Genomic DNA, 54,266 nt, shown 5'->3' on the forward strand with positions numbered 1-54,266 from the left:
GCTACAAGGAGTCCGGCTACGGCCGCGAGGGCGGCCGCCACGGACTCGCCGCCTATCTCGAGTCCGCCGGCTGGGGCAGCCAGACCACGATCGCCAAGGGAGCCACCAAATGAGCCGGATCGCCGTCGCCAAGACCTACAAGCTCTACATCGGGGGCAAGTTCCCCCGCAGCGAGTCCGGGCGGGTCTACGAGGTCTCGACTGCCAAGGGCGCGTTCCTCGCGAACGCGGCTAAGGCATCCCGCAAGGACGCCCGGGATGCGGTGGTCGCCGCCCGCGCGGCGGCCCCCGGCTGGTCTGGAGCCTCCGGGTACAACCGCGGCCAGGTGCTTTACCGCATCGCCGAACTGCTGGAGGGCCGTCGCGCCCAGTTCGTGCAGGAGATCAGCCAGGGTGAGGGAGTGTCGTCCGCCGTCGCCGAGCGGCAGGTGGATGCCGCGATCGACGTCTGGGTCTGGTACGCCGGCTGGGCCGACAAGTACGTTCAGGTCGCCGGTAACGGCAACCCGGTGAGCGGTCCGTATTTCAACATCTCCACCCCGGAGCCGACCGGGGTGGTGGCGATCGTCGCCCCGCAGGAGTCCAGCCTGCTCGGACTGGTGAGCGTCGTGGCACCGGCCCTGGTGAGCGGGAACACCGTCGTGGTGGTCGCGAGCGAGGCGGCGCCGCTGAGCGCCATCAGCCTCTCCGAGGTCCTCGCCACGAGCGACGTGCCCGGCGGCGTCGTCAACGTGCTGACGGGATCGGCGGCCGAGATCGCGCCGTGGCTCGCCAGCCACGCCGACGTCAACGCGATCGACCTGGCCGGGGCCGGAGATCTCGCCGGCGACCAGACCTGGGTCGACCTGCAGATCGCCGCCGCCGAGACGCTCAAGCGTGTGCTTCCGCCCGAGGTCGGCATCCCGGCCCCCTCGGTGGAGCGAGTGACCTTCTTCACCGAGACCAAGACCGTCTGGCACACCAAGGGGCTTCTCTAGCTGCACTGCCCGCCTGTCCCCGCCACTGTGGGGCGCTCCCGTGCCCCTGGGAGGCGTTGTGCAGGACGCGTTGTGCAGGACGGCTCGGGCGTGCAGGGCGCCCACCCCGCAGACTCCAGTTCTGCAGGACGCGTTGTAGAGGACGTTGTGCAGGACGGTGCCGCCGTCCTCGGGTGTCCGCCCCGCAGGCTCCAGGCTGTCCTCCGCAAACTGTCCTGCACACACCGTCCTGCATACACCGTCCTGCATAACCAGAGTCTGCGGGGTGGGCAACCACGCCTCCGGGCCCCGTCCTGTAGACCACGGCCCAACCGATGCGGGCGGCTCCGCCAGAGGGCCGAGAATGTCCGGCCTCCGGCGTCACGCCGCCCGGCATGCGGCGGAGGGCGCCCGGGGCGGCCGCGAGGGGCCCGGTGGCGACGTCCTAGGCTTGTCGGATGCGGAAGCCGAGAATCAGCACCGGGGCGCGCGGCCTCGCGGCCGTGCTGCTCACCGCGACGCTCGCCCTCGTGGGGGTCGGCGCGGTCGGTGTGCAGTCGGCATCGGCGAGCGACGCCGACACCATCGGGTCCCTCGTGAACCAGGCCCGCGCGGCCAACGGGCAGCCCGGGCTGCTGCGCAACGCCGCGATGGATGCGGTGGCCCTGAAGTGGGCGCAGCAGATGGCGGCGTCCAACAGCATGGTGCACAACCCGGACTACAGCGCGCAGATCCCGGCCGGATGGACGCGGGCCGGCGAGAACATCGCGATGGGCCAGCCGACACCGGGCGCGATGCACACGGCGTGGATGAACTCCCCGGGCCACCGGGCGAACATCCTCGGCGACTTCACAGACATCGGCATCGCCTTCATCACCGTGAACGGCGTGACCTGGGGCGTCGAGGATTTCGGCAAGTATCCGGGGCACGTCGGCCCTCCCGCTCCGGTCGCCGCGGCGCCGGCCGCCGCGCCCGCGGCTCCGGCCCCGAAGGCCGCGGCGCCCGCGCCGGCCGCGCTCCCCGCCCCGTCGGTGCCGGCCACACCGAGCGTCGAGCCGACCGCCTCACCGAGTGCCGAGCCGATTGCCGAACCGACCGCCCGGTCTCAGCCGGCTCTCGCGGCGAAGTTGGCCGCCTCGTCCACCCCCTTCCCGTTCGGCTATCTGCTGGGCGGCGTGCTCGTGGTGCTCGGGGTCGCCGGCGGCATCTATGGCCAGGTGCTGCGCCGCCGAGGTCGGCGGCCTCCGGGGAGCTGAGCCCGCACTCTTCCGGCCGCCTGTCAAGGGGTCGGGATTCCTATCCGGTTTTCAGGGGCTGTCCCTAGGCTGGGACGATGGCCAATGGAAAAACAGCTCTCGTGACCGGTGCCACTGGATACATCGGCGGGCGCCTCGTGCCCCGCCTCCTCGCCGCCGGCTACACCGTGCGGGTGCTCGTGCGTGACCCGGGCAAGCTCATCGACGTGCCATGGGCCGACGACGTGCAGGTCATCGCGGGCGACCTCGGCGAGGCGTCGACCCTCGTCCCCGCCCTGGACGGCATCTCCGTGCTCTACTACCTGGTGCACTCGATGGGCGGCAAGGGCGACTTCGAGAAGACCGAGCGCACCGCGGCGACGAACGTGGCTCGCGCCGCCAAGGCGGCCGGCGTCGAGCGGATCGTGTACCTTGGCGGACTCCACCCGGACGGCGAACTGTCCCCGCACCTCCGGTCGCGGGCCGAGGTGGGCAGGATCCTGATGGAGTCCGGCGTGCCGACCGCTGCCCTGCAGGCCGGAGTGGTGATCGGGTCCGGATCGACCTCGTTTGAGATGATCCGCCACCTCACCGACGTGCTCCCGTACATGCCCGCGCCGAAGTGGGTGCGCAACTTCATCCAGCCGATCGCGATCCGCGACGTGCTCTATTACCTCGTCGAGGCCGCCGGGCTCCCGGCCGAAGTCAACCGCACGTTCGACATCGGCGGTCCGGACGTGCTGCGCTACGGCCAGATGATGAACGGCTACGCCCTCGAGGCCGGCCTCAAACAGCGCCCGATCGCCTCCCTGCCCGTGCTCACGCCGTGGCTCGCGTCGCAATGGGTCAATCTCGTGACGCCGATCCCGCGGTCCCTGGCGGTGCCGATCATCGCCTCGCTGCAGTACGACTGCGTCGTTCACGAACACGACATCGAGAAGTACATCCCCGATCCGGAGGGCGGCCTCACACGCTACCGCACGGCGGTCAAGCTGGCGCTCGAACGGATGCGGGACGGCGAGGTCGTCACCAGCTGGCAGAACTCGGCCGTGCGCGGGGCCCCGAGCGACCTGCTGCCGAGCGACCCGGACTGGACGGGCCACACCGTCTACACAGATCTCAAGGAACGGGACACCGACGCCCCGGCCGGCGAGGTGTGGCGCGTGATCGAGGGCATCGGGGGCGACAACGGCTGGTACTCGTTCCCGCTCGCCTGGGCCGTGCGCGGCTGGGCGGACAAGGTCGTGGGGGGAGTGGGACTGCGCCGCGGCCGCCGCAATCCCGACCACCTGAACGCGGGCGACGCCCTCGACTTCTGGCGGGTCGAGGAACTGCGGCGCGGAAGCTTCCTGAGGCTCCGGGCCGAGATGAAGGTGCCAGGCCAGGCCTGGCTCGAACTGAGCGTCACGCCGAACAGCCGGGGCGGGTCCCACTATCGGCAGCGGGCGGTGTTCTTTCCGCAGGGGCTTGCCGGGCGCCTGTATTGGTTCAGCATCCTGCCGTTCCACGGCATCATCTTCAGCGGGATGGCGGACAAGATCACCCAGACCGCCGAGGTGCAGGCAAAGTCTCGGGAGGCCGACGAAACGGTCGCGGCGTGACCTCCCGGCCGAAGGTCCCTAGCGATTCCCAGCCGGGCAGGCGATCATGGAGTAAGTGGTCCTCACTATGACGCGACCTCGGGAGGTCACACAATGACTGAAGAAACCGTACTCTTTCTCGGCGACAGCATGACCCAGGGCGGGGACTGGGCCACCTGGTTTCCCGGCGCCACCACCCTCAATTTCGGTGTTGCCGGCAACAGCACCGAGGACGTGCTGGCGCGTCTGGACACCGTGGTCGCTGCAAAGCCGGACGAGATCGTGCTCCTGATCGGCACCAACGACCTGGGGATGCGACGCAACGTCGAACAGCTCGTGCGCAACATCCAGTCGATTCTGGTCGACCTGCGCCGCGACCTGCCGGGATCTCGCATGCTCGTGCAGTCCGTGCTTCCCCGCGGACGGGAGTTCGCCGACCGCATCCGTGAGGCGAACATCCACCTGCGCCAGTTCGCGCCGACGGTGCACGCTCAGTATCTCGACCTCTGGCCGACGATGGCTCTCGAGGACGGCGAGCTCAACCCGGCGTACTCCGACGATCGCCTGCACCTCAACGCGGCGGGCTACGAGGCGTGGCTGACCGAGCTGCGTCCGGCACTCGAGCGGCTGCGCGATGAGCCGCCGATGAGCCGCCCGATCCAGGCCATCATGTTCGACGAGTACGCGAGGCCGGGTTCCTAGAGGCCGGGATCCTAGTCGACCCGGCTCACAGCCCGGCGATCAGACGGGTGTAGAAGTCGACCCCGCGCAGCAGCGTGGACACCCGCAGCCGCTCGTTTCTGGCGTGCAGGGTGCCACGCTCGGCCGCCGACATCTCGAACGGGCTGAACCGGTAGACACAGTCGCTGATGCGAGTGAAATGACGACTGTCGCTGGCCGCCATCATCACATACGGCGTGACGATCGTGCCGGGGAAGGTCTCGCCGATGGTGCGCCGCACCAACTCCCAGCCCGGTCCGCTGGTCGGGGACACCGGGGACGGCTCGTGGGGATGCTGCACGGCGATTACCACCCGCGGGTCGTGAATGGCGCGGCGAACGTGAGCCACGGCATCCGCGACGCGGGAATCGATCGAGACGCGGATGTTGACGGTGGCGACCGCGCGCTCCGCGAGGGCATTGGCCGCCTGGCTGCCCCGCAGCATGGTCACCGCCTGGGTGGTGCGGATGAGGGCGTTCGTCTCGTCGCTCAACCTCGCGAACAGCGCGAGCAGGATCGGCCTGGTGAGCCACAGGTTGGTGAAGGCGAGGCGCAGCGGCCCCCTCGCGTGCGCCCCGAGGGTGCCGATCATCTCGAGCGTCGGCGCGCTGAAGCCCGCACGGAACGGCCGCCGGTTGAGCCGCACTATCGCCCTCGCGAGCCGGGCGGTCGCAGACAGCCTCGGGGGAGTCGAGGCGTGGCCGCCGTGCTGATCCACGGTGAGGGTGACGGTCAGGATTCCCTTCTCGCTCACTCCAACGACCGCGATCGGCCCGCTGACCCCCGGGAAGACGTCTTCGACGATGGCGCCGCCCTCGTCGATCACGAGGCCGGCCCGGATGCCGCGCGACTGGAGCAGGTCGACGATGGCGCGCGCGCCGGAGCCCTCCGTCTCCTCGTCGTGGCCGAAGCTCAGGTACACGTCGCACCGGGGAGTGCGGCCGGCCAGCACGCTCGCCTCGACCCCCTCGAGCACGGCGACGAGGGCCCCCTTGTCGTCGAGGGTGCCGCGCCCCCAGACGACGCGCTCGTCGCCCTCGCCGGTGACCTCCGCGGAGAACGGCGGATGCTCCCAGCCCTCGTCGGTCGCCGGCACCACGTCGTAGTGGGCCATGAGCACCGTCGGCGGGCCGTCTGTGCTGCCCTTCCAGTGGTAGAGCAGGGAGTGCTCCGCCACGATCTCGAGGCCGAGTTCGCGGTGGGTGGCGGGGTACAGCGAGGGCAGCAGCGTGACGAGGTCGCGGAACGGCGCCCAGTCGGTGTCGGCCGGATCCTGGCGGGAGACCGTGGGAATCCGCACGAGGGCGCGCAGGGCGGCGAGGGCATCCGGCATCCCCCCATCCTCCTGCACGAGGTGCGCCGTCGGCCGCAGGCCGGGGCCCCAGAATAGAGGCATGACTTCCTACCCGACCCCCGAGTTCCGTCGACCGGCGCTCGCGCCCGGCATTCTCGGTGCGATCGTGCTGCTTGCGGGGCTCGCGCTGCTCGACAACGCCGGCGGCTACCTGTTCGTCAGGTTCGGGGTGAGCATCCTCGCCCTGATCCTCTGCGTGTTCGCCTACCAGGCGGCGCAGTGGTGGTGGATCGCGGGGCTCGCGGCCATCGCCGTGGTCTGGAACCCCGTCGTGCCGTTCGAGTTCCACGGCCAGCTCTGGGTCGCCTCCCAGTTCGTGGGGGCGCTCATCTTCGTGGCGGTCGGGCTGCTCGTGAAGGTGAAGAACCCGGAAGACCGCAATCGGCGGCGCTGAGCGGGCCGCCGGCCGACCCGGCGAATTCATAGGCTTTTCCCGGCTGGTGGACGGGCTGCGCTTGCGGCGCCCATAGCGCCGGGGAGCATCGTTGTGCCTGCGAGGCCGCCCAGGCTTCCCGAACAGGCTTCCCGAAGGAGCACCGATGCCCAGCGAACCCACCCAGGACAACACCCCCGACAACGAGACAACCGCCTCGTCCGGCACCGAGGATGCCGCTGTCACGGCCGAGACAAGCGCCGCGCCTGCCGCGCCTGCCGCGCCTGCGCCGACCGCGACTCACCCCGGCTATGCCGCCAGCTCGCCGGCCCCGGCGTCGCGACCGCGTCGAGGACTCGTGATCGCCGGTGCGATCGTGGGCGCCGTGGTCATTCTCGGTGCGACCTTCGGCGGCGGCGTGCTCGTCGGATCGGTCACCCACCACGATGGCCCGTCGATGCGGCAGGCCGACCGCGCCCCCGGCGACGGACAGCGCGGCGACCGGCCCGACCACGGCTTCATGGGACCCCGAGACGGCCAGCAGGGCTCCAACGGTCGGGGCTACCCCGGCAACTGACCGCGGGCGTGTCCGGGGGACGGATTTGCGCTCGTCGGGTGTCCCCGGCGGGAGGAGCTAAAATGGTCCTAGCTAATGTCTCGCGCCGATTCGATCGTCGAGCGATTCGGGCTCGAACGATTGGGCCATACCGTGAACGACATCCAGCCACCAGGCGCTCTTCTCCCCACCGCAAGCCTGTCCCCGGTTCCGAACCGTGCGGACCTCGTGCTCTCGAAGGGTCGACTCGCGATCCGCAACTCGCACCTCACTCCGCGTGAGGCGATGGTCGAGGACCTGCTCTTCATCCGCTCCGTGCTCGGGGCGGCATCGATCGACTTCCTCCTCGTGCGCGGCAACGACGACCGTCCCCTGATCGCCGTGGAATGGCGCGACCGCAAGCGGCTGAGGGCGGCACTCGCCGAGGCCTGCGCGGACGAACCGTTCTACTCGAAGCCCGCCGACGGGGCCAAGGGGGTTCCGGTGCTGCTGGCCGACGGCCGGCTGTCCATGGACTCCACGCAGCGCGCGTTCACCCTCTTCCGCCCGCGAGTCACCGAGAGCGGCGGTCTTCGCTACGGCGCACGCACCGGCGTGCGACTCGAGCTCTGGCGCACGGGGAGCGACACGATCACCGCGCCGGCCGAGAACGCGCTCATGCGCACCGTGCTCCCGCGCACCGAGGCGGTCCCCGCCACAGTCGAGCTCTACGGCCGGAGCTGGCCGACCCTGGCCGGCATGTTCGAGCCGCAGGCGAGCGACATCACCTTCGACATCGACATCGTCTTCTCCTGGGTGGATGGAGCGGCGATCGAGTGGCAGCGCGCCCGCGCCAGGCGCATGAAGAGCTACGTGGTGGGCGAGGGCGACGACTCGCACGCCCGCTTCCGCCAGCTCGACGAGCTGAAGTACGCCCTGCGTTCGGTGAACCTGTTCGCCCCGTGGATCCGAAACGTCTACATCGTCACCGACTCGCCGCGCCCCGAGTGGCTCGCCGAACATCCGAGGGTCACCATCGTGCCGAGCGAGGAGTTCTTCGCGGACACGTCGGTGCTGCCGACCCACAATTCCCATGCCGTCGAGAGCCAGCTCCACAACATCCCGGGTCTCAGCGAGCACTTCCTCTACTCCAACGACGACATGTTCTTCGGTCGCGCCGTCACGCCGGACATGTTCTTCTCGCCCGGCGGGGTCACCAAGTTCATCGAGGCGACGACGCGGATCGGGCTCGGGTCGAGCAACCTCGAGCGGAGCGGGTTCGAGAACGCGGCTCGCGTGAATCGCGCGGCGCTCAAGGACCGCTTCGGCAAGACCATCACCCGGCACCTCGAGCACACGGCGGCACCGCTGCGCAAGTCGGTGATGCGGGAGCTGGAGCTGGAGTTCCCGGCGGAGTTCGCGCGCACCGCCGCGAGCACCTTCCGATCGGCCACCGACGTGTCGGTCACCAATTCCCTGTACCACTACTACGCCCTCATGACGGGCCGCGCAGTGCTCCAGACGCAGGCGAGGGTGCGCTACGTCGACACGACCATGCGCTCGGGACTCTCCGACATGAAGCGGCTGCTCAGGCGGCGTGACATCGACCTGTTCTGCCTCAACGACGGCAGCTTCCCGGAGCTCACGGTGGAGGAGCGGGCGGATGCCATCCGCGAGTTCCTGGATGCGTACTACCCGATCGTCGCCCCGTGGGAGCGCCCGGTTGCCTCGGAAGAGACCTCCAGCCCCGACCTCTCCGCGGACGCCGCAAACGTCTAGGGCTTCTGGCCGGGGTTAGCCCCGCCCTCTGGGTCTACGTCTACCGGGCACGTTCATTCCCCTCGCGGCGGGAGTCGTGGCAGTCCGTGGCGGGGAAATGTGCTCGCGGAGGGAGTAGTGCCTCCCGCCGCGACGTAGTTTCCCCGCCGCGAGGTGGGGCGGGCGTGGAGTTCTCCCGCCGCGATGCGATAGCTACCGCCGCGAGGCGGCAGGCCGCGCGGCGGTAGGCAGCGCCAGGCGCCGGACGGCAGCGGGAGGCGCCAGGCAGCCCCGGCCGCAGACGGCGGAAGGCTAGACGGTCGCGAGCTCGCGCGTCGGCGGATGCAATTCCTCGTCCGGGGGCACCGGGCCGTTGACCCGGGGCGGGATGGTGACGTTCTCGTCGGCGAGGATCTGCGCCGTCTCCGCCGCGCTCACGAACGACACCGGAGCGTACTGCCCGATCGGCACGACGGAGTGCAGAACCGTGTTCTCGTACACGTGCACGAGGTTGAAGGACTGGGCGCCGTCCTGGCTGCGCGTTCCGCCCACCGGCACGTTGAGGTCCTGGGTGTAGCAGGTCGCCGAGGCGACCGAGACGGGGACGCCGGCGAAGGTGGACGTCGTGGAATAGTGCAGGTGGCCGGCGATGATGCTCCGCACATCCGAACCGCGCACCACCTCGGCGAGGCCGTCCTGCTCGCGGAGCTCCACGAGCACGGCGAGGTCGAGCACGCTGGGCACCGGAGGGTGGTGCATCGCCAGGATGGTGCCGTGCGGGGAGGGCGAGGCGAGTTCCTCGGCGAGCCAGTCGAGCTGCGAGTCGGACACGAGCCCGTGGTGATGGCCGGGAACCGTGGTGTCCAGGGCGATGATGCGAAGTCCGTTGATGTCGTGCACCCGGTCGACCGGGGTCGTGGTGGGAAACTGCCCGAGCAGCCCGCTGCGGAAGTGGCCGCGGTCGTCGTGGTTTCCCATCACCCAGACGACCCGCGAGCCGAGCCGTGCCGCCGCCGGCTCCACGATCGCCCGCAGCTTGGCGTAGGCCTCCGGGTCGCCCTTGTCGGCCAGGTCGCCGGTGAAGACGATCGCCTCCGGGCGGGAACCGGATGCCTCGAGATCTGCGAAGAGGGAGCGAAGGTGGGATTCGCTGTCGACCGCGCCGTACAGTGGGCCGTCCCCGGCGACGAAATGCGTGTCGCTCATGTGGACTATGAAGTGATCGGGCCTAGGAAACTGGGCCGTATAACCGGTCATGTAGCAATCACACCACTCCAAACTGGCCAGTGGGTGAACGGTGTACGGCGATCCGCACCCCAATACGCGGGGTGCCGCGCGTGCGCGAATCGCGATTTCGGGCCTAAACTGGCCTGAGCACTCGACGAAACCCATCATCGTCTCGACCTCGGCACCCGAGTCACTCTCGGTACCGATCTGCTCGAGCCCGGTGTAGTCGAGTCAGGATTCGGCGCCTGGCAACTCGGCAGCAGGTCCCTCATCGGGAGGGACCAGGCCTTCGTCAGCCATGGTGCCCATAGATGCGGGAGAAGCATGGCTCGGTCCGGCCAGGGTCAGTCGGGGCAAGGCAAGTCGACGGGGAGAAAGCAAGCCTCCACGCGAAAGCCGGCCCAACGCCAGACGACACAGCGCGCATCGTCGCGCCGTTCGAGGGGGGCGGATGACGCCGGGGTGATCCCGGTGCTCGCCCGCGCCGTGCGCGAGGTCGAGGGCGCCACCGAACGTGGCAAGGTCGGGCCGACCAACCGCACCAAGTTCCAGGTGATCGCGCTGCTCATGCGCGAGGAGCGTGCGAGGGCGAAGACCGACAAGGAACTCACCGACGCCGAACGCACCGAGACCCTCAAGCGCCTCGACGGCGTGGCCACAATCCTCGCCAAGACCGCCGCCCGCGACACCTCTCTCATCCAGCTTCTCGCCGAAGAGACGGCCGTGACGGATGCCGCGCGCACCCTCAGGCGGGACATGCTGATCGCCGCGGGCGTCGAGCTGTCCCCGGACGAGCTGCTCATCGTGCGCGAGCCGGAGCCCGTGGCGGCGGCCGCCGAACGCGCCGTCGTGCCCCAGTCCGTGATCGCCCGGCAGCTCTCCAACCCGTTCCTCGCCCCGGACTTCAGCCAGCCGGTCAAGTCGGCACCGGTCGCCCGCCGACTCGCCAACTGGGAACTCCTCGAGCCGCTCTTCCGTGCCTTCGAGTACGGATCCGGCGGCAACGTCGCGAGCATGGAACTTCCGGAGCCGACGGCCGCCGACCGCAGGGTGCCGGACGGCCTCGAACTCTTCCACCACCAGGCCGAATTCGTCGCCAGCGCGAGGGTGGGCCACCGCGCCTACCTCCTCGCCGACGAGCCGGGACTGGGCAAGACCGCGCAGGCGCTGCTCGCCGCGCAGGTCACCAACTCGTACCCGCTCCTCGTCGTGGTGCCGAACGTGGTCAAGATGAACTGGGCGCGGGAGGTCGAGCTCTGGACGCCGAAGCGTTCGGCCACGGTCATCCACGGCTCGGGGGAGAACCTCGACGCGTTCGCGGATGTCGTGATCGTCAACTACGACGTGCTCGACCGTCACATCGGCTGGCTCGGCACCCTCGGGTTCAAGGGGATGGTCGTCGACGAGGCGCACTTCATCAAGAACCGCGACTCGCAGCGCTCCAAGCACGTGCTGGCGCTGGCCAAGAGCATCCGGAGCCGTTCGCCTCGCGCCCTGATGATCGCCCTCACCGGAACGCCGCTCATCAACACGATCGAGGACTTCCGCGCGATCTGGCAGTTCCTCGGCTGGATCGACGGCGAGAAGCCGACGGCCGAGCTCATGGAACACCTCGAAGACAACGGGCTCACCCCGGCCGACTTCGGGTTCTTCGCCGAGGCCCGCCAGACGGTGATCGACATGGGGATCGTGCGCCGCAAGAAGATCGACGTGGCTGCCGACCTGCCGGCCAAGCGCATCGCCGACCTCCCGGTGGAGCTCGACGACGACCTCGGCCGCTCGATCCGGCAGGCGGAGCACGAGCTCGGCATCCGGCTGCTCGCGCGCTACACCGCGCTGCTCAAGGCCCGTTCCGAGACCTCGGACACCGCTCACCCCGAGCTCGTGCGCATGGTCGCGAAGGCCGAGCTCGAGGAGTCGAAGGCGGCGAAGACGGGAGAGAACGTCTTCACCATGGTCCGCAAGATCGGCCAGGCCAAGGCGGTGCTCGCCGCGGACTACACGGCGCAGCTCGCCCGCTCGGTGGGCAAGGTCGTCTTCTTCGCCAAGCACATCGACGTGATGGATGCCGCGGAGGAGACGCTCGCCAAGCGCGGTCTCAAGACGGTCTCGATCCGGGGCGACCAGACGGCCGCCTTCCGGCAGGCGCAGGTCGACGCGTTCAACAACGACCCGGCGGTCTCCGTCGTGGTGGCCTCGCTCACCGCGGCCGGCGTCGGGCTCAACCTGCAGGCGGCGTCGAACGTCGTGCTCGCCGAGCTGAGCTGGACCAGCGCCGAGCAGACCCAGGCGATCGACCGGGTGCACCGCATCGGCCAGGAGGAGCCCGTGACCGCGTGGCGCATCATCGCGTCGCAGACCATCGACGCGAAGATCGCCGAACTCATCGACAGCAAGGCCGGCCTCGCGGCCCGGGCCCTCGACGGGGACGACTCGGAGATCGCCGCGGAGTCCAGCGTTCAGCTCGACGCACTCGTGCACCTGCTCGAGCGGGCCATCGGGGAGTCGGCCGCCTGACCCCCGGGCGCGGCGGTCAGGACTGCGTGGCGCGTTCGACGAGCCTCGTGATCGCGTCGCGGGGGATCGACAGCCAGGCCGGCCGGTTGCGCGCCTCGTAGACCGCCTCGTAGAGCGCCTTGTCGATCTCGAACGCGTCGAGCACGGCGCGGTGGGCGCGCAGGTCGCGGCCCGAGCGCTCGATGTAGCCGTCGAGGAAGGCGCGACGGCAGGCGAGCGCCCAGTCCGTCACCGACCGCCCAGGCTGGCTGAGGGCGATCGAGCCGGCGACGTAGTCGAAGGAGCGCAGCATGCCGGCGACATCGCGAAGCGGGATGTCCGGCAGCGATCGCTCGGTCATCGGTCGCAGCGGTTCGCCCTCGAAGTCGAGCACGACCCAGCCGCGTCCGGGAACCGCGAGCACCTGGCCGAGGTGGAAGTCGCCGTGGATGCGCTGCAGCGGCGGCCACGGGCTCGACGCCGCGCGCACGTAGACCTCTCGCAGCGCCTCACGGTAGACGGCGAGGCTCGGAACCTGGGCCGCCGCCATCTCGAACCGCTCGCGCATGTTCGAGACGACCTGCACGATGTCGGCCGGGGTGGTGGCTCGCGACGGCAGGGCCGTGGCGAGGGTGCGGTGCATCTCCGCGGTCGTCTCGCCGAGCGCCCTCGAGGGGCCGGTGAAGTCCTCGCCGACGTCGGCGGCCCTCAGGGTCACCCGCCAGGCATCCTCCACTCCGGGCAGGAACTCCTCGGCGAAGGCGAGGTGGCCGGTCGCGAGGCCGTGGGGTTTCCCGCTGTCCCGCCACTGGCCGGTGAGGTGGCCGATCACGCGCGGCGCGACCGTCGAACCGGCGGTGCCGAGGGCCTCGGTGAGCACGACATCCGGATTGTCGCCGTCGTGCAGCGCCCGGAAGAGCTTGCAGATGACGGGGGAGCCCGGGCCGTCGCCGCGCAGGGCGGTCTCGTAGACGATCGAGGTGTTCGACTGTTCGCCGCCGAGCACTCGGGACGACACGACCTCGAGGCCGTCCCCGTACGGATAGCGATGGCCGCGGGCGGCGAGGCGGCCCGAGGTGCGGGGATCCTGCACCTCGCGTTCGTCGAGCACCAGCCTGAGCAGGGCGGTGGCGTAGGCCGGGTCGAATGGTCCGTCGTAGACGTGGGTGGACCCCGACTCGTCGACACGGGTGGCGACGAGGCCACGCTCGCCGCCGGGGAGGGGCGTTCGGCGCTCCGTGAGCGGAACCTGGTAGAGCACCGGATTGGCGGCGTGGTCGAGGATCAGGTGGACGCGAACCGAGACCTCCCCGGGCGAACCCCCCGACACGTCATCGAGCTCGAATCCGCCGATGTCCTCGAATTGCGGTGCTCGCCCCTTGCCGGCGTACCAGCGCTGGGTAACGATCCACGCCTCAAGGTAGTCGGGGATCCCGTTCACGTGCACCTCCATGGGCAAGCGGTCGATCCGCCTTTTGTCACCATACGCAGCAAGCACCGTGGGGGACACCCCTTGCGCCCGGGTGTCCGGGAAATCATCACCGCACACTCAGGTTCGGCCGGCGGCCCTCGAGTCTCAACTCTCTAGTGAAAGTTGACGGGTTGCGCCGACGACGAGGCGGGTCCACCTTAACTCCCACGGAGCAGATCTAAACAGTCTCACTAACGAAAGGCTTCGGTAAGCCACACTGCGGCAGTGCTGCTTCAGCACAGTGCTGCTTCAGCAGCGGTGCTGCATTGGCCCCGAGGCCTTTCGCTTTGTCGCCGCAGTGCTGTTGTCACCGCAGTGCTGTTGCCGTCGCAGTGCAAGCCGTCGCAGAGCCCTCGTGCCGTTGCAGGGATTTGCCGGCCCGGCACTCCGAGCCCGGCGGCACCAGTACACGGCGTGTCCCCCTTTCTGCCAACCCCCTTTCGAGGGCGCCCCTCACTGGGGGCATACACGGGCGGCCCGGCGCGCATATTCTCTAACTACGCAACACCGGGGGACACCTGGGTGGCGGTGATTTCGCGAATGTCGCATGCTGAATATGGGGGTATTCCAGCGGGAGACAGTCGCAGAAAAGAAATCACCGCCCCCAAGTTTTTGGCTCCGACCCGTGTGCGTTCCGGTCCAGCTGACAACCAGTCGCAGACACGATAGTGGTGTGATGGTTTCTCGAACTCTCGCCAATGATCTTCGACTGGCCGGCGTGCGCTGGCGCCCGGCATCCGGAGACACCTTCGTCATCACCCGCGAGGGCTTCGAGAGCGACGTCTTCGTGGTGAGCGACATGACCATCGAGTCCCACGAGTTCGAGACCGGCACGATCCTTGGATTCAATGGCACCACCGAGTGGGCGCTCGACTCGGTCGCCCTCGAGGACGCGCTCTGGCTGCCGCAGGAACACCAGTTGCGGGCGCTGCTCGGCGGCACCTTCCGGTCGCTCGTGCGCACAGACTCCGGCTACCGCGTCGAGCTGAGCGTGGGGGGCGAGGCGACGATTGTCGAGGCGGAGGAGGCGGATGACGCGTACGCCGAGGCGCTCCTGACCTTGGTCTACGCCGCGATCTGACTCACTCCCGCAGCCCGAGAAGGTGGGCGTTCATGCTCGCGCTGAGTTCGTGGTCGACGGGGAACGGCGTGCCGTCGAGTTGCCGTACCGGCGCCGCGAGCCGCACGCTCGAGACGAGCCACGCGGCGTCCGCCCGCCGCAGAGTCTCGGGGGTGGCGCGCTCGAAGCCGGTGCCGAGCCCGAGCGATTCCGCCCACCGGAAGATGCTCGACTGGGTCGTGCCCTCGAGGATTCCGAGTCCGGTGCCCGGGCTGAGCAGGCGATCGCCCGACCGGTAGACGACGGTCGAGGTTGGCCCCTCGAGCAGCAAACCGTCGCTCGAGACGAAGATCACGTCATCCGCCGAGCGCCTCGCGGCCTCGCGCAGCACCGAGCGGTTGATCGCGTAGCTGAGCGTCTTGGCGCCGGCGAGGAGCCAGGGCGAGGTCTGTTCGATGTCGTGTCGGTAGCCGCGATCGAGCAGGACCACGCGGAGGCCGTCGACGCGCGCCGAGTTGTAGTCCGCGCCGGGGCTCGCGTGCACCCAGCCGGTGGGCCTGCCGTCGCCCTCCACGCCGCGGGTCATCACGGTCTTCACCGAACTCTCGGGCAGGGGGCCCAGCTCGGCGATGGCGGCGAGGATCGCCGTGCGCCAGGCATCGGAGTCCGGCGCCGGGAGGTCGAGAAGGGCCGCCGACCTGGCGAAACGCCGCAGGTGGTGCTCGAGCGCCTGCGGGTGGCCGTGGCCGACGCCGATCGTCTCGAACACGCCGTCGCCGCGCGTCACGCCCAGGTCGAGCACGCTCACCTGGGGCAGCGCCGGGTCGACGAGCGCGAAGGTCGGGGCGCCGGCGAGATGAGGCGGCTCGTGCGCGGACGGCTGGTTGAGCATCAGGAGAACGGAGTTGGGCATCACACCATTCTGTCGGTTCCCGACCACCGACCGCCGCGGCCGTCCCCGGGCATCGCGGTCACTGCTGGCGCTGTACGGGGATGCTCGCGGTGCCGGGAAAGCCGGTGCCGCGGGTGGGGATGAAGGCTCCGATGATCACGCCGACGAGGGCGACACCGGCGCCCATCGCGAACACGAGCTGGAACGCCTGGGTCGTGGGGATTCCGATGCCGCCGGAGAGCACGAGGTTGGACGACAGGATCACCCCCACGAGGGTGGCCGCCACCGTCGAGCCGAGGGTGCGCATCACCGAGTTGAGCCCGTTCGCCGCGGCGGTCTCGTTCGGCGGAACCGCCCGCATGATGAGGGTCGGCATCGCCGCGTAGGCGAATCCGACCCCGACGCCGACGATCGCCGAGATGAGGATCACGTGCCAGATCGCCCCGTGCAGCCAGACCGCCAGGGCGAAGGCCGCCGTGATGATGGCGCCGCCGAGGATCAGGCTCGTGCGGGGACCCCGGGCGTTAGACAGCCGGGCGGCCACCGGCGAGAGGAAGAACATGATGAGGCCGAGGGGCATGAGGCAGAGGCTCGACACGAGCAGCGACTGGCCGAGTCCGACACCCGTGGTGGTTGGCGCCTCGAGCAGCACCGGGAGTGCCGCAGTGGTGATGAAGAAGGCGAAGCCGACCGAAATGGAGGCGAGGTTGGTGAGCAGCACCGGCCGCCGGGCCGCGACGCGCAAGTCGATGAGGGGGTCGGTCGTCCGCAGCTCCACCACACCCCAGATCAGGAGCACGGCGACGCCTCCGATGAGCAGGGACAGCGTGACCGGGTTCGTCCAGCCCCACTCGTTGCCCTTCGAGACGGCGAGCAGGATGCCCACGAGGCCCACCGCGAAGCCGACGGCCCCCACAAAGTCGAACCGGCCACCCGTGCGGAGCGTGCTGACCGGCACGATCGTGGCGACGAGCACGATGGCGACGACGGCGAGCAGGAGCGCCAGCCAGAACAGGTAGTGGTAGTCGAAGTTCTGGGCGATCACCGCGGCGACGGGCAGGCCCACCGCGCCGCCGACGCCCAGGGTGGCGCTGACGAGTGCGACGGCCCCGCCGAGGTTCTTGGGGTGGATCACGTCGCGCAGGATGCTGATCCCGAGCGAGATCACGCCCAGCCCCACGCCCTGGAGCACTCGGCCGACGATCATCGGAATGAGGGTGTTGGACAGGGCGCTGATGATCGAGCCGCCGGCCATCACGATGAGCAGCACGAGCACGATTCGCCGCTTGCCGTACATGTCGCCGAGCCGACCGCTGATCGGCGTGGAGATCGCCGCCGCGAGCAGCGTGGAGGTGAGCACCCACGTCGAGTCGGCCGCTGTGGTGTCGAGCAGGGTGGGCAGCTGCGGGATGATCGGTGTGACGAGCGTCTGCATGAAGGCCGCGATCAGGCCGGTGAGCGCGAGGGTCGTGGTGATGGCACGGTCACTCGGTCGCCGGCTCAGCCGCTTGCGCTCTGCCGCGCTGAGGACGCCGCCGCTCTGGTCGTTGGCTCTTTCGACGTCGGTCACTGGTCAACCCTACGTCGCGTATCCGACCGGGTCGTCGCCGTGCGCGGTCCGAACTACTAGCGCGAGAGGGTGTAGATGCCCCAGTCGTCGACCTTCCAGTCGATCCAGCCGTTGACCCGCTGGAGGCTCACGGTGACATCGTACGGGTCCCCCTTCGTGCTCGTCGCCGAGCAGCTGAAGGTCTGTCCGACCAGCACCGGGGGAGTCGGTGGGCAGGTCACGGTGAGATCGGCGCCGATGATCGACGCGTCTGCCGCGATCTGCTGCTGCGCCTCCATGCTGAAGGCCGCGGGAAGGGCGGAGATGAGCAGCCCTGGCACGACCAGCACCGACCCGACCTGGAGAAGACCGAGGCCGGCCCAGACGAGCAGCGGGGCGAGGCCGAAGCCGGCAACCCTGCTCACGCTCATCGAACGTGCGATGAGGTAGACGGGAGCGGTGAGGAGCGCCCACGCCCAGCTGGCCGGTCGCTCGTAGCCCGCGCGCTTGAGCAGCAGGTAGTCGATGATCGCGAGGATCAGGATGAGCAGGTAGGGACCGCCCCAGATCGTGGCGGTTACCCCGATCCCGATCGACGACCCGAAGCCGAGCAGCAGGAGCAGGCTGACCACGAGTTGCAGCACAGGAACGAGCGCGATGATCCAGACCGGAGCGGTGTAGATCGGCAGCTTGTCGACCGCGGCGACGGCAGCGACGGCAGCGACCGGCTCCGCCTCGCGGGGGCGCCGGGGTGCCTCGTCGACCGGGTCGGGGTCGAAGACCTGGCGCGCCGATTGGGTGCTGCTCTGCGTGGACTGGGTGCTCGGTGACGAGACGGCGCTCGCGGCGGCACGCGGGGCGAATCGGGTGTCGATGTCGTCGAGGCGCTCATTGACGGTATCGGTCTCGAGTGTGGGAGGGGACGCCGCGGGGGCATCCGCGGCCACCGGGCCGGGTTCGGGCGCGGCCGCCTCGGTCTGGTCCGATTCGACGGCCAGCGGTGCCGGCGGCTCGAGTTCCTTCAGGGTGACGGTGAGCGGGGCCTGGGCGGCGACGGCGTCGCGCGCGTCGTCCGCGTCGGTGGCGAGATGGGCGTACTGCTCGTCGCGCTCGCGCTGTTCGCGCTGCTGGCGACGCGTGGGAAGCTCATCGTCCGCATAGGCGAGCCGTGTCGGCTGCTGCATGACGAGCGGCGGGCGCGCCTCGGTGGTGAGTTCGGTCCAGGCGTGATTGTTCCACCAGCGCAGCTGGGGCAGACCCATGGGGTCTGGATACCAGCCTGCCGGTACCGTCACGTCATCCTCGAACATACTGCCCTCCGCAGTCGGCCATAGACGGCCAGATTACTGGGAATGGCCTAAAAAAGGCATTCCCTTGGGGTGCTACATATTCGGGTATGGCTAATCTACCGGGCCGCGAGCGCCCGTGGGAGGGACTACGGTCGGGGAGGTGCCCCCAATTCGGGGCCGCAGTTCCGGGGATTTCGGGCCAAATCGGCCCCGCTGGGCCAGTGCCCAGCATGCTCCCAGCGCTATCTCGGGAGCGGCCGGTACCGTCGGAAGCATGGGAGATCAGAAAGAGTCGAGTGTCGCGTCCGGCGGAGCCGCTCGATCGATTCTGAGGCGGGTACCCGTCTGGGTCTGGCGCAGCCTGATGGCTCGACTCGGCCCGAGCGAGCGGGTGCGGCTGAACCTCGACCCCATCACGACGGTCGACTACGTGTCGGACGTCGACTTCGTCGGCGACGGCATCCGCGAACACCGCCTCGACGTGATCTCGCCGAAGGAGTCTCACGGCCCGTTGCCGGTGTACGTCTACTTCCACGGCGGCGGGTGGACATCCGGCGACAAGTCGGCGCTCACCAAGTACTGCGCGAGCCAGGCGATGGCCGGCATGGTCGTGGTCAACGTGAACTACCGCATGGCGACGTCGTTCCGCATGTCGCACATGCTCGAAGACGCCGATGCGGCGCTCGCCTGGGTCACGGCCAACATCGGCCAGTACGGCGGCGACCCCACGCGGGTCGTTCTCGGTGGCGACTCGGCGGGCGGCCAGATCGCCGCACTGTATTCGTCGCTTGTGGTGGACCACCGCCTCTCCGGCCACTACTCCCTCGAGCCCTCCCTCGACCGCTCCAGCCTGCGCGGCCTCGTGCAGCACTGCAGCGCCGTCGACTTCTCCGTGATCTTCGAGCGCGGCTTCATCCTCAGCCTCGGCTTCATCCGCATGCTCCTCCCGCACGGCGGCCGCGGCTCGGCCCTCAAGTCCGCCGCGCGCTACCTGTCGCCGATCGAGTGGGTTGGGGCCGATCATCCGCCCGTCTTCGTCACGACGTCCGAGCGCGACTACTTCTACCGGGCGAATCTCAACTACGTCGCCCGGCTTCGCAAGCACGCCGTGCCGGTCGACACGGTGATCTTCGAGCGGGCCAGTCGCAACACCGAGCACACCTGGCAGCAGGACGCGCGCTTCCCGGAGTCCCAGGAGGTCTACCGCAGGCTCCAGGACTTTGTGGCCCGCGTCGCGAGCCCGGCGACGGTCGCCGCGCGCTAGCCGTCGTGAAGCGACCGCGGAGCTCGGCCCCGATGCGCCGCCGTGGGGTTACATTGGGCGAGTGACTAGCGGAGAAGGCTCGAACTCCGGAGCGGACCCCGAGGGCTTCGGTTCGTCGGCGATCGACGACGCCGCGCGGCTCGACGCCGCCCTGCCCGACATCGACTGGACGGTTCCGCCTCCCGGCGCGGCCGCCACGGTCTTCCGTGCGCCGAGCGGCGAGCTGAGCATGCTGACGATGGGCGACCCGGGCAACACCAGGGTGCTACTGGTCCCTGGCGTGACGGGGTCGAAGGAGGACTTCACGCTCATGCTGCCCGGGCTCGCCGCCGCGGGGTACCACGTGCAGACCTTCGACCTGGCCGGCCAGTACGAGTCGGCGGCAGCCGGGCCGCACAACCTGCGCCCGCCCCGACCGCGCTACGACTACGACCTGTTCGTGGGCGACCTCATCGCCGTTCTCGAGGCCGGCCAGGCGCCGGCTCACGTTCTCGGCTACTCCTTTGCGGCCAGCGTCGCGCAGCTGGCCTACGTCAGGCGGCCAGAGCTCTTCGCGAGCCTCACCTTCCTGAGTGCTCCTCCGCAGCCGGGGCAGGCCTTCCGCGGCGTCAGCCGGATCGGCCGGTTCAGCTGGCTCGCTCCCGGGCGGGTGGGGGCCTCGCTGATGATCTGGGGCATCAAACGCAACTTCGTGAAGGTGAGCCCCGGCCGCCTGCGGTTCGTCAACATCCGGTTCGCGTCCACCCGGTTCGACTCGGTGCGCGACATCATCACCCTCATGAAGCGCACGCCGGATCTCCGCGGCGCGCTCGCGGCCTCGGCCATCCCCAAGCTCGTGGCCGTGGGCGAGCACGACCTCTGGCCGCTGAGGCTGCACAGCGGATTCGCGCGCGAGATCGGCGCCCAGCTCGCCGTCTACCGCGCCGGCCACAGCCCGTGCGAGACCTCGCCCCATCAGCTCAACCGCGACCTGCTCGCGCTCTTCTCCCGGGCGGGCTAGCGGGGCTCAGCCGGAGCGCCGACGACCTTGGGCTGCGTGCTGCCGTGCCCACGCCCGCCTCGCCCGGAGCCTCGGGAGGGGACGCTGCTGGCCGAAGTCCTTCGACAGGGTCGGGGTGACCCAGGAGAGTCGTCGAGCAAGGGAGCTCCACGAGTCGAAGGGCCGCGCGGACACGGCGACCCTGAGGGTGGGATCGTAGATCACGCTCATGTCCGGCTCGAGGTGGTAGCTGAGATCGAGATCGTCGTGGATGCGGGGGAGTGACCGGTTCACCCGGTCGCGAACCCGCTGCCAGACCCGGGAGGGCATCGCGAAGTTCGAGCCGAAGAGGGGAGGGTGGCCGAGCATGGCCCCCACGAACACGAACATGCCCCCGATGTAGATCGTGCGGGCCACCCAGTGCACGAACCGGTTGGACCCGTAGAAGTCGCCGGGCCCCGTGATGCAGGCGAGTCCGTCGCTGTCGGCGAGGGCGGCCTCGATCCGCTCCAGCCAGTCCGCGGGGGGAACCGAATCCGCGTCGAGCCTGGCGATGATCTCGCCGCGCGCGGCGTCGTAGCCGGCCGCCGCCGCCGGAAAGATGCCGCTGACCCTCTCGGTGATGACCCGCGCGCCCCCGGCGACACCGACCTCCGCCGTATCGTCGGTGCTGTCGTTGTCCACGACGATGATCTCGTCCGCCGGCCTCGACTGCGCGGCGAGGGCCTCGAGGCAGACCCGGAGCATGGGCGCGTCGTTGAAGACCGGGATGACCACGGAGATGGTTGCCATGATGGCTTGACTCTACGCGGAAGGGGTTTGCGGCCACGCCCGGCCCACCGCGGGCGGGCGTTAACCTCCGGGTTGCCTCCCGTTCCGGTTCCTGTAAGACTCTGGCCAGTGGACATCTCCGTCATGGTCGCGCTGGTCATCGCACTGGCTCTCTTCTTCGACTTCACGAACGGGTTCCACGACACCGCCAACGCGATGGCGACGCCGATCGCGACGGGCGCGCTCAAGCCGAGGATGGCCGTGGCCCTCGCCGCGATGCTCAACCTCGTCGGGGCCTTCCTCTCCACCGCCGTCGCCCAGACGATCTCGGGCGGCCTCATCCGCGAGGGGTCGAACGGCGTGCAGATCACGCCCGTGATGATCTTCGCGGGCCTCATCGGCGCGATCCTCTGGAATCTCGTCACCTGGCTCCTCGGACTCCCGTCGAGCTCGAGCCACGCCCTGTTCGGCGGGCTGATCGGCGCCGCCATCGTCGGAGCCGGCTTCGGCTCGATCGACGTGTCCGTGCTGCTGTCGAAGGTCGTGTTCCCGGCGATTCTCGCCCCGGTCACCGCCGGACTCGTGGCGTACCTGGCGACCAAGATCGCCTACGCCGTGACGAAGAAGAAGCAGCGGGGCCGGTTCCGCTACGGCCAGGTGTTCACGTCGTCGCTCGTCTCGCTCGCCCACGGCACGAACGACGCGCAGAAGACCATGGGAGTGATCACCCTCACCCTCATCGCCGCCGGCTCGCAGAAGGCGGGTACCGGCCCGGAGCTCTGGGTGATCGTGGTCTGCGCTCTCGCGATCGCGATCGGCACGTACACGGGCGGCTGGCGCATCATCCGCACCCTGGGCAAGGGGCTCACCGAGATCGAGCCCGGCCAGGGATTCGCGGCCGAGGCGGCGACGACGGCGACCATCCTCGCGTCCACCCACCTCGGGTTCGCCCTCTCCACCACGCAGGTGGCCTCCGGCTCGGTGATCGGAACCGGCATCGGCCGCAAGGGCGCGTCCGTGCGCTGGCGCACCGCCGGGCGCATCGCGGTCGGCTGGGTGATCACCATCCCCGCGGCCGGCCTCGTCGGGGCGCTCGCCTCCTGGATCGCGCTCGCCGGGATCGTCGGCATCCTCGTCGACGCCGCGGTGGCGGCGGGGGTCATCGTCTGGATCTTCGTCTACTCGCGACGCAATCGGGTGCACGCCCACAACGTGCACCTGGAGCCGGCCGCCTTCGTGCGGCCGAAGAAACGCAAGAGGGACCGCACGGGAAGGGCGGCGCAGTGACCATCGAATGGGGCAACTTTCTCATCGTGCTCGTGGTGTCCGTCGTCGCCGCGTGCGGGGTGGTCGCGCTCTTCTCGGTCGGCATCCGGTTCGTCTCGGCGCCCGCGCTGTGGCTGCGCGCCACCGGGATCGGCGCCTTCGTGGCCTGCGGAGCGCTGGTGCTCTACGGCGTGTACCTGATCATTCCCGCGCTGCACCGATAGCCGGGAATCTGCCGGCCGGGGCCGCCAGTAGACTCGATCTCGTCACCCAGCCACAAGCGATCTGACCGGCAATGGAGCCTACAAAAAGTGAGCAACAACTCAGTGAACGACGACACCGTCAACGACGACCTGAAGGAGAACGAGAGCCGGGTGCGGCACGCCGCCCGGGTCGACGCTCCCCACGTCAACTACGCCTCGACCCACACCGCGCCACTGCCGGTGAGTTCGGGCACCCGCACCGAGACCGACTCGCTGGGATCGATGGAGATTCCGGCCGACGCCTACTGGGGCATCCACACCGCGCGCGCCCTCGAGAACTTTCCGATCACTCGTCGGCCGATCGCCGTCTACAAGGACCTGGTCGAGGCCCTCGTGCGGGTTAAGCAGGCCGCCGCCCGCGCCAACAAGGAGCTCGGGGTGCTGGATGCCGCGAAGGCCGACCTCATCGAGCGGGTCTGCGAGGAGATCGTGGCCGGCAACCTGCACGACGAATTCGCGGTCGGGGTGATCCAGGGCGGCGCAGGCACCTCCACCAACATGAACACGAACGAGGTGATCGCCAACCGGGGCCTCGAGATCATGGGCTTCGAGTTCGGGGACTACCAGCACCTGCACCCGATCGACGTCGTCAACCGCAGCCAGAGCACCAACGACGTGTACCCCACCGCGATCAAGCTCGCGATGGTGTTCGGGGTGAAGAGGCTGCTGGACGAGCATCGCAAGCTCACCGAGGCCTTCGCGCGCAAGGGGGTCGAGTTCGCCGACGTGCTCAAGGTGGGGCGCACCCAGATGCAGGATGCCGTGCCGATGACCCTGGGCCAGGAGTTCAGCGGGTTCGCCCACACCCTCGCCGAGGACTTCGACCGGCTGAGCGAGACCATCCCGTGGCTCAACGAGATCAACATGGGCGCCACGGCGATCGGCACCGGCATCACCGCAGACCCCCGCTACGCCGAGGCGGTCTGCCGCCACCTGAGCGAGATCACCGGCGTGCAGATGGAGACGGCGGCCGACCTCATCGAGGCGACCTCGGATGCCGGAATCTTCATGACGCTGAGCGGCACCCTCAAGCGCGCCGCCGTCAAGCTGTCCAAGATCTGCAACGACCTGCGCCTGCTGTCGAGCGGGCCGCAGGCCGGACTCGGCGAGATCAACCTGCCGCCGCGCCAGGCCGGGTCCTCGATCATGCCGGGCAAGGTCAACCCGGTGATCCCCGAGGTCGTCAACCAGGTCGCGTTCAGCGTGATCGGGGCGGACGCCACGGTGACCGCGGCGGCGGAGGGCGGCCAGCTGCAGCTCAACGCCTTCGAGCCGGTGATCGCCCACAGCATCCTGCAGTCGATCGCCTGGATGACCAACGCGGACTACACGCTGCGGGTGAACTGCATCGACGGGATCACGGCGAACACCTCGAGGCTCGCCGCGCAGGTGGAGTCGTCGGTGGGGGTGGTGACCGCGCTCACGCCGTACATCGGCTACGCGGCCTCCGCGGCCCTGGCCCACACGGCGCTGACGACAAACGCGTCCATCGCGGAACTCGTGGTCTCCGCCGGACTGATGACCAAGGAGGAGGTGGCGCACGTGCTGTCGCCCGGACGGTTGAGCGGGCTCGTGCCCGTCACCGGTGTGATCAACGTGGTGCGGCCGGTCGAGACCGACCACGACTGACGCCGGTCGCCTGTCGCCCGGCGCCGGAGGCTAGCGCGCCGCCCACAGGTGCAGTCCGGCGTAGCTGCGCCACGGCGCCCAGCGCGTGCCGTGGGCGGCGAGGGCGCGGGAGGTCGAGGGGAGTCCGAGCCGGCCGGCGCTGGAGAGCATGACGAGGTCGGTGGTGAGGAGCACGTCCGGGCTGCCGAGCACCCGCATGGCCAGGTAGCCGGCCGTCCACGGTCCGACTCCGGGCAGTGCGGTGAGCCGCGCGGTGAACTCCTCGGTGGTCATCCCCACGTCGAGCGCGAGCGACCCGTCCGCGATCGCCCGGGCGACGCCGAGTACGCTCGCCACCCGGGAGGACGGCCCACGGAGCACGGCGCTGCCGTGCTCGGCGATCGTCGCCGCGGTGGGGAAGAGCCCCGGCCGATCCGACAGCTCCCCGGCGAGCCTGGCGAGCACGGTACGGGCGGCGGCGACCGAGATCTGCTGCCCGATCATCGTGCGGAAGAGGGCCTCCTCGGCATCGAGGCTGCCCGGCAGCCGCAGGCCGGGCCGAGCGAGCACGAGGGGCGCCAGGGCCGGATCGCGCGCGAGCGAGGCGTCGATCGCCTCGGAGTCGGCGTCGAGGTCGAGCAGCCGACGCACCCGCGAGACGAGCGTGGACAGGTCGGCGATGTTCTCGAGTCGCGCGGTGCAGAGCACGGTCGTCGGACCGTCGAGGCTCAGCTCGACCTCGGCGATGCCGTGCGGCAGCCGCACCGACCGGGAGAACCGATCGGCGTCCGCGGTCTCGACGCCGGCGACCGCGTGATCGGCGAGGAAGCGCATCAGGCCGGCGCCGTCGAACGGGGCCCTGGCCGGCAGCCTCAGCGTGATGCTCGTGGGCTCCGTCGTGGCGGCGGCCCGGCGGTGACGCTCCGCCCCGCCGCGACCTCGAGCCCGCAGCGCCGTGGGCGTCGACTCGTACACCGCGAGCATCGTGTCGTTGAACTGGCGGATGCTGGCGAAGCCGGCCGCGAACGCGACGTCCGCCACCGCGAGATCGGTGCTCACGAGGAGAGTGCGGGCAGTCTGGGCCCGGTGGGCTCGGGCGAGGGCGAGCGGGCCGGCCCCCAGTTCGCTCACGAGCACGCGGCCGAGGTGCCGCGGCGTGTAGCCGAGGCGGGCGGCGAGGCCGGGCACGCCGTGCCGCTCGACGGTGCCGGCGGCGATGAGCCGCATCGCGCGGGAGGCCACGTCGTCGCGGATGTTCCACTCCGGCGACCCGGGCACGGCATCCGGAAGGCAGCGCTTGCAGGCGCGAAGACCGGCCTCGTGGGCGGCCGCGGCGGTGCGGTAGAAGGTGACGTTCGAGGGCTTCGGCGTCATCGCCGGGCAGCTCGGCCGGCAATAGATGCCGGTGGTGTGCACCCCGGTGATGAACTGCCCGTCGAAGCGCGAATCACGGGACGACATAGCCCGGTAGCGCTCGGCGAACAGCGGGTCCCTGGCCCGGACGGCGGCCGGAGGAGTGGAGGTCATTCCTCTACTCTCACACTTGCGCCCGACATTGACTAGCGGAAATCGGACACCGCGGCGAGGCTACTCTGGGACCATGTCACGCGACTCAACGACGAATTCCCGCTCCGGAGTGACCGTGGTGGGCAGCGCGAACCGGGACATCGTGTTCACGGTCGAACGCATCCCGCGGCCCGGCGAGACGATGCTCGCGACGTCGGCGGCCAAATACGCGGGGGGCAAGGGGCTCAACCAGGCCGTGGCCGCCGCCCGGGCCGGAGCCGCCGCGACGTTCATCGGCGCGCTCGGCCGAGACGAGGACGGCGACGCGCTCGCCGACACGATTCGCGAGGAGTCGATCGCCGATCGCCTCGTGCGGCGCACAGACGATCCGACCGGCCAGGCCTTCATCGTGGTGGACGGCTTCGGCGAGAACACGATCATCGTCGCCTCCGGGGCCAACGGCTCCTTCTCGGCGGTGGGCGCGGCCGACCGGGAGGCGATCGGGGCGGCGAGCGTCGTGCTGCTGCAACTGGAGCTTCCGCTCGAGCGGGTCGCCGAGGTCGTCGAGGCGGCCGCCGCCCTCGGCACGACCGTGATGCTCAATGCGGCTCCCGCCCGCGAGCTGCCGCGAGAGCTGATCGGCAGGCTCGATTACCTGATCGTGAACGAACACGAGGCGTGCGCGATCGGCGGATCCGACCGGCTGGGTGTCGCCTCGGCGACCCTCGCGTCCCTCGTCGACCGCGTGGTGGTCACCCTCGGCTCGGCCGGCGCGGTGCTCTACGACCGCGGCGCGGAACTCGCGCGGGTGCCGGCGCCGCGCGTGACCGCCGTGGACACGACCGGCGCTGGCGACACCTTCTGCGGGGCGTTCGCCGCCGCGATCGCGGACGGCCGGGACTACGAGGACGCCGCACGGTTCGCCACCGCGGCCGCCGCGCTGTCCGTGCAGACGATCGGCGCCGTGCCCTCCATCCCGTTCCGTGCCGCGATCGACGAGGCCGGCCGATGAGCGCGGAGGAGGCCCTCGCGGCGCTGCGCTCCGCCGTCGGCACGGCCCTCACCACCGACCGGGGGCAGCTGGCGGCGCTCACCACCGACAAGTCCGGCCACGACTCACGGTCCCTCCCGCTGGCGCTCGTGACCGCGCGCGGCGTGGAGGACGTGCGGGCGACCCTGCGGATCGCGAACGACCACGGCATCCCGGTGGTCCCGCGGGGCGCCGGCACCGGCCTCGCCGGCGGGGCGATCGCGAGCGCCGGCGAGATCGTGCTCTCCACGCTCGCGATGGACCGCATCCTCGAGATCTCGGTGGCCGACGAACTCGCGGTGATCGAGCCGGGCATCATCAACTCCGACCTCAACGACGTGCTCGCGACCCACGGACTGTGGTTCGCCCCGGATCCGGCGAGCAAGGCGATCTCCACCGTCGGCGGCAACATCGCCACCAACGCCGGCGGCCTGCTCTGCGCGAAGTACGGCGTGACGCGGGAGGCGGTGCTCGGGCTCAAGGTGGTGCTCGCCGACGGCACGCTGCTCAGCCTCGGCCATCGCAGCGTGAAGGGGGTCACCGGGCTCGACCTCACGGCGCTGATGATCGGATCGGAGGGCACCCTCGGGGTGATCGTCGAGGCGACCGTGAATCTGCGGGCGCTGCCGAGCGGGCCGGTCGCCACCATCGGCGCCTTCTTCCCCAGCATCACCGCCGCGGCGGCGGCCTCCGCCGCGATCACCGCGGCCGGCCTGCGCCCGGCGGCCCTCGAGCTGCTCGATGCCGCGGCGCTGCGGGCGATCGACGCTCATCTCTCGCTCGACCTCGCCTCGCGGGGCGACTCCTGGCTGCTCGTGCAGACGGATGGGGCGGCGAGCGCCGCCGAGGCGCGGGCGGCGATCGAGATCATCCGTTCGCACGGCGGGGACGCCGAGATCACGACCGATCGCGAGGAGGGCGAACGGCTCTTCGCCATCCGGCGCGCCTTCCATCCGGCGCTCGAGGCCCTGGGGACCGTGCTGATCGAGGATGTCGCCGTGCCGCGCTCGGCCCTGCCACAGATCTTCGCCGCGATCGAGGACATCGGTGGCCGCTACGGCATCGAGATTCCGACCGTCGCGCACGCCGGGGACGGCAACCTGCATCCGAACTTCGTCTACCAAGCGCAGGAGGGCGGCGGCGTGCCGGATCGGATCTGGGCCGCGGCCGACGAGCTCTTCGTCACCGCGCTGCGCCTCGGCGGCACCCTCACCGGAGAGCACGGGGTGGGCATCCTCAAGCGGCGCTGGCTGGGAGACGAGCTCGGCGAGGCCCAACTCGACCTCCAGCGGCAGATCAAGCGCGTGTTCGACCCGCGCGGCATCCTCAACCCGGGCAAGGTCTTCGCGCCGGAATCGTAACGTTGCGCGCCGGGCGCGGTGACTCCCTAGGCTGGTCGCATGACCTTCCTGCCGATGACCACGGGCGACGAACTGTCGCCTGGGGCGCGCTCCGCCGTCGAACGACGACTCGAGTTCGACGCCTCGCCCATCACGGCGCTCGAGTCGACGCTTCTCGCGAACCCGGCGAGCTTCGCGGCGTACCTCGAGTGGTACGCCCTCCGGGAGGAGATCGCCCCCTGGATCGGTGAACGGGCAGTGTCTCTCTTCTCCTACGCGATCTCGGACGAGAACGACTGCGAGGTGTGTTCGCTCGCGTTCCGCAAGGTGCTGGTGGACTCGGGGGACGACCCGGACCACCCGGAGGTCACGGAGACCGAGCAGTTGCTCATCGACTGGGGGCGGCTCATCGTGCGCAGCCCGCACGGCATCCCCGACGAGTTCTACGCCCGGCTCGAGGCCGCCTTCAGCCCCGAGCGCCGCCTCACGGTGCTCGCCTTCGCGGGCCAGATGATCGCCGTCAACCTCATCGCCACCGTGGGCCGCGTGCCGCTCGACCCCGCTCTCGCCGCCTACCGCCGGCCGGGTCGGGATGTCTGAGCCGACCTACGGTCGCCGGGGGGTGACGCCGAGCGACGACCCCGTCGCCGTCGTGCCCGGGCCCGCTCCGCTGCCGGTGCGCCGGGGCGCCGGAACGATCGTGCTGGCCATCCTGGGATTCCTGGTGCTCTCCGTGCTGGTCGTGGCGGTCGCGGCCTACCTCGTGCGCGTGCTGGGACCCGGCACGCTCGCCATCTCCCTCGTGCTGGCGAGCATCCCGCTCGTGATCGTGCTGCTCGGCATCCGCTGGATCGATCGCTGGGAACCGGAGCCGCGCGGCGCGCTGCTGTTCGCCTTTCTCTGGGGGGCCGCCGCATCCATCGCGATCGCGCTGGTGTTCTCGGGAATCACCCAGTACTACGAGGCGGCGGCCGGCATCCAGAAGTCGGCGGGCTCCGAGTTCTTCGCCGCGGTGTTCCAGGCGCCGGTGGTGGAGGAGTTCGCGAAGGGGCTGGGCATCCTGCTCGTCTTCTGGGCGATGCGGCGCACCTTCGACGGACCGGTCGACGGCGTGGTCTACGGGGCGACGATCGCCATCGGCTTCGCGTTCACCGAGAACCTTCAGTACTTCGGCCTCGCGATCATCGAGGACCGCGGCTTCGGCAGCGACATCGTGCAGACCTTCCTGCTGCGCGCCATCCTCTCGCCGTTCGCGCACGTGATGTTCACGGCCTGCACCGGCCTGGCCCTCGGCCTCGCCGCCCGCCGTACCAGCGGTCTCGGCGCCATCGGCTACTTCATCGCCGGTCTCATCCCGGCGATCCTGCTGCACGCGTTCTGGAACAGCGCCGGCTACTGGGCCACTGACTGGTTCCGCTACTACTTCCTCGTTCAGGTTCCGCTCTTCACGCTCGCGATCGTCGGGGTCGTGCGGCTGAGGAGGCACGAGCAGCATCTCACCCGGGAGCGGCTGGCGGAGTACGCGGCCGTCGGCTGGTTCACGCCCACCGAGGTCAGCCTGCTCTCCACCGCCGCCGGCAGACGGCAGGCGATCGCGTGGGCGTCGCGCTTCGGGCTGAAGCCGCAGTACGCCCAGTTCGTGCGCACCGCCACCCGGCTCGCCTTCACCCGGCAGAGGGTGATCTCCGGTCGGGGATCGATCGGCGCGCAGCTCGACGAGTCAGACCTTCTCGCCGAGCTCAGCGCCGCTCGCCGGGCGCTCGCCGCCCTCCCGTCACCCGCCTGACCGTCCCGCCCCCTTCCGAAATCCATGCATTCCTCGACCGCGGCGGCGTGTCATGCGCCGACACGCCGCACCTGGCAAAGGAATGCATGGATTTCGGAAGGGGGCGGAGCGCGCACCGCCCGGGTCGAGACAGAACGGTCGGGTTGCCTCCCGGGAAGCGACTAAACTTGAACGCTGGATTTGAGGGGTGTTTGAGTGGTCGATCACGAGCTGCAACGCGAACAGGAATACGTCGGAACTCTCTACGCGAGGCTTGACGCGCTCAAACGCGAGGCCGAGCTGCAACTCGACGCGGTGAGGCTGCTGGATGTGGGCGGCAACCACCAGGGACGCTCCGAACGGGACACCTTCGCGCGCATCTACGAGGACCGGATCGTGCAGCTGCGCGAGGTGGACGAACGCCTCGCGTTCGGCAGGCTCGAACTCGAACCGAACGACGAAGACGGCGACGACGTGCTGCGCTACATCGGCCGGATCGGCCTGCGCGACAAGGACCTGCAGCCGATCCTTCTCGACTGGCGGGTGCCCCAGGCCAGCGCCTTCTACCAGGCGACCGCGGCGACGCCACTCGGGGCCCGGGCCAGGCGGCACCTGCTCTCCAAGGGCCGCAGCGTCATCCGCATCGAGGACGAGATCTTCGACGCGACCCTGCTCGAAAGCGACACGACCGAGCTGCAGGGCGAGGGCGCGCTGCTGGCAGCGCTCACCGCGCAGCGCACCGGGCGGATGTCCGACATCGTCGCGACGATCCAGGCCGAGCAGGACCGCATCATCCGTTCCGATCTCGGTGGAGTGCTGGTGGTGCAGGGCGGGCCGGGCACCGGAAAGACCGCCGTCGCGCTGCACCGGGCCGCCTACCTGCTCTACTCGCACCGCGACCGGCTCAAGAACTCCGGAGTGCTCATCGTGGGGCCGTCTCGCTCGTTCCTGCAGTACATCGAGGCCGTGCTTCCCTCGCTCGGCGAGACCGGCGTCGTGCTCGCGAGCGTGGGTCAGCTGTACCCGGGAGTCGAGGCGACGAGGGAGGATTCCCCGGCCGTGGCCGCGCTCAAGGGCAAGGCGTTCATGGCCGGGCTGATCGCCCGCGCGGTGAAGTCGCGGCAGCGCGTGCCCTCCGAGCCGCAGGATCTCGACGTGAACGGCGACCGCCTCACCCTCGACCCGCAGCTCATCCAGAACGCGATGAACCGGGCGCGCGAGGGCGGCAAGCCGTACAACGAGGCCCGCGTGACCTTCGTGAAGAATGCCCTGGGCGCGCTCTCGCGGGAGTGGCTCGCGCAGCTCAAGTCCAACGGCAACTCGATGGACGAGTCCGACCTGCCCATGCTCCGGGAGGACCTGCGCTCCGCCGAAGACGTGCGGGTGGCGCTCAACACCGCGTGGCTGCCGCTCACGCCGCAGAAGCTCCTGCAGGACCTCTACGCCCGGCCGCAGTGGCTCGCCGAGCTGACCCCGCGCTGGACCGCCGAGCAGCGGGCCCTGCTGAGACGAAGCCGGGATGCGGAGTTCACGATCGCCGACATCCCGCTTCTCGACGAGGCCGCCGAGCATCTCGGCGAATACAACCTGGTCGACGCCGCGCAGAAGCGTGAACAGAAGCAGCAGCGCAAGCGCGACATCGAGAACGCGGAGGCGGCCATCCAGAACATGGATGTGAAGGGCCAGGTGAACGCCAAGGACCTCGCCGACAACTTCGCCGAGCTCGGCGATCGCGCCACGACGGCCGAGCGCGCGGCGGTCGACCGCACCTGGACCTACGGCCACGTCGTGGTCGACGAGGCGCAGGAGCTCTCGCCGATGCAGTGGAAGCTGCTGCTGCGGCGGGGACCGCTGCGCTCGTTCACCATCGTCGGCGACATCGCCCAGGCCGCGTCGGCCGCCGCATCGTCGAGCTGGCTGACGGCGCTCGACCCGCTGCTCACCGGTTCGGCGGAGAGCGAGCGGTGGCGGCTCGAGCAACTCACCGTCAACTACCGCACGCCGAGCCAGATCGCGTCCTCCGCCGAGTCGATGGCGGTGGCCCACGGGCTGCCGGTGACGCCGTCGCGGGCGGTGCGGGCGAGCGAGTGGCCCATCCAGGTTCTCGACGACGCCGTCGAGGCCGTGCGCCGGGAACGGGGCCTGGATGCCGGGGGCACCCTCGCCGTGATCGTGCCGGAGACCGGCATCGACGAGCTGGGCGCCCGGCTCGCCGAGGAATTCGGCTCAGCGGTGGGGCTCGGGGCCCAGGGGCTCACCCGCGACATCGCGCTGCTCTCCCCGCAGGAGGCGAAGGGCCTCGAGTTCGACGCGGTGATCGTGGTGGACCCGGCGGGAATCGTCGCGGCCTCGGAGCGCGGGGCCGGCGCCCTCTATGTGGCGATGACCCGCGCGACCCAGCGGCTCTACCTCGTGGCGGACGGCGACCTGCCAGCGGGCATCACCCTCGGCTGACCCGCCTCCCGCCCTTTCCGAAATCCATGCGATTCTCGGCGACACGCTGCCAGATGCGCAGTTGAGCGGCGTGTTGCCCAGGAATGCATGGATTTCGGAAGCTGACGGGCAGGGGACGGGCAGGGGACTGGCAGGGAAAGGGAGGGCTCAGGGGGCGGGGGCGAGCGCGTCGTAGCGAAGGAAGCCCCGTTGGAGCCGGGTGACGACGAGCAGCAGGCTCACGATGATCAGGCCGCCGAGAAGCGGGGGCAGCCAGAGCGCCCCGATCGCCGCGACGACCCCGACGAAGATGTCGCCGACCCGAGGACCGCCGGTGACGACCACGGTGAAGACCCCCTGCAGCCTGCCGCGCATGTTGTCCGGCACCGCGGTCTGCAGCATCGTCTGGCGGAAGATGCTGCTCACGTTGTCCGCCGCCCCCGCGCCGGCGAGCATGATCGATGCCACGACGATCGCGACCACGTTCGGGCGCGCGACCGACCCAGCGACCTGGCCGAACAGCCCGAGGCCCAGGATCGCGAGCACGACGCCGAAGCCGACGATGAACGCGCCGTAGGCAAGGATCGCCCTCGTGATCTCGCGGCCGTGCCAGCGCCGGTGGCCGACCCGGCCGGACAGCAGGCTGCTGAGCAGAGCGCCGAGCGCCCCGGCCGCGGTGAGCACGCCGACGGTGACGGGCCCGCCGCCGAGAACGAGCGCGCCGGCCGCCGGGAACAGAACGCGCGGCTGGCCGAAGGTCATCGCGATGATGTCGACGACGAAGGACATGCGGATGTTGGGAGCCGTTCGCAGGAACGCGAGCCCATACCGCAGCGACTCCAGTCCCGGGCGATGGATGTCGCCCTCCGGGGCAAGACGGGGGAGGGCGGCGATGCCGAGGAACGCGCTGAGGAACAGCACGACATCCACGGTGTATGTCCAGCCGAAGCCGACCGTGGCCACGAGCACCCCGGCGATGGCCGGACCGACGGTGACCATGACCCCGAAGCTCGCCCCGGAGAGCGCGGCGGCCGCCGGCAGCAGCCGGGGCGGGAGCAGGCGCGGGAGCACGGCAGAGCGCACCGTGCCGATCACCGTCGCGGCGACCGCGTTCACGGTGGTGAGCAGGTAGAAGGGCCACACGACCTCCACCCCCGTCCAGGCGAGCGCGGCGAGGGTGATCGTGGACGCCCACGCGACGATCGCGGCGACCAGGAGCACGAGTCGGCGGTCGAAGGCGTCGGCGAGCATTCCGCCGTAGAGGCCGAAGACGATCATCGGCAGGAGAGCGAAGGCGCCGACGAGAGAGACCGCGAACGTGGACCCGGTGATCTGGTAGATGTGCAGCCCCACGGCGACGATCGTCATCTGGGCGCCGATTCCCGAGATCGAGTTGCCGATCCAGAGCTTGGCGAACGCGGGGCTCTCCCGCAGCGGGGCGAGGTCGATCAGGTGCGACCGCGTGGGCGGCGCGGTGTCGAGGGGTGCGCTCACTCGATCCATTCTTGCGCGCTCCCGGCCCCCTTTCCGAAATCCATGCAATTCTCGGCGACACGCCGTCGAGCGCGCAGTTGAGCGGCGTGTTGGCCAAGAATGCATGGATTTCGGAAAGGGAGAGAAGAGAAGAGAAGAGAAGAGAAGAGAAGAGAAGAGAAGAGAAGAGGAGGGGAGAGACGGGGTGGCTCGGAGACGAGCGGTGCAATGCTTGAGCGGTGACGATTCTCGACGATGCCCTGCTCGCCCGCATCCACGACCGGGCGGCGGGCTACGACCGCGACAACCGGTTCTTCTCCGAAGACCTCGATGAGCTACGGGCCGCCGGCTACCTCGCCGCCCTGGTCCCGGTGGAACTCGGCGGCGCGGGACTCACTCTCGTCGAGCTCGCCCACGAGCAGGCGAGGCTCGCGCAGGCCGCGCCCGCCACGGCGCTCGCCGTGAACATGCACCTGGTCTGGACCGGCATCGCGAAGACGCTGCGCGATCGGGGGGACGACTCGCTCGAGTTTGTGCTCACCGAGGCGGCGGCGGGCGAGCTGTTCGCCTTCGCGATCAGCGAGGCGGGAAACGACCTCGTGCTCTTCGGGAGCACGACGGATGCCCGGCCGCTACCGGACGGCGGCTACGCCTTCACCGGCACCAAGATCTTCACGAGCCTCTCGCCGGCCTGGACGAGGCTGGGGCTCTTCGGTCTGGACACCGTCTCGCACGACGCGCCGAAGCTCGTCCACGCCTTCGTGACCCGGGACGCCCCGGGCATCACGATCCACGACGACTGGGACACCATCGGCATGCGGGCGAGCCAGAGCAACAGCACCAGGCTCGACGGGGTGGTCGCCGCCGCCGATCGCATCGTGCGCCGGCTTCCCCCCGGCCCGAACGCGGATCCGCTCATCTTCGCCATCTTCGCCAACTTCGAGATCCTCGTCTCCGCGGTGTATCTCGGCATCGGAGAGCGTGCCCTAGAACTCGCCGTCTCCGCCGCCAGGTCCCGCGTTTCCGCGCGCACCGGAACGACGAAGGACCGAGACCCGGCCACCCGGTGGAAGATCGCGGATGCCGCCCTCGCGCAGGACGCGCTCTGGCCGCAACTGGAGTCGCTGGCCGGGGACATCGACGCGCTCGCCGACCGGGGCGACCAGTGGTTCCGTGGGCTGGTCGGGCTCAAGTGGCGGGCCACCCGCAATGCCCGCTACGTGGTGGACCAGGCCATCTCCGTGGCCGGCGGCGCGGCGTTCTCGTCGTCGAGCGAGCTGGGCCGGCTGTACCGCGACGTGCTCGCGGGCGGCTTCCACCCCAGCAACGACGACTCGGTGCACTCGACGGTCGCGAACGCGATTCTCGGGCCGGACGTCGACTAGGCCCATGCGCCTCCGGGAAGGCTGGTAACCACAGCAGCCCTCCCGGCGACGCCCCCAGCCATGCGGGTATCGGCCTGCGTCGGCGGCTTTACGCCACCCCCGGCGGCCGCCGACGCATCCCCCGTCGCCACTGATGGTTCGGCACCCCGGCCGAATCGGTTTGCCCGAGGGGATGCGGATCACGCGAGGGTCTCCGCCTAGGCTGTATTCATGTCGTCAAGTCTCGCCATCGACTCGTCCGCCGTCGTCTGGTCGGTCTCCGAGGCCGAACGGGGTGAGGCGCTCGCGTCCCGGCCGTTGCTCGTGCTCCTGCACGGCCGAGGGTCGCACGAGAACGATCTGTTCGCGCTCGCGCCGCTTCTTCCGCCCCAGGCGGTGATCGCCTCGGTTCGCGCTCCGCTCGCCCTCGGCGACGGATTCTCCTGGTTCCCGGTCGGTGAGCCCGGCCTGCCGAGCCTCGTCGCGGCGGACGGGGCGGTCGTCGCGCTGCTCGAATGGCTCGACACCGTGCCGGCGACGGGCCCGGTCGGCCTGCTCGGCTTCTCCCAGGGCGGGGCCATGACGCTGCACCTGGCGAGGCACGCCCCGGAGCGGTTCGCCGCCTTCGTGAACCTCGCCGGGTTCGTCATCCAGGGCGAGGCTCCCGCCGACGAGCGGCTCCGGGCGCTGCGACCGCCGGTCTTCTGGGGGAGGGATGCCGCGGATCCGGTCATCCCACAGTCGGCCATCGAGCGCACCGAGGCCTGGCTTCCGGCGCACTCGACTCTCACGACCCGCCTCTACCCGGGCATCGGGCACTCCATCTCGCGGGAAGAACTCGACGACGTGAACGAGTTCCTCGCGACCAATCTGATGCTCTGACTTGGTCTGATGCTCTGAGTCGGCCCACAGGGCGCTCATAGGAACCGCTTAGGCGCGGGCCCGACACTCTCCCTATCGCGAGAACGCGACGGAGGAGGAGCGGGAGTCATGAACGTACGGGAACTGGGCAAGCGTCGCACGAGGGCGTTCACCGCGGCTTTGGCGGTGGCCGGCGTGATCGGCACGGCGGCCGTCGGCGGCGTCGCCCTGGCGGCGGGCTCCACGACGTCGGCCTCGAGCGCCTCCACGTCCACGTCCACGAGCACCGGCGGCTCGGCGGCTTCGGGTTTCGGCTCATCGGTCGGATCGAGCACGCCCAGCAGCAGCCAGGCCCAGACGACCGGTTCCTGACGTGCCGGGGAACGCGGCCGACTGGCCGGTCTGGAGCATGACCGCCCGCGTGGTGGTCACGGAGCCGCAGCACCTCGAGCGGGCGGTGGAGATCACCCGGCTGGTGTTGGATGAGGTCGACGCGGCGTGCAGCCGCTTTCGTGCGGACTCGGAGCTGGCCCGGCTGTCCGAGGATCTGCCGAACGGCGTCGAGGTGAGCGGGATGCTCGCGGTGCTCGTGCGTGAGGCCCTCCATTCCGCCGAGATCACCGACGGCGACGTCGACCCCACGCTCGGCAACGAGCTCGCCTCGCTCGGCTACGACCGCGACATCGCCCTCGTGGCCGACCGCTCGTTCGGCCTGACCGTCACTCGGGTGGCGATCGTGCCCGGCTGGCGCAGGGTGCTGCTCGACGGACGCCGTCTCACGGTGCCGTCTGACCTCGCCCTCGACCTCGGCGCGACCGCGAAGGCCTTCGCCGCCGATCTCGCGGCGGCGCGCGTCGTTGCCGAGCTGCCCACCGGGGTGCTCGTGAGCCTCGGCGGCGACATCGCGACCGCGGGAGAATCGCCGGCCGGCGGCTGGGTCGTGCTCGTGCAGGACTTGCCGGCCGACCCCCGGGCCACCGTCACGCTCGCGGCGGGGTTCGCCCTGGCGACCTCGAGCACCCAGAAGCGCCAGTGGACCCGCGCGGGCGAGCGGATGCACCACATCCTCGATCCGCGCCTCGGGCGCCCGGCCGAGCCGGTCTGGCGGAGCGCCACCGTCTCGGCGCGCAGTTGCGTCGAGGCCAACACCGTGAGCACGGCCTGCATCGTGCGCGGGCATCGCGCGCTCGAACTGGTGCGGGACCGCGGCCTGCCCGCTCGGCTCGTGGACCGTGAGGCCCGTGTCGTCACCCTCGGCGGCTGGCCGGCCGAGGCGGGCACCGAGGGGGTCGCGCAATGAACGAGGCGCTCTGGGCGCTCGGCCGCGGCACCGGCGTCGTGGCGCTCCTGCTCCTGACGGTGTCCGTCGTGCTCGGAATCGTGACCCGCTCCGGGCGCCCGCTCCTCGGGCTGCCGCGATTCTCGGTGACCCTCGTGCACCGCAACGCCTCGCTGCTGGCGAGCGTCTTCCTCGTGATCCACATCGTCTCGCTTTTTTTCGACTCCTACGCCCAGCTGAAGGTGGTGGACTTCTTCGTGCCGTTCCTGGGCGCCGCCAAGCCGTTCTGGCTCGGCCTCGGCACCGTCGCGCTCGACCTGATGCTGGCCATCGTCGTCACGAGCCTGCTGAGACGCTGGATCGGCCGACGCGTCTTCCGCGTCGTGCACTGGTTCACCTACGCGCTCTGGCCGGTCGCCCTCGCGCACTCGATCGGAAACGGCACGGACGGGACGTCGGTCTGGTTTCTCGCCCTCGCGCTCGCCAGCGTCGTGGTCGTGGCGATCGCGGTCGCCTGGCGGGTCTCGGCGAACTTCATCGAATTCGGGAACGCGCGGAAGGGAGAGGCACGATGAGCGGAACAGCGAGTGGTGTGCGACCGCCGACGGGGGCGGGGAGGCTCTTCGCCTCGCCGGCTCCCGACCTGGCGAGCCACCTCGCGACCTTCGGTCCGGTGCCGAACGCCTCGGCGGCCCACCTCATCGACGAGCTCCAGGCATCCGGCCTGCAGGGACGCGGGGGCGCGGCGTTCCCGGCCTGGCGCAAGTTCGCGGCGGTCGGAAGCGGCCAGGACCCGCGGTCCCGAGGCGGCGCGGCAGTGGTCGTCGCCAACGGGGCGGAGGGCGAGCCGCGGAGCGCCAAGGATGCGACCCTTCTTCGCGCCGCGCCGCACCTGGTGATCGACGGCCTTCTCCTCGCCGGGCGCACCGTCGGGGCGCGGGAGCTCTACCTCGTGACGACGGCGGCGAGCCTGCCGTACGTGGCGCGGGCCATCGCGGAGCGCACAGACGCCGCGGCGATCCGGCTGCGGGAGGTGACGGAGGCGTTCCTCTCGGGGGAGGCGTCGGCCGTGATCCGCTCCCTCGAGGGGGGACCGGCGCTGCCCAGGGACAAGACCCGACGCCTCAGCGCCTCGGGACTCGGTGGCCGGCCCACCCTGCTCAACAACGTGGAGACCCTCGCCCAGGCGGCGCTCATCGCGCGGTTCGGCGCCGAGTGGTTCCGGCGGCTCGGCACGGAGGACGAGCCGGGCACGAGGCTCGTCACCGTGAGCGGTACCGACCTCGCGCCGACCGTACGCGAGGTCGCGGGCGGCATGATGATCGCGGCCATCGTGAGGGCGGCCGGCGGGAGCACGGACGGGCTCGGCGCGGTGCTTGTCGGCGGCTACCACGGTGCCTGGCTGCCGGCCGAGCGACTGGACACGCCACTCACCCGGCACGACCTGGCCCCGTTGGGCGCGGCGCCGGGGGCCGGCATCCTGGTTCTGCTCGACTCGGCATCCTGCGGACTGAGGGCATCGGCGGCCATCGCCGGCTATCTCGCCGCGCAGTCGGCTCGGCAGTGCGGTCCGTGCGCGAACGGTCTGCCCAGGATGGCCGAGGTGCTCGAGAAGCTCGCCGGCGGGAGCCGCGACACCGCACTCCCCGCCGAGATCCGTCGGCTGGCCGCGCTCGTGAGCGGGCGGGGGAGCTGCCACCACCCCGACGGCACCACCAGGCTCGTGCTGAGCGCCCTCACGGTCTTCTCCGCGGAGGTCAAGGCACACCTGGCCGGCGGGTGCCTCGCCGATCGGCGGGCACGCGCGGGGGTGGCGGCGTGAGCCGCGAGCACCGCCCCGCGGCCACCCTGCACATCGACTGGACGCTCTGCGACGGTCGGGGCCTGTGCACGGAACTGCTGCCGGAGCGCCTCGCTCGGGATGAGTGGGGCTACCCGCTCGCCCGCGACGGCTCCGGCGGCGACGTGCCGCTCGCCACGTCCCAGCTCGAGGCGGCGAGGGATGCCGTGGCGCTCTGCCCGAGACTCGCGCTCACGCTCCGGAAGGATTGAGTCGGAGGCTCGCTGAACCTGGCCCACACAGACTCATCGCCCGGTGCGGCACACTGTGCGGCTCTTCCGGGCGACGAGTTGATCTGGTTCCAGCCTGCCCCTCGGGTGCCGGGATTGCAAGGTTTTTCTGCTCGCCGGCCCCATCCCGCGCGTGTCGCCACCCCGTACTGGGGAGTTCGCCGACACCGGGATGTCGCTACCGTGGAGGAACGCGCACAACGGTTGGGGGACGGCATCACCATCGTCGAGGACTCAGCCGTCGGCCAGCCGAACGAGGCGGTCGCGGGCTCCGTCGTCCCGGCAGTCCCGGCATCGGTCGCGGTGCGCGAGGTGATGCGGCGGCAGGCCGAGGCGACTCCGCTTTCCGCGTTCTCCCGCTTCTTCGGTGTCGACCCGGTGCCCCGGGCATCGACGCGGTGGTTTCGCGCCGCCGTCGCCGAGCTGCGCATCGCGGAGGCGCTCACCGCGCTCGGCGACGACTGGTTGGTGGTGAGTGCGGTACCGATCTCGAGGGAGCGGCCGCGGCTCGATTACCTTCTCGTCGGCCCCCCCGGCCTGATCGCCGTGAGCATGGCCTATCCGGTCGGCCAACGTGTCTGGGTGGGGGAGCGCACCTTCCTCGTCGAAGACGAGCTGCGTCCGACCGTGCAGGATGCCGAGACGGATGCCCGGCTCGTCGCCGAACTGGTGGCGGCGTCGACGGGCACTCCGGCGCCGGTGACGCCCGCCATCGTGGTGGTCGAACCGGCCGACCTCGAGATCCGAGCCCATCCTCGGGCGGCGGAGGCCATCCACTCGAGTGACTTCTCGCGCTGGCTGCGCGACCTTCCGCGCCTGCTCGCGCCCTCGTCGGTGCGACGCCTCGCGGCCGCCGCGGCCGACCCGGCCACCTGGCCGCTCGGCGTCGAGGCGCCGACGCCGCTGCCGTCGCTGCTCGGCGAGTTCGAGGCGCTGCGCCGGGCAGACGCGCGGGCGCGCCGTCGACGGCTCTCCTGGGTCGTGGTCGGGATCGCGCTCAGCTACGGACTGCTGTTCGTTCGCTTCGGCGGCCTCTCCGCGTTCGGCGTGCATCTCGCGCTTCCGGCGGGTTTCCCGCTCTGAGTGGCGAGCGCGGCCCTACTGCGGCCGCAGGTCTCCCTTGGCGGCGAGCCGGTTCGGCAGCACGCGCGCGAGAGCCACGATCAGCTTGTAGCGCAGGGTGGGGATCGATACGGCCCTCCCGCGCCGAACATCGGCGAGGGCCAGTCGCACGAGCCGTTCGGCGTCGAGCCAGAGGAACCCTGGAACCGACGCGCCGCTCACCCTCATGCGCTCGTGGAACTCGGTGTGCACCAGGCCGGGAGCCACCGCGGTCACCGACACTCCGCGGGACCGGTAGGCGATGTTCGCCCAGCGGCTGAAGCTCAGCAGCCAGGCCTTGGCCGCTCCATAGCTGCCCCGCGGCGTGTAGCCCGCCACGCTCGCGATGTTGACGATGCTGCCGGACCCGTGCGGGAGCATCTGGGCGAGCGCGGCGTGGCAGAGCCGCATCGGCGCCGTGACGAGCACGTCCAGCAGGCGCTGCTCATCGTCGACATCGCTCTCGTCGAACTGCCGGCGCAGGCCGAAACCGGCATTGTTGACAAGCAGGGTGATGGGGGCGGTCGCGTCGTCCCCGGGTTCGGAGACCGCCACTCGCGCCTCCACCGTCGCGAGGGCGCCCGCCTGCCCCAGGTCGGCGACCAGCACCTCCACGCGCACGCCGAAGGCCAGCCTCAGCTCGGCGGCCGTGCGTTCGAGCCGCTCCCGGTCCCGGGCGACGAGCACGAGGTCGTGGCCGTCCGCGGCGAGCTGTCGCGCGAATTCGGCGCCGATGCCGGCAGTGGCGCCCGTGATGAGCGCCGTCGGGCGGCGCGCGGTGGGCTTCGCGTTCATCGGCCCACCGTATCCCAGAGGCGGGGTCGTGACAGACTCGGACGATGACCGAAACGATCTCTCTCGGCGGCGGAGCCTTCGAGGCCTATCTCGCCCGTCCCACCCTCGCGCCGGGCGCACCGCCCAAGGGCGCCATGGTGCTCATCCACGAGATCTGGGGCCTGGTGCCCCACATCACCGGCATCGCCGACCGCCTCGCGGCGGAGGGCTACCTCGTGATCGCCCCGGACATCCTCAGCCGGATCGGCGTGCGCCCGCAGATCGGCCTCGAGCTCAATGCCATCATGACGAGCCAGGATGAGCGGGTGCGCACCGAGGGCCAGCCGCGCCTGCGAGAGGCCTTCGCTCCGATGCGTGCACCGGAATACGCGGAGTGGGCGATCGCCGCCCTCATCGACTGTGTCGACTTCCTCGCCGAACAGCCGGGCATCAACGGTCGCATCGGGGTCATGGGCTTCTGCTTTGGCGGCACCTACAGTTTCGCGCTCGCCGCGGCCGACGCCCGCATCCGGGTGGCTGTGCCGTTCTACGGATCGCCGCCCGACCTCTCGCTCGTGCCGAGGATCACGGGCACGGTGCGGGCCTTCTACGGCGAGAACGACCCGGCCCTGATGGAGTCGCTGCCCGGGGTGACCTCGGCGATGCAGTCCGCCGGCGTCGACTTCGTCTCCCGGGTGTACGAGGGGGCCGGACACGCGTTCTTCAACGACACGAACCCGATCGCGTACCGCGAGGACGCGGCGTCCGACGCGTGGGCCAGGGTGCTCGCGATCCTCGACGAGAACCTCGCCGCCGACTAGCCCGGTCGGGGGATGCCCGGCAATAGGCTGGGATGGAATTCTGCGTCCTCGTCCCGGGCTGACGCGTCGCTCAGCCGCGTGTGCAGTGCCCGGAGGAGACCGCGGCAGCCAGCGAGGGCGCCTTCGCCACGACGGGTGTCAGGTCGTTCGTGGTCATGGCGAAACCGAGTCGATCGGCCGTGGCGGACTTCGCGAAGATGACCCCGGCCACTCGCCCTCCGGCGTCGATCACCGGGCCGCCCGAATTGCCCTCCTGCACGTCGGCGGACAGGTAGTAGACCTCACGGGGTGCGGGGTCCGCCCCGTAGATGTCCGGCACCTGCACGGTGTTGACTCCCCGCACCGCGGCGGGCGCCGAGCTGAAGGGCCCGCCGAGGGGATAGCCGTCGAACACGGCGGTGTCGCCCTGGCCGAGGTTCGTCCCGAGCGGCAACACCCTGGTGGTGAGCCCGTCGACCGCGATCACCGCGATGTCGTGAACCCCGTCGAAGTAGACGACGCGACCCGTGTAGGACCCGCCTGACGGCGTCTGCACCACCGGCTCGGTCACCCCGGCCACGACGTGGGCGTTGGTGATGATGCGCCCCCGGGCGGCGACGTAGCCGCTGCCGGACTGGTTCTGACCGCACTGGTAGGCGTTGCCGACGATCTTCACCACGGATGCCGCGGCGGTCTGCTGGGCGGCGGTACCTGCGCCGGCGGCGGGCACCGGAATGTCCGGGTTGGAGCCGATGGCCGAGAACAACCGGGGCAGGCCGTCCTGGGCGACGAGCCCGCGCACCTGGGCCTCGAGGGCCTTCACCGGGTCGGGGGTTACCCGATCGATGGTCTGCACGACCGCCGAGGAGGAGATCGCGCTCGAGACGAACGGAACGCCGAGGGATCCGATGCCGAAGGCGAGCATCGATGTGACGACCGCGCCAACGACGAGAGTGACCGCCGCCCCGAACACCCGGTCGGGGATGCGCAGGGGCGCGCGATCCACGCCCCGGCGGAGCACCCTGCCGATCAGGGTGCCGACGGCCTGGCCGAGGCCGATGAGAACGACGACGGCGAGCAGGATGAGCGGAAGCCGCCACTGGGACGAGGTGACCCACGAGGCGATAAGCGGAATCGCGAAGAAGGCGACGACGGCCCCGGCGATGAAGCCGGCTATTCCGGTGATGCTCAGCACGAAGCCGGCTCGGAAGCCGTGCACGGTGTATGCGAGGAGCAGCAGGCACAGAATCACGTCGAGCACGAGGGAGCCGGTCATGCGTTTTCCTCCGGGATCACTGCGGTGCCGTCGTTCGCGGCCCTCGACAGTTTCGCACGGCGAAATGGCAACTCCCTGCCGCTGCACCGAACTCGGCCCGGCTCCGCGCGACTCTTCCCAGCGGATTCATACCCTTCGCACGCCCGGCTCCGATCCGAGCCATAGGGCACGCCGAGCGCGCGGGAGGAGTGTCGTCGCCGATGGCACACCGAGAAGGGCGCGAATCATGGATAGCTTCGACACAGGCGACACAGGCGACACAGGCGAGACAGGCACGGGCCCGACAAGCGAGATGGGCCAGACAAGCGACACCGGCGAGGCGGGCGGCATCCCGCGCCGACGCCGCGCACTGATCGCCGGGGCGGTGGCCGCGACCATTCTGCTCGCCGTCGGGGGCGGGGGAGTCGCCATCGTGACCTCCCTCGCCTCCTCGACGGCAAAGTCGACGAGCACCTCGTCCGGCCAGACCGTGCTCCCCGACCGGCGCGTCGCCCCCGGCGACGGGCGCCAGGGCTCGGACCTCGGCGGCACAACGCAGCGGGCGAGCATCACGACCGGCGCGGTGCCCGCCACGGCGGCCGAGAAGGTCGGCGTCGTGACGATCGTCTCCGTTCTCGACTTCGACCAGAACAGTCAGGCCGCCGGCACCGGAACCATCATGACCTCGAGCGGGCTCATCCTCACGAACAACCACGTCGTCGCGGGCGCGACGAGCATCGAGGTCACCGTGGAGTCGACCGGCGTCGCGTACCGGGCCTCCGTCGTCGGCACGGATGCGGCGGACGACATCGCCGTGCTCCGGCTCGTCGGGGCGTCCGGGTTGCAGACGGCGACCTACGACGCCGCCCAGTCGGTCTCGGCCGGGGATGCCATCTCCTCGGTCGGAAACGCCGAGGGCACCGGCCACCTCGTCACCGCCACCGGCACCGTGGCGGCGACCGGACAGTCGATCACCGTGCAGGGGGAGTCGGCCGGCTCGTCCGAGAGCCTCAGCAACCTGATCGAGGTGGACTCGGATGTCGTCTCCGGCGACTCCGGCGGACCACTGCTCGACGCGCAGGGCGAGGTCATCGGTGTGGTGACCGCTGCCTCCTCCGGCACCCGGTCCGTCGTCGGCTACGCGATCCCGATCTCTTCGGCCCTCGGCATCGCCCGGCAGATCGAGTCCGGCCGGGCCAGTGCCACGGTGACGATCGGCTACCCGGCCTTCCTCGGGGTGCAGCTCGCGCAGGGTTCCGGCGGCGCCACGGTCGGCGGAGTGCTCGACGGCACACCGGCTGCCGGCCTCGGCCTCGTGGCCGGCGACACCATCACGGCCGTCGGTTCGACGCCGGTCGCCTCTGCCGCTGAGCTGAGCGCGGCGATCGCCGCCCACGCCCCGGGCGACACCGTCTCGATCGCCTGGACGGATGCCGCCGGCGCGGACCACACCGCGAACGTGACGCTCGCCGCCGGGCCCGCCCTCTGATCCGTGGCCGCCGCACCGCGTCGGGTCAGAGGAGGCTCTTGATCGCCTGCTCCAGGGTGAGTCCGCGCGACGACGCCCTCGCCTCGAGCCGGCCGAGCTCCTCGGGGTTCAGGCGAACGACGAGAGTCGCACCCGCGGCTTCGGCCGCCTCGTCCGCGTCGTCGAGGGCGAAGAGGGCCGGTTCCGCGGTGGCCCGGCCGCCCGGCGTCCACGCCACGTCCTGGGCCGTGGCCGCGACGGCATCCCCGTCGCGCACCCACCCCGGTCCGCTCGGGATCGAGCGACCGCGCTGGAAGGCCTCGGACACCGCTCGCGCGCGGGCGTCCGCCGCCTCGTTGAGGGGATGGTTGTCGTGACCCTTCACCCATTCGAAGAGGTAGCGGCGGCCGACGAGCGCCTCGTCGATCTCCTTGAGCAGCTCGACGTTCATCACCGGCTTGCCGTCGGCCTTGCGCCAGCCCTTCTTCTTCCAGCCCGGCATCCACTTGGTGACGCAGTTGATCACGTACTGGCTGTCGCAGAGCACGAGGAGGTCGTCGTCGAGGTGCGCGGTCGCCCGGAACAGCTGGAGAACGGCCATCAGCTCCGCCTGGTTGTTGGTGGCGTGCTTCCACCCGCCGGCCGCCCAGCAGCCGTCGTCGACGTACCACGCCCAGCCTGCCGGCCCGGGGTTGCCTAGCGCCGAACCGTCTGCTGCTGCTCGAATCACGTGCTGCCTTTCGTTCTGGATACCGATTCAAGTGTGTACCAGCGGTCGGGCCCAGCACGACAGCCGTCTCGACAGTCCCGCGTTTCGGGCAGGTTACTACCGGGTGAAGAATGGCGGCCGAGGTGGACGCTGAGTGCGAGGTCCCGAATCGACGAGGACCGTATCGACGACGGCGACAGCCGCTCCTCCCTGCTCGCCTGGATCATGTCGCGGCTGAAGCGATAGCGGCGCGCCCCTCGCGTGTCGCGCGCGTCGGGGGCAGGGTGGAGGCATGGATGTCGTCGACGCGATTGTGGTGGGTTCCGGTCCGAACGGCATGGCCGCGGCGGTGACGCTGGCGCGCGCCGGACTCACCGTGCGGGTCTACGAGAGCGCCCCGACCATCGGCGGCGGCGCGCGCACGAGCGAGCTGACGCTGCCCGGGTTCCACCACGACGTGTGCTCCGCGGTGCATCCGCTGGCCCTGGCCTCCGGTTTCTTCCGGCGGTTCGAGCTGCGGGAACGCATCGGGCTCGTCGTTCCGGAGATTTCCTACGCGCATCCGCTCGCCGACGGTCGGGCCGGAATCGCCTGGCGCGACCTCGACCGCACCGTGGACGGCCTCGGGCGTGACGGCGAGGCGTGGAGGCGGCTCTTCGAGCCCCTCGTGCGGCGCGCGAACGACGTGGCGCAGTTCAGCGGCTCGTCGGTGCTGCAGGTTCCGCGGCATCCGCTCACCGTCGCTCGGCTCGGACTGCGGGTGCTGGAGCAGGGCGGCCGCGGTTGGAATTCCCGCTTTCGGGACGACGTGGCGCCCGCCCTGCTCACCGGTGTCTTCGCCCACGCCGTGCGGCCGATGCCGAGCCTCGCGACGGCGGCCACCGGGCTCGTTCTGGGCACGACGGCCCACGCCCAGGGCTGGCCCATTCCGATCGGTGGCAGCCAGTCGATCATCGACGCGATGGCGGCCGACCTGATCGCCCACGGCGGTCAGATCGTCACCGGCACCGCGATCGCCCACCTCGGTGACCTCCCGCCGGCGAGGGTGGTGCTCTTCGACACGAGCGCGCGTGCCCTGGCGAGGATCGCGGGGGAGCGGCTGCCCGAACGCTACCGGCGCGCCCTCGGCCGCTATCGCTACGGGAACGCGGTCGCCAAGGTCGACTTCGCCCTCTCCGGCCCCGTACCGTGGCGCAACCGGGATCTCGCGGGCGCCGGCACCCTCCATCTCGGGGGATCGAGGGCGGACATCGCCCGTTCCGAGGGTGAGGTCGCCGCCGGACGCCATCCGGGCAATCCGTACGTGCTCGTCTCCCAGCCGACCCCGTTCGACGGGTCGCGGGCGCCGGCCGGCTCGCACGCGCTCTGGGCGTACACGCACGTGCCCCGCGGCTCCACCGTCGACCGCACCGAGGCGATCACGGCTGCGATCGAGAGCCAAGCGCCGGGATTCCGGGATGTCGTGCTCGCGAGCGCGAGCAGCACCGCCGAGCAGGTGGAGGCCTACAACCCCAACTACGTGGGGGGAGACATCGCGAGCGGCGATGTCACGATCGCCCAGCTCGTGGCTCGACCGGTGTTGTCGGCCACGCCGTGGCGCACCCCGGCGAGGGGGATCTACCTCTGTTCGTCGTCGACGTCCCCGGGACCCGGCGTTCACGGGCTCGCGGGCTACTACGCCGCGGTGACCGCCCTGCGGGACGAATTCGGCGCAACCTCGGCGCCCGAACTCGGTCGCGATGAGGCGAGTGCGCGGCCCTAGGCGGTCGCCGACTCCCGCGCGCGCGGCAGGGTGAACAGGGTCGAGATGCTCACGATGATCAGCAGGATCGAGGCGATCGCCACGAACGCGCTGATCGCGAGGGCGGGCAGCACGAACATGATGATGCCGGCGACGATGGAGAGGATGCCGCTCAGCCAGCCGAGCCAGCGGGGATTGCCGGTGCCGCGCACGGCGCCCATGATGTCGACGGCGCCCTCGGCGATCCAGCCGACGCCGATCACGAAGGCGAGCACGATGAGCGAGCGGAAGGGGTTCGCGAGGCAGATCACGCCGGCGGCGACCACCAGGAGGCCCACGAGGCCGGTGAACCAGCGCAGGCCGGTGCTCAACTGGTCGGCCACGAACGCCACCGTGATGCGGAAGATGCCGGAGGCGATCAGGTAGATGCCGAACAGGATGGCCACGGTGAACAGCGTCGCCTGGGGCCAGACCAGGCCGATGATTCCCAGGATGAGCCCGATCACGGCGACCGCGACGGGTTCGCCTCGATGGATCTTGATCATGCCGACGGGGTAGCCGGCGAATGGGTCAGTCGGATTGTTCACCGATGTTGTCATTGCGTTCTCCTGTTCCGTGGTCACCCGGTTGTCGTGCTGCCCGGTGCCGGACTCGCCGATGCGTCGGCCGGCATGCCCGGCTGGGGCGTTACCGCGACGTCGGAGCGACTCGGGTCGCACAGGTGCACGATCAGGATGATCAGGCCGACGATCGGTAGCAGGATCCAGAATAGGTCCGCCCATCCGTGGCCCGCATCCCTCAGTCTTCGCACCGTCACGGCGAGACTCGGGATGAAGATGATGATGCCGAAGACCCCGGACAGGCTCGCCCCGAGATAGAGAGTGCCCTGGGGCGTGAACAGGTTGAAGGCGTTCAGGGCGGCGTGGCCGAGGGTGCTGAAGAGCACGAACCACCAGAACTCGGGCCGCGACGCACGACCGGTGAACTCGGCGTACTTGCGAAAGACCGTCTGGATGGACTGGGCGAATGTCACGGTGTTCCTCCCTGAGGTTTCTTGGGTCTAGCCCCATCCCACCGTTGACCCTCGGGGGGATGAAGGGTCCAAGGTCCCGAATCACCGCGCCCCTGGCGAGCGTGCCGCGACCCCTGGTGTGGGTTGGGTACACCAGGGGCCGCGTTTTGTGCCCGCCTAGCCGGATGTCGGTTGGGGCTACCACGATCTTCTCGGGTAGCAAAGGGTGGTGGCCCCCAACCGCAGCCGGGCCTTATCCAGTCGGCGGGAACGGCCAAGGATCGTGGATGCTCGCCCCGCCCGGGCGCTCGGCCGACGCTGAGCGAGACCCCGGTGTGAGGTGGTGGAGCGGCGTCATGACTACATCCTTCTATCAGGCTCGCAGTCAGGCGCCCCGTGCAGTGATCTGGACACGTCGACTAAGGGACACGGTAGTCCTCGGGCTCGCCGCGCAATAGTGCGAAAGTCCCTATTTTTGAGCCGATTCGATGAGATGGGGACACGTCGGTCGATCGGGAGCGCTCCCAGGCGCGGATGCCCTCAGCGAGGGCCGCGATCGTGGCGTTTCCGGTCACGCTCGGCGTCGGCCGCGGCGGCCTCGAGCGGGCTCGGGGCGGTGCCGCCGAGCGCGAGCGGCTGCCACCAGGCGCCGGTGCCGTCCACCGGGTACTCGGCCTGAAGGCGGTCGACGAGGCCCTGCATCGTCTGCCGAAGGCGCTCGGTGACGGCGCGCACATCATCCGTCGCTGCCACCACAATCGGGGATCCCACGGCGAAGCTCACCGGCACCCCGACCCGCTCGCGCAGGCGGATCTTGCGATTCTTGGTGAGGAGCCGCTGGCCTCCCCAGACCGCGACCGGAATGATGGGCACGCCGGCCTCCGCGGCCAACCGTGCCGCTCCCGTCTTGAGCTCCCGAACGGTGAAGGAGGCGCTCACACCCGCCTCGGGGAACACCCCGATGAGTTCGCCGTCGCGCAGCGCGGCCACGGCACTCGCGTACGCATCCGCGCCGGCCGCCATGTCCACCGCGATGTGGTGCATCCCGCGCATCACGAATCCGAGGACGGGCCTGTCGAAGACGCTCTTCTTGGCGAGGAAGCGGATGCGGCGGCGGTTGTGCAGCCAGGTCATCCACTCGATGAGGGCGAATTCCAGATAGCCGAAGTGCGTCATGGCGAGCACCGCGCCGCCGGTCGCCGGAACGTTGTCCAGCCCGCGCTCGATTCGCCTCACCCGCAGGGCCGTGAACAGGGCGGTTCCGGCCACGATTGCCGTGCGATAGATGGGCTCGGCGCGTCGGGGCTTCACCCCGCCAATGATATGGTCGGAGCCTGCGAGCGCACCCTATGGCAGAAAAGCCCTCCTTTGGGGGCTTTCCCGGGCAGGTGGCGCTCGCTTAGGTTCGGGACAGGCCATTCGGGAAGGGCCACTTCAGGGGGAGCGCATGACAAGTGTCACCTCGCGCGAGGGCGCAGAGTCGACATCGGGTGCATCACCGTCCACCCGTGGCTCCCAACTCCTGCGCGACCTGCTTCCCTCCTGGGGACTCCGTCGCAGTGCGCCCGCCCAACCGCGCGGTTGGCGCCGTCGTCCTCCCGTTGAGGCCGAGGTCTCCGCCCTTCTCGACCAGCTCGATGACGGCTGGACCGTCCTCCGCGCATCGGACGACCTCGCCAGGCTCGGCACGGATTTCGTCGTCGTCGGCCCTCCCGGTGTCTTCACCATCACCGCCGCGCGGCCGACCGGCGGGAATGTCTGGGTCGACGAGAGGGTGCTCTGGATCAATGGGCGTCCGACCGACCACGTTCGAGTCGCGCGTCGATGCGCGGACGGCGCGGCGACCATCATGACCGACCTCGCCGGTGTGCCGGTCGCGGTGACGCCCGTCGTCGCCCTGATCGACCCCGTCGACCTGAGCTTCGGCGGTGACGCCGCACGGCGCGTGCGGGTGCTGCCCGCCGACATCCTCGTTCGCTCGCTCGTTGAGAGCACGGTTGTCCATTCGACCGAGGCGGTCGACTACCTCTCGGCGGTCGCCGAAGAGTGCTCAACCTGGGGCGCCCGGCGCTGATCCGGCCGCGCTGATCCGGCCGCGCTGTCAGGCGCGCCGTCCAGCGTGACTCGTGCCGTCAGGCACCCAGCGATGCTGCGCGACCGATGTCCGACCGCACCCGTTCTGGGGCTGCCGCCGTTTCCTGCCGCGGCCTATGGTCGACATATCGGAGCTTGGGGGAGCGATGACAGACCTGGCAGAACGGGATCACGTGGAGTCCATCGCGCGGCCCACGCCGGTGCAGTCCGCGCCGGTTCGACCAGCGTCGGCAGCATCGCTGCCGGGGCAGCCCGCGCCGGTGGGCCCTCCGCTGTCGCTCCGCTGTCGCTCCGCTGTCGCTCCGCTCGCGCGGTCCGGCGTACTCCGTGATCCGCGAGTGCCTCGCCGTTCAGCAGACCGCGGCACCCCTCGGAAGCCTCGCTCGTCTCCTCGGAAGAAGCCCACTCGATCCGGCCGCCAGAACCTGGTACCACGGCGCGCTCGGCGAAATCGAGGTGGCCCGTGTGCTCTCGCAGCTCGGTGCCGGATGGACCGTGTTGCATGCCGTGCCGGTCGGCTCCGGCCGCAAGGACATCGACCACATCGTGATCGGCCCGGCGGGCATGTTCACCGTGAGCACCAGGAACCACGCCGACCGCCGCGTCTTCGTCGCCGGCAGCACCTTCGTGGTCGGCGGCCAGAAGCACGACCACCTGCGGGTTGCCCTGCACGAGGCCGAGCGGGCCTCCCAACTCTTGAGTGGCGTGACCGGTCGGCCAGTGACCGTCACGCCGCTCATCGTCGTCGTCAATCCGGCGTCGATCACGGTCGGCCGCAAGCGCCCCACCGTCACGGTGTTGGCCTCCAACCGGCTGCGACGCTGGCTGCTCGCCCGACCGAGCGTGCTGTCGGCGAGGGCGGTCGTGCACTTCTCGATGTTCGCCGAGGAGCCCACCACCTGGCACACGCAGCCCTTCGTGACCGACGACAACGGTCCGCACCTCCACGCCTTCGAGGAACTTCGGCGGCAGGTCGATTCCGCGAAGACCCGATCGGTGATCTGGCTCCTCGGTGTGGTCGCGGCCTTCATCCTGACCTTCGACCTTCTGCTTCCGGGCATCCTCGACCTGCTCGCCGGACTGGTCCGGCTGATCTAGCTCCGGGCCCGGCGGCTCGTGCGTGGTCGACGCGGCTCGGTGTCAACTCGGCGTGGTGCCAACTCGGCCGTCAGTAACTGCTGGCTGGGGCCCGCCAGCGAGCAGTTGGTGACGGTTGAGTTGCTGGGGCGCGGCGTGTGTCAACTCGGCGTGGTGTCAACTCGGCCGTCAGTAACTGCTGGCTTGGGTCGGCTGGCGAGCAGTTAGTGACGGTTGAGTTGGTGGGGCGCGGCGTGTGTCAACTCGGCCGTCAGTAAGTGCTGGCTGGGGTCGGCTGGCGAGCAGTTGGTGACGGTTGAGTTGCCAGTCGTGGCCCGCCGGGCGAGTCCGTTCGGACCCAAACGGAGGGGCCGAAGGTCCCTTCCGTGGGGCCCGGTGCCCCGTAGCGTCGCTTTGACGGCTATCGAAGGGACATCATGAAGGCGCTCGTTTACAAGGGACCTGGACAGAAATCGTGGGAAGACGTGCCGGATCCGGTGCTCAAGGAGCCCACCGACATCATCGTGAAGATGGTCACCACCACGATCTGCGGCACCGATCTGCACATCCTCAAGGGAGACGTGCCGGCGGTAACCCCCGGACGGATCCTCGGGCACGAGGGCGTGGGCACGATCACCGAGGTCGGCTCGGCGGTGACCAGCCTGAAGGTGGGCGACCAGGTGATCCTCTCCTGCATCTCCGCCTGCGGCCACTGCGACTACTGCAAGCAGGGCGTCTTCTCGCACTGCCTCGGCGACGAGGGGCGCTCCGGCATCGGCTGGATCTTCGGCCACCTCATCGACGGTACCCAGGCCGAGTACGTGCGTGTGCCGTACGCGGAGACCTCCGTCTACCTGCTGCCGGCCGGCGTCACGCCGCAACAGGGCACGGTTCTCTCCGACATTCTGCCCACCGGCTACGAGATCGGCGTGAAGTACGGCCAGGTGAAGCCGGGCGACGTCGTCGCCGTGATCGGAGCCGGACCGGTCGGGCTTGCCGCGATCGCCACCGCGGGGCTCTACGGCCCGTCGCGGATCATCGCGATCGACGTGGACGCGAACCGCGTCGAGCAGGCGAAGAAGTTCGGTGCGACGGATGGCGTGGTCTCGACCGACGCCGACTGGAAGGACCAGGTGCTCGCCCTCACCGACGGGCTCGGCGTCGATGTCGCGATCGAGGCCGTCGGAATCCCGCAGACGTTCACGATGTGCGTGGACATCGTGCGCCCGGCCGGCCATGTCGCCAACGTCGGGGTGCACGGTCATCCGGTGGAGCTCGCACTCCAGGACCTCTGGATCTCCAACATCAACATCAGCATGGGTCTGGTGAACACCGACACACTCGGCACCCTGCTGAAGCTCGTCGCGCAGAAGAAGATCGTGGCCGAGAATTTCGTGAGCCACACCTTCACCCTCGACAACATCCTCGAGGCGTATGACGTCTTCGGTCGCGCGGCCGAGACTAAGGCGCTCAAGGTGATCATCAACGCCTAGCCGAACGTGCGGCGGCCTGTCTCTTCGGGTGAGGCAGGTCGTCGCCCCTGTGGCCCTCGTCGGCGGCTCCCTTCCGAAATCCATGCAATCCTCGGCGACACGCCGCTCGGCCGGCCAGACACGCCGTCGGCGGGCAAGGAATGCATGGATTTCGGAAGGGAATTCCCCAGTTGCGCGGCCTACAATCGCCGCTATGACCGAGCAGCAGGGGTACGAGGTGATCCGTCACTACGACGGCTTCGAGTTGCGCCACTATCCGGACTACGTTCTCGTGCAGGTGAGTGCGCAGGGCAACTTCCTGCGCGCCGGCAATCTCGGCTTCCGGCCCCTGATCGGCTACATCAGCGGGCGAAACGCCTCCTCCGTGAGGATCCCCATGACGGCCCCGGTGCTCCAGGAGCCCATCACCGAGAACGCGCACACCGTGAGCTTTGTGCTGCCCGACGGCACGGACATCGCGTCCGTGCCTCTTCCGACGGACGCCCACGTGAGCACCAGGGCGGTGGCAGCCCACGACGTGGCCGCTCGGAGTTTCGGAGGGGGCTGGAGCGAGGCGAAGTTCGAGGAGAACGGTGCGGCCCTGCTCGAGGCGGTGGAGCGGGCCGGACTGCACCCGGTGGGGAGCCTCTACTTCGCCAGGTTCGACCCGCCCTGGAAGCCCGGATTCCTCAAGCACAACGAGGCACTCGTCGCGATCGGGAGCTAGCGGTCTCATCGACCGTCACCCGGGCCCGGGGATGCGCGATGTTCCGGGATGCTAAACTCGCAAGGTTGCCGTCGAACGGCCGCGGATAAAGAGAGCTCGCACATTCAGTGACGGGCACCGCGCAACGAGTGAGAGGGGCCATCTATGCCATTAGCACCAGATGCCAAGAAGACGATTATCGACGAGTACGCCACCCATCCTGGTGATACCGGTAGCCCCGAGGTGCAGGTCGCAATGCTGACCGCACGCATCAAGGATCTCACCGAGCAC

General features: G+C 70.1%; 51 protein-coding genes. 36 read left to right on the forward strand and 15 right to left on the reverse strand.

Translation table 11 applies throughout. The features are described 5' to 3' along the window. The first annotated feature begins 109 nt into the window (after positions 1-109). From ACHZD8_RS13340 to ACHZD8_RS13355, 4 genes are all read left to right on the forward strand, one after another. Entirely contained in the window at positions 110-976 is an 867-nt protein-coding gene (locus ACHZD8_RS13340; RefSeq protein WP_394770917.1) for an aldehyde dehydrogenase family protein, read from the forward strand. 437 nt (positions 977-1,413) lie between these two features. Continuing rightward, a complete protein-coding gene (locus tag ACHZD8_RS13345) occupies positions 1,414-2,211 on the forward strand; it encodes a CAP domain-containing protein (RefSeq protein WP_394770918.1) in 798 nt (265 codons plus the stop codon). Positions 2,212-2,288: 77 nt separating this feature from the next. Then, positions 2,289-3,791 carry an SDR family oxidoreductase gene (locus ACHZD8_RS13350; protein WP_394770919.1) on the forward strand — a complete coding sequence of 501 codons (1,503 nt, stop codon included), beginning with the start codon at positions 2,289-2,291 and terminating at the stop codon, positions 3,789-3,791. Between the two features lie 93 nt (positions 3,792-3,884). Then, a complete protein-coding gene (locus ACHZD8_RS13355) occupies positions 3,885-4,472 on the forward strand; it encodes a GDSL-type esterase/lipase family protein (RefSeq protein WP_394770920.1) in 588 nt (195 codons plus the stop codon). Between the two features lie 25 nt (positions 4,473-4,497). Here the strand turns inward: ACHZD8_RS13355 and ACHZD8_RS13360 are convergent, their stop codons facing one another. Next, entirely contained in the window at positions 4,498-5,886 is a 1,389-nt protein-coding gene (locus tag ACHZD8_RS13360) for a M20/M25/M40 family metallo-hydrolase (RefSeq protein ID WP_394770921.1), read from the reverse strand. Here ACHZD8_RS13360 and ACHZD8_RS13365 point away from each other — a divergent pair. The 3 genes from ACHZD8_RS13365 (at position 5,885) to ACHZD8_RS13375 (ending at position 8,531) form a co-directional block, all read left to right on the forward strand. Further along, positions 5,885-6,238, forward strand: a complete 354-nt coding sequence (locus ACHZD8_RS13365; protein WP_394770922.1) for a DUF6804 family protein — start codon at positions 5,885-5,887, stop codon at positions 6,236-6,238. The genes ACHZD8_RS13360 and ACHZD8_RS13365 overlap by 2 nt on opposite strands. A 145-nt stretch (positions 6,239-6,383) precedes the next feature. Further along, positions 6,384-6,794 carry a hypothetical protein gene (locus ACHZD8_RS13370; RefSeq protein ID WP_394770923.1) on the forward strand — a complete coding sequence of 137 codons (411 nt, stop codon included), beginning with the start codon at positions 6,384-6,386 and terminating at the stop codon, positions 6,792-6,794. Between the two features lie 75 nt (positions 6,795-6,869). Then, positions 6,870-8,531 (forward strand): stealth family protein, encoded by a 1,662-nt coding sequence (locus ACHZD8_RS13375; RefSeq protein WP_394770924.1) that lies wholly within the window; start codon positions 6,870-6,872, stop codon positions 8,529-8,531. A 291-nt stretch (positions 8,532-8,822) separates the two neighbouring features. On the opposite strand, the gene ACHZD8_RS13380 is transcribed toward ACHZD8_RS13375, so the two are convergent. Next, positions 8,823-9,767, reverse strand: a complete 945-nt coding sequence (locus tag ACHZD8_RS13380; protein WP_394770925.1) for a phosphodiesterase — start codon at positions 9,765-9,767, stop codon at positions 8,823-8,825. 294 nt (positions 9,768-10,061) lie between these two features. Here ACHZD8_RS13380 and ACHZD8_RS13385 point away from each other — a divergent pair, with 294 nt between their 5' ends. Next, positions 10,062-12,254 (forward strand): DEAD/DEAH box helicase, encoded by a 2,193-nt coding sequence (locus ACHZD8_RS13385; protein ID WP_394770926.1) that lies wholly within the window; start codon positions 10,062-10,064, stop codon positions 12,252-12,254. A gap of 16 nt (positions 12,255-12,270) precedes the next feature. Here ACHZD8_RS13385 and ACHZD8_RS13390 read toward each other — a convergent pair whose 3' ends face one another. Beyond that, a complete protein-coding gene (locus ACHZD8_RS13390) occupies positions 12,271-13,674 on the reverse strand; it encodes a phosphotransferase (protein ID WP_394770927.1) in 1,404 nt (467 codons plus the stop codon). Positions 13,675-14,380: 706 nt separating this feature from the next. Between ACHZD8_RS13390 and ACHZD8_RS13395 the strand changes: the two genes are divergently transcribed. Next, positions 14,381-14,785 (forward strand): hypothetical protein, encoded by a 405-nt coding sequence (locus tag ACHZD8_RS13395; RefSeq protein WP_394770928.1) that lies wholly within the window; start codon positions 14,381-14,383, stop codon positions 14,783-14,785. 1 nt (position 14,786) lies between these two features. On the opposite strand, the gene ACHZD8_RS13400 is transcribed toward ACHZD8_RS13395, so the two are convergent. The 3 genes from ACHZD8_RS13400 to ACHZD8_RS13410 are packed head-to-tail and all read right to left on the reverse strand — an operon-like array spanning position 14,787 to position 18,500. After that, a complete protein-coding gene (locus ACHZD8_RS13400) occupies positions 14,787-15,677 on the reverse strand; it encodes an aminodeoxychorismate lyase (RefSeq protein WP_394770929.1) in 891 nt (296 codons plus the stop codon). Between the two features lie 58 nt (positions 15,678-15,735). Further along, entirely contained in the window at positions 15,736-17,226 is a 1,491-nt protein-coding gene (locus ACHZD8_RS13405) for an MFS transporter (RefSeq protein WP_394770930.1), read from the reverse strand. Positions 17,227-17,282: 56 nt separating this feature from the next. Next, positions 17,283-18,500 (reverse strand): DUF2510 domain-containing protein, encoded by a 1,218-nt coding sequence (locus ACHZD8_RS13410; RefSeq protein WP_394770931.1) that lies wholly within the window; start codon positions 18,498-18,500, stop codon positions 17,283-17,285. Positions 18,501-18,768: 268 nt separating this feature from the next. Here ACHZD8_RS13410 and ACHZD8_RS13415 point away from each other — a divergent pair, with 268 nt between their 5' ends. Then, on the forward strand, positions 18,769-19,758 hold the full coding sequence (locus ACHZD8_RS13415; protein ID WP_394770932.1) for an alpha/beta hydrolase: 990 nt from the start codon (positions 18,769-18,771) through the stop codon (positions 19,756-19,758). A 61-nt stretch (positions 19,759-19,819) separates the two neighbouring features. Beyond that, on the forward strand, positions 19,820-20,758 hold the full coding sequence (locus tag ACHZD8_RS13420) for an alpha/beta fold hydrolase (protein WP_394770933.1): 939 nt from the start codon (positions 19,820-19,822) through the stop codon (positions 20,756-20,758). 6 nt (positions 20,759-20,764) lie between these two features. Here the strand turns inward: ACHZD8_RS13420 and ACHZD8_RS13425 are convergent, their stop codons facing one another. Continuing rightward, complete coding sequence (locus tag ACHZD8_RS13425) at positions 20,765-21,529, reverse strand: glycosyltransferase family 2 protein (protein WP_394770934.1); 765 nt, start codon at positions 21,527-21,529, stop codon at positions 20,765-20,767. 108 nt (positions 21,530-21,637) lie between these two features. Between ACHZD8_RS13425 and ACHZD8_RS13430 the strand changes: the two genes are divergently transcribed. The 3 genes from ACHZD8_RS13430 to ACHZD8_RS13440 all read left to right on the forward strand — a co-directional run bounded on the left by ACHZD8_RS13430 (position 21,638) and on the right by ACHZD8_RS13440 (position 24,666). Next, a complete protein-coding gene (locus ACHZD8_RS13430; protein WP_394770935.1) occupies positions 21,638-22,795 on the forward strand; it encodes an inorganic phosphate transporter in 1,158 nt (385 codons plus the stop codon). Beyond that, positions 22,792-22,998 (forward strand): hypothetical protein, encoded by a 207-nt coding sequence (locus tag ACHZD8_RS13435; RefSeq protein ID WP_394770936.1) that lies wholly within the window; start codon positions 22,792-22,794, stop codon positions 22,996-22,998. The genes ACHZD8_RS13430 and ACHZD8_RS13435 overlap by 4 nt, the downstream gene beginning before the upstream one ends. A gap of 219 nt (positions 22,999-23,217) precedes the next feature. Next, positions 23,218-24,666: an aspartate ammonia-lyase gene (locus ACHZD8_RS13440; RefSeq protein WP_394770966.1), complete on the forward strand. Its 1,449-nt coding sequence runs from the start codon at positions 23,218-23,220 to the stop codon at positions 24,664-24,666. Between the two features lie 30 nt (positions 24,667-24,696). Here ACHZD8_RS13440 and ACHZD8_RS13445 read toward each other — a convergent pair whose 3' ends face one another. Continuing rightward, positions 24,697-26,172, reverse strand: coding sequence for an AlkA N-terminal domain-containing protein (locus ACHZD8_RS13445; protein WP_394770937.1), 1,476 nt, complete (start codon positions 26,170-26,172; stop codon positions 24,697-24,699). Between the two features lie 73 nt (positions 26,173-26,245). On the opposite strand from ACHZD8_RS13445, the gene ACHZD8_RS13450 reads away from it, so the two are divergent. The 5 genes from ACHZD8_RS13450 to ACHZD8_RS13470 all read left to right on the forward strand — a co-directional run bounded on the left by ACHZD8_RS13450 (position 26,246) and on the right by ACHZD8_RS13470 (position 32,740). After that, positions 26,246-27,163, forward strand: a complete 918-nt coding sequence (locus tag ACHZD8_RS13450; RefSeq protein ID WP_394770938.1) for a ribokinase — start codon at positions 26,246-26,248, stop codon at positions 27,161-27,163. Continuing rightward, complete coding sequence (locus ACHZD8_RS13455) at positions 27,160-28,542, forward strand: FAD-binding oxidoreductase (protein WP_394770939.1); 1,383 nt, start codon at positions 27,160-27,162, stop codon at positions 28,540-28,542. The genes ACHZD8_RS13450 and ACHZD8_RS13455 overlap by 4 nt, the downstream gene beginning before the upstream one ends. Positions 28,543-28,581: 39 nt before the next feature. Beyond that, a complete protein-coding gene (locus tag ACHZD8_RS13460; RefSeq protein ID WP_394770940.1) occupies positions 28,582-29,121 on the forward strand; it encodes a hypothetical protein in 540 nt (179 codons plus the stop codon). Beyond that, a complete protein-coding gene (locus ACHZD8_RS13465; RefSeq protein WP_394770941.1) occupies positions 29,114-30,307 on the forward strand; it encodes a PrsW family intramembrane metalloprotease in 1,194 nt (397 codons plus the stop codon). The genes ACHZD8_RS13460 and ACHZD8_RS13465 overlap by 8 nt, the downstream gene beginning before the upstream one ends. 195 nt (positions 30,308-30,502) lie before the next feature. Then, complete coding sequence (locus ACHZD8_RS13470) at positions 30,503-32,740, forward strand: HelD family protein (RefSeq protein ID WP_394770942.1); 2,238 nt, start codon at positions 30,503-30,505, stop codon at positions 32,738-32,740. A 147-nt stretch (positions 32,741-32,887) separates the two neighbouring features. On the opposite strand, the gene ACHZD8_RS13475 is transcribed toward ACHZD8_RS13470, so the two are convergent. After that, positions 32,888-34,222: an MFS transporter gene (locus tag ACHZD8_RS13475; protein ID WP_394770943.1), complete on the reverse strand. Its 1,335-nt coding sequence runs from the start codon at positions 34,220-34,222 to the stop codon at positions 32,888-32,890. A 2-nt stretch (positions 34,223-34,224) separates the two neighbouring features. On the opposite strand from ACHZD8_RS13475, the gene ACHZD8_RS13480 reads away from it, so the two are divergent. From ACHZD8_RS13480 to ACHZD8_RS13520, 9 genes are all read left to right on the forward strand, one after another. Then, a complete protein-coding gene (locus ACHZD8_RS13480) occupies positions 34,225-34,428 on the forward strand; it encodes a hypothetical protein (protein ID WP_394770944.1) in 204 nt (67 codons plus the stop codon). Positions 34,429-34,431: 3 nt separating this feature from the next. Next, complete coding sequence (locus ACHZD8_RS13485; protein WP_394770945.1) at positions 34,432-35,577, forward strand: acyl-CoA dehydrogenase family protein; 1,146 nt, start codon at positions 34,432-34,434, stop codon at positions 35,575-35,577. 210 nt (positions 35,578-35,787) lie between these two features. Further along, positions 35,788-36,438, forward strand: coding sequence for an alpha/beta hydrolase (locus tag ACHZD8_RS13490; RefSeq protein WP_394770946.1), 651 nt, complete (start codon positions 35,788-35,790; stop codon positions 36,436-36,438). A 108-nt stretch (positions 36,439-36,546) separates the two neighbouring features. Continuing rightward, on the forward strand, positions 36,547-36,789 hold the full coding sequence (locus ACHZD8_RS13495) for a hypothetical protein (protein ID WP_394770947.1): 243 nt from the start codon (positions 36,547-36,549) through the stop codon (positions 36,787-36,789). A gap of 1 nt (position 36,790) precedes the next feature. Continuing rightward, on the forward strand, positions 36,791-37,717 hold the full coding sequence (locus tag ACHZD8_RS13500) for an FAD:protein FMN transferase (protein WP_394770948.1): 927 nt from the start codon (positions 36,791-36,793) through the stop codon (positions 37,715-37,717). After that, complete coding sequence (locus tag ACHZD8_RS13505; protein WP_394770949.1) at positions 37,714-38,271, forward strand: ferric reductase-like transmembrane domain-containing protein; 558 nt, start codon at positions 37,714-37,716, stop codon at positions 38,269-38,271. The genes ACHZD8_RS13500 and ACHZD8_RS13505 overlap by 4 nt, the downstream gene beginning before the upstream one ends. After that, positions 38,268-39,518: an NADH-ubiquinone oxidoreductase-F iron-sulfur binding region domain-containing protein gene (locus tag ACHZD8_RS13510; RefSeq protein WP_394770950.1), complete on the forward strand. Its 1,251-nt coding sequence runs from the start codon at positions 38,268-38,270 to the stop codon at positions 39,516-39,518. Before ACHZD8_RS13505 ends, ACHZD8_RS13510 begins: the two co-directional genes overlap by 4 nt. Further along, positions 39,515-39,748, forward strand: coding sequence for a ferredoxin (locus ACHZD8_RS13515; protein WP_394770951.1), 234 nt, complete (start codon positions 39,515-39,517; stop codon positions 39,746-39,748). Before ACHZD8_RS13510 ends, ACHZD8_RS13515 begins: the two co-directional genes overlap by 4 nt. A 201-nt stretch (positions 39,749-39,949) precedes the next feature. Then, complete coding sequence (locus tag ACHZD8_RS13520) at positions 39,950-40,849, forward strand: hypothetical protein (RefSeq protein WP_394770952.1); 900 nt, start codon at positions 39,950-39,952, stop codon at positions 40,847-40,849. Between the two features lie 15 nt (positions 40,850-40,864). Here ACHZD8_RS13520 and ACHZD8_RS13525 read toward each other — a convergent pair whose 3' ends face one another. Further along, positions 40,865-41,662: an SDR family NAD(P)-dependent oxidoreductase gene (locus ACHZD8_RS13525; RefSeq protein WP_394770953.1), complete on the reverse strand. Its 798-nt coding sequence runs from the start codon at positions 41,660-41,662 to the stop codon at positions 40,865-40,867. Positions 41,663-41,706: 44 nt separating this feature from the next. Here ACHZD8_RS13525 and ACHZD8_RS13530 point away from each other — a divergent pair, with 44 nt between their 5' ends. Further along, positions 41,707-42,462 carry a dienelactone hydrolase family protein gene (locus ACHZD8_RS13530; protein ID WP_394770954.1) on the forward strand — a complete coding sequence of 252 codons (756 nt, stop codon included), beginning with the start codon at positions 41,707-41,709 and terminating at the stop codon, positions 42,460-42,462. A 70-nt stretch (positions 42,463-42,532) separates the two neighbouring features. On the opposite strand, the gene ACHZD8_RS13535 is transcribed toward ACHZD8_RS13530, so the two are convergent. Beyond that, entirely contained in the window at positions 42,533-43,717 is a 1,185-nt protein-coding gene (locus ACHZD8_RS13535; RefSeq protein ID WP_394770955.1) for a MarP family serine protease, read from the reverse strand. A gap of 292 nt (positions 43,718-44,009) precedes the next feature. Between ACHZD8_RS13535 and ACHZD8_RS13540 the strand changes: the two genes are divergently transcribed. Further along, positions 44,010-45,185, forward strand: a complete 1,176-nt coding sequence (locus tag ACHZD8_RS13540) for a S1C family serine protease (RefSeq protein WP_394770956.1) — start codon at positions 44,010-44,012, stop codon at positions 45,183-45,185. Between the two features lie 25 nt (positions 45,186-45,210). Here the strand turns inward: ACHZD8_RS13540 and ACHZD8_RS13545 are convergent, their stop codons facing one another. Further along, positions 45,211-45,894: an RNase H family protein gene (locus ACHZD8_RS13545; RefSeq protein ID WP_394770957.1), complete on the reverse strand. Its 684-nt coding sequence runs from the start codon at positions 45,892-45,894 to the stop codon at positions 45,211-45,213. Positions 45,895-46,165: 271 nt separating this feature from the next. Between ACHZD8_RS13545 and ACHZD8_RS13550 the strand changes: the two genes are divergently transcribed. Beyond that, positions 46,166-47,635, forward strand: a complete 1,470-nt coding sequence (locus ACHZD8_RS13550; protein WP_394770958.1) for a phytoene desaturase family protein — start codon at positions 46,166-46,168, stop codon at positions 47,633-47,635. Here the strand turns inward: ACHZD8_RS13550 and ACHZD8_RS13555 are convergent. From ACHZD8_RS13555 to ACHZD8_RS13565, 3 genes are all read right to left on the reverse strand, one after another. Further along, the gene (locus tag ACHZD8_RS13555) at positions 47,632-48,213 is read right to left on the reverse strand and encodes an HdeD family acid-resistance protein (RefSeq protein WP_394770959.1); all 582 of its coding nucleotides are present in this window, start codon (positions 48,211-48,213) and stop codon (positions 47,632-47,634) included. The genes ACHZD8_RS13550 and ACHZD8_RS13555 overlap by 4 nt on opposite strands. Before the next feature lie 20 nt (positions 48,214-48,233). Further along, positions 48,234-48,647, reverse strand: coding sequence for a DUF805 domain-containing protein (locus tag ACHZD8_RS13560; protein WP_394770960.1), 414 nt, complete (start codon positions 48,645-48,647; stop codon positions 48,234-48,236). A 519-nt stretch (positions 48,648-49,166) separates the two neighbouring features. Next, a complete protein-coding gene (locus tag ACHZD8_RS13565) occupies positions 49,167-49,937 on the reverse strand; it encodes a lysophospholipid acyltransferase family protein (protein ID WP_394770961.1) in 771 nt (256 codons plus the stop codon). A 136-nt stretch (positions 49,938-50,073) separates the two neighbouring features. Here ACHZD8_RS13565 and ACHZD8_RS13570 point away from each other — a divergent pair, with 136 nt between their 5' ends. From ACHZD8_RS13570 to ACHZD8_RS13590, 5 genes are all read left to right on the forward strand, one after another. Further along, complete coding sequence (locus ACHZD8_RS13570; protein ID WP_394770962.1) at positions 50,074-50,700, forward strand: hypothetical protein; 627 nt, start codon at positions 50,074-50,076, stop codon at positions 50,698-50,700. A 347-nt stretch (positions 50,701-51,047) separates the two neighbouring features. After that, complete coding sequence (locus ACHZD8_RS13575) at positions 51,048-51,818, forward strand: nuclease-related domain-containing protein (protein ID WP_394770963.1); 771 nt, start codon at positions 51,048-51,050, stop codon at positions 51,816-51,818. 416 nt (positions 51,819-52,234) lie between these two features. Continuing rightward, on the forward strand, positions 52,235-53,290 hold the full coding sequence (locus ACHZD8_RS13580) for a zinc-dependent alcohol dehydrogenase family protein (protein ID WP_394770964.1): 1,056 nt from the start codon (positions 52,235-52,237) through the stop codon (positions 53,288-53,290). Positions 53,291-53,483: 193 nt separating this feature from the next. Continuing rightward, positions 53,484-53,996 (forward strand): SOUL family heme-binding protein, encoded by a 513-nt coding sequence (locus tag ACHZD8_RS13585; protein ID WP_394770965.1) that lies wholly within the window; start codon positions 53,484-53,486, stop codon positions 53,994-53,996. Between the two features lie 144 nt (positions 53,997-54,140). Then, positions 54,141-54,266, forward strand: a 126-nt coding sequence (locus ACHZD8_RS13590) for a 30S ribosomal protein S15 (RefSeq protein WP_394770967.1), incomplete at its 3' end; no start/stop codon positions are given.

Source organism: Lacisediminihabitans sp. (assembly GCF_043726815.1).
Classification (GTDB): Bacteria; Actinomycetota; Actinomycetes; order Actinomycetales; family Microbacteriaceae; genus Lacisediminihabitans.

Coding starts and splice junctions, on each gene's coding strand:
- ACHZD8_RS13385 (WP_394770926.1), top strand. CDS start 10,062: ATGGCTCGGTCCGGCCAGGGTCAGTCGGGGCAAGGCAAGTCGACGGGG.
- ACHZD8_RS13345 (WP_394770918.1), top strand. CDS start 1,414: ATGCGGAAGCCGAGAATCAGCACCGGGGCGCGCGGCCTCGCGGCCGTG.
- ACHZD8_RS13585 (WP_394770965.1), top strand. CDS start 53,484: ATGACCGAGCAGCAGGGGTACGAGGTGATCCGTCACTACGACGGCTTC.
- ACHZD8_RS13425 (WP_394770934.1), bottom strand. CDS start 21,529: ATGGCAACCATCTCCGTGGTCATCCCGGTCTTCAACGACGCGCCCATG.
- ACHZD8_RS13490 (WP_394770946.1), top strand. CDS start 35,788: ATGTCGTCAAGTCTCGCCATCGACTCGTCCGCCGTCGTCTGGTCGGTC.
- ACHZD8_RS13505 (WP_394770949.1), top strand. CDS start 37,714: ATGAACGAGGCGCTCTGGGCGCTCGGCCGCGGCACCGGCGTCGTGGCG.
- ACHZD8_RS13570 (WP_394770962.1), top strand. CDS start 50,074: ATGACAAGTGTCACCTCGCGCGAGGGCGCAGAGTCGACATCGGGTGCA.
- ACHZD8_RS13360 (WP_394770921.1), bottom strand. CDS start 5,886: ATGCCTCTATTCTGGGGCCCCGGCCTGCGGCCGACGGCGCACCTCGTG.
- ACHZD8_RS13400 (WP_394770929.1), bottom strand. CDS start 15,677: ATGCCCAACTCCGTTCTCCTGATGCTCAACCAGCCGTCCGCGCACGAG.
- ACHZD8_RS13375 (WP_394770924.1), top strand. CDS start 6,870: ATGTCTCGCGCCGATTCGATCGTCGAGCGATTCGGGCTCGAACGATTG.
- ACHZD8_RS13415 (WP_394770932.1), top strand. CDS start 18,769: ATGGGAGATCAGAAAGAGTCGAGTGTCGCGTCCGGCGGAGCCGCTCGA.
- ACHZD8_RS13460 (WP_394770940.1), top strand. CDS start 28,582: ATGACCTTCCTGCCGATGACCACGGGCGACGAACTGTCGCCTGGGGCG.
- ACHZD8_RS13510 (WP_394770950.1), top strand. CDS start 38,268: ATGAGCGGAACAGCGAGTGGTGTGCGACCGCCGACGGGGGCGGGGAGG.
- ACHZD8_RS13535 (WP_394770955.1), bottom strand. CDS start 43,717: ATGACCGGCTCCCTCGTGCTCGACGTGATTCTGTGCCTGCTGCTCCTC.
- ACHZD8_RS13365 (WP_394770922.1), top strand. CDS start 5,885: ATGACTTCCTACCCGACCCCCGAGTTCCGTCGACCGGCGCTCGCGCCC.
- ACHZD8_RS13465 (WP_394770941.1), top strand. CDS start 29,114: ATGTCTGAGCCGACCTACGGTCGCCGGGGGGTGACGCCGAGCGACGAC.
- ACHZD8_RS13580 (WP_394770964.1), top strand. CDS start 52,235: ATGAAGGCGCTCGTTTACAAGGGACCTGGACAGAAATCGTGGGAAGAC.
- ACHZD8_RS13340 (WP_394770917.1), top strand. CDS start 110: ATGAGCCGGATCGCCGTCGCCAAGACCTACAAGCTCTACATCGGGGGC.
- ACHZD8_RS13395 (WP_394770928.1), top strand. CDS start 14,381: ATGGTTTCTCGAACTCTCGCCAATGATCTTCGACTGGCCGGCGTGCGC.
- ACHZD8_RS13380 (WP_394770925.1), bottom strand. CDS start 9,767: ATGACCGGTTATACGGCCCAGTTTCCTAGGCCCGATCACTTCATAGTC.
- ACHZD8_RS13550 (WP_394770958.1), top strand. CDS start 46,166: ATGGATGTCGTCGACGCGATTGTGGTGGGTTCCGGTCCGAACGGCATG.
- ACHZD8_RS13445 (WP_394770937.1), bottom strand. CDS start 26,172: ATGACCTCCACTCCTCCGGCCGCCGTCCGGGCCAGGGACCCGCTGTTC.
- ACHZD8_RS13530 (WP_394770954.1), top strand. CDS start 41,707: ATGACCGAAACGATCTCTCTCGGCGGCGGAGCCTTCGAGGCCTATCTC.
- ACHZD8_RS13350 (WP_394770919.1), top strand. CDS start 2,289: ATGGCCAATGGAAAAACAGCTCTCGTGACCGGTGCCACTGGATACATC.
- ACHZD8_RS13555 (WP_394770959.1), bottom strand. CDS start 48,213: ATGACAACATCGGTGAACAATCCGACTGACCCATTCGCCGGCTACCCC.
- ACHZD8_RS13525 (WP_394770953.1), bottom strand. CDS start 41,662: ATGAACGCGAAGCCCACCGCGCGCCGCCCGACGGCGCTCATCACGGGC.
- ACHZD8_RS13495 (WP_394770947.1), top strand. CDS start 36,547: ATGAACGTACGGGAACTGGGCAAGCGTCGCACGAGGGCGTTCACCGCG.
- ACHZD8_RS13475 (WP_394770943.1), bottom strand. CDS start 34,222: ATGGATCGAGTGAGCGCACCCCTCGACACCGCGCCGCCCACGCGGTCG.
- ACHZD8_RS13450 (WP_394770938.1), top strand. CDS start 26,246: ATGTCACGCGACTCAACGACGAATTCCCGCTCCGGAGTGACCGTGGTG.
- ACHZD8_RS13455 (WP_394770939.1), top strand. CDS start 27,160: ATGAGCGCGGAGGAGGCCCTCGCGGCGCTGCGCTCCGCCGTCGGCACG.
- ACHZD8_RS13370 (WP_394770923.1), top strand. CDS start 6,384: ATGCCCAGCGAACCCACCCAGGACAACACCCCCGACAACGAGACAACC.
- ACHZD8_RS13540 (WP_394770956.1), top strand. CDS start 44,010: ATGGGCCAGACAAGCGACACCGGCGAGGCGGGCGGCATCCCGCGCCGA.
- ACHZD8_RS13355 (WP_394770920.1), top strand. CDS start 3,885: ATGACTGAAGAAACCGTACTCTTTCTCGGCGACAGCATGACCCAGGGC.